The 55,630-nt window shown below is 60.4% G+C and carries 58 protein-coding genes and 2 pseudogenes; 36 read left to right on the top strand and 24 right to left on the bottom strand.

Translation table 11 applies throughout. From position 1 onward, the window contains the following. The first annotated feature begins 84 nt into the window (after positions 1-84). The gene (locus tag CAF63_RS18155; protein ID WP_085686989.1) at positions 85-1,620 is read left to right on the top strand and encodes an EAL domain-containing protein; all 1,536 of its coding nucleotides are present in this window, start codon (positions 85-87) and stop codon (positions 1,618-1,620) included. A gap of 234 nt (positions 1,621-1,854) precedes the next feature. After that, the gene (locus CAF63_RS18150; RefSeq protein ID WP_011334329.1) at positions 1,855-2,220 is read left to right on the top strand and encodes a histone-like nucleoid-structuring protein, MvaT/MvaU family; all 366 of its coding nucleotides are present in this window, start codon (positions 1,855-1,857) and stop codon (positions 2,218-2,220) included. A 206-nt stretch (positions 2,221-2,426) separates the two neighbouring features. Here CAF63_RS18150 and CAF63_RS18145 read toward each other — a convergent pair whose 3' ends face one another. Next, positions 2,427-2,945, bottom strand: a complete 519-nt coding sequence (locus CAF63_RS18145) for a DUF4946 domain-containing protein (protein ID WP_085686987.1) — start codon at positions 2,943-2,945, stop codon at positions 2,427-2,429. 142 nt (positions 2,946-3,087) lie between these two features. Here CAF63_RS18145 and gloA point away from each other — a divergent pair, with 142 nt between their 5' ends. Further along, a complete protein-coding gene (gene gloA / locus CAF63_RS18140) occupies positions 3,088-3,609 on the top strand; it encodes a lactoylglutathione lyase (RefSeq protein WP_065260490.1) in 522 nt (173 codons plus the stop codon). Between the two features lie 81 nt (positions 3,610-3,690). Here gloA and ahpF read toward each other — a convergent pair whose 3' ends face one another. From ahpF to CAF63_RS18125, 3 genes are all read right to left on the bottom strand, one after another. Next, positions 3,691-5,253, bottom strand: coding sequence for an alkyl hydroperoxide reductase subunit F (gene ahpF / locus CAF63_RS18135; RefSeq protein WP_085686985.1), 1,563 nt, complete (start codon positions 5,251-5,253; stop codon positions 3,691-3,693). 130 nt (positions 5,254-5,383) lie between these two features. Next, positions 5,384-5,947: an alkyl hydroperoxide reductase subunit C gene (ahpC, locus tag CAF63_RS18130; RefSeq protein WP_003224621.1), complete on the bottom strand. Its 564-nt coding sequence runs from the start codon at positions 5,945-5,947 to the stop codon at positions 5,384-5,386. A 136-nt stretch (positions 5,948-6,083) separates the two neighbouring features. Further along, a complete protein-coding gene (locus CAF63_RS18125) occupies positions 6,084-7,022 on the bottom strand; it encodes a site-specific integrase (protein ID WP_143492468.1) in 939 nt (312 codons plus the stop codon). A 177-nt stretch (positions 7,023-7,199) separates the two neighbouring features. Between CAF63_RS18125 and CAF63_RS18120 the strand changes: the two genes are divergently transcribed. Next, on the top strand, positions 7,200-8,204 hold the full coding sequence (locus CAF63_RS18120) for a DNA-binding protein (protein ID WP_085686983.1): 1,005 nt from the start codon (positions 7,200-7,202) through the stop codon (positions 8,202-8,204). Here CAF63_RS18120 and gorA read toward each other — a convergent pair. Both gorA and galU read right to left on the bottom strand, forming a co-directional pair. Then, complete coding sequence (gene gorA, locus CAF63_RS18115) at positions 8,201-9,559, bottom strand: glutathione-disulfide reductase (RefSeq protein ID WP_085686981.1); 1,359 nt, start codon at positions 9,557-9,559, stop codon at positions 8,201-8,203. The two genes, CAF63_RS18120 and gorA, sit on opposite strands and share 4 nt — an antisense overlap. Before the next feature lie 129 nt (positions 9,560-9,688). After that, entirely contained in the window at positions 9,689-10,528 is an 840-nt protein-coding gene (galU, locus tag CAF63_RS18110) for a UTP--glucose-1-phosphate uridylyltransferase GalU (protein WP_007958937.1), read from the bottom strand. A 247-nt stretch (positions 10,529-10,775) separates the two neighbouring features. Between galU and CAF63_RS18105 the strand changes: the two genes are divergently transcribed. Next, positions 10,776-10,964, top strand: a complete 189-nt coding sequence (locus CAF63_RS18105) for a hypothetical protein (protein WP_085686979.1) — start codon at positions 10,776-10,778, stop codon at positions 10,962-10,964. Between the two features lie 140 nt (positions 10,965-11,104). Next, positions 11,105-11,401: a hypothetical protein gene (locus tag CAF63_RS18100; protein ID WP_085686977.1), complete on the top strand. Its 297-nt coding sequence runs from the start codon at positions 11,105-11,107 to the stop codon at positions 11,399-11,401. Between the two features lie 2 nt (positions 11,402-11,403). Here CAF63_RS18100 and CAF63_RS18095 read toward each other — a convergent pair whose 3' ends face one another. Beyond that, on the bottom strand, positions 11,404-11,634 hold the full coding sequence (locus CAF63_RS18095; RefSeq protein WP_085686975.1) for a hypothetical protein: 231 nt from the start codon (positions 11,632-11,634) through the stop codon (positions 11,404-11,406). A 72-nt stretch (positions 11,635-11,706) separates the two neighbouring features. Further along, positions 11,707-12,063: a hypothetical protein gene (locus CAF63_RS18090; protein ID WP_064596943.1), complete on the bottom strand. Its 357-nt coding sequence runs from the start codon at positions 12,061-12,063 to the stop codon at positions 11,707-11,709. Between the two features lie 211 nt (positions 12,064-12,274). Here CAF63_RS18090 and CAF63_RS18080 point away from each other — a divergent pair, with 211 nt between their 5' ends. From CAF63_RS18080 to ada, 5 genes are all read left to right on the top strand, one after another. Beyond that, positions 12,275-12,577 carry a DUF1883 domain-containing protein gene (locus tag CAF63_RS18080; RefSeq protein ID WP_007958929.1) on the top strand — a complete coding sequence of 101 codons (303 nt, stop codon included), beginning with the start codon at positions 12,275-12,277 and terminating at the stop codon, positions 12,575-12,577. A gap of 34 nt (positions 12,578-12,611) precedes the next feature. Continuing rightward, complete coding sequence (locus CAF63_RS28845) at positions 12,612-12,782, top strand: hypothetical protein (protein WP_178081304.1); 171 nt, start codon at positions 12,612-12,614, stop codon at positions 12,780-12,782. A 90-nt stretch (positions 12,783-12,872) separates the two neighbouring features. Next, positions 12,873-13,586: a 2OG-Fe(II) oxygenase gene (locus tag CAF63_RS18075; RefSeq protein ID WP_085686971.1), complete on the top strand. Its 714-nt coding sequence runs from the start codon at positions 12,873-12,875 to the stop codon at positions 13,584-13,586. Between the two features lie 5 nt (positions 13,587-13,591). Then, positions 13,592-14,254, top strand: coding sequence for a DNA oxidative demethylase AlkB (gene alkB / locus CAF63_RS18070; protein WP_085686969.1), 663 nt, complete (start codon positions 13,592-13,594; stop codon positions 14,252-14,254). 88 nt (positions 14,255-14,342) lie between these two features. Further along, the gene (gene ada / locus CAF63_RS18065; RefSeq protein WP_085686967.1) at positions 14,343-15,416 is read left to right on the top strand and encodes a bifunctional DNA-binding transcriptional regulator/O6-methylguanine-DNA methyltransferase Ada; all 1,074 of its coding nucleotides are present in this window, start codon (positions 14,343-14,345) and stop codon (positions 15,414-15,416) included. Here the strand turns inward: ada and CAF63_RS18060 are convergent. Continuing rightward, the gene (locus CAF63_RS18060) at positions 15,406-16,389 is read right to left on the bottom strand and encodes an MDR family oxidoreductase (RefSeq protein WP_085686965.1); all 984 of its coding nucleotides are present in this window, start codon (positions 16,387-16,389) and stop codon (positions 15,406-15,408) included. The genes ada and CAF63_RS18060 overlap by 11 nt on opposite strands. Before the next feature lie 214 nt (positions 16,390-16,603). On the opposite strand from CAF63_RS18060, the gene CAF63_RS18055 reads away from it, so the two are divergent. From CAF63_RS18055 to CAF63_RS18020, 8 genes are all read left to right on the top strand, one after another. Next, positions 16,604-17,665 carry a nitronate monooxygenase family protein gene (locus CAF63_RS18055; protein ID WP_085686963.1) on the top strand — a complete coding sequence of 354 codons (1,062 nt, stop codon included), beginning with the start codon at positions 16,604-16,606 and terminating at the stop codon, positions 17,663-17,665. A 173-nt stretch (positions 17,666-17,838) separates the two neighbouring features. Beyond that, on the top strand, positions 17,839-18,594 hold the full coding sequence (gene modA / locus CAF63_RS18050; RefSeq protein WP_085686961.1) for a molybdate ABC transporter substrate-binding protein: 756 nt from the start codon (positions 17,839-17,841) through the stop codon (positions 18,592-18,594). Then, positions 18,595-19,275: a molybdate ABC transporter permease subunit gene (modB, locus tag CAF63_RS18045; protein WP_085686959.1), complete on the top strand. Its 681-nt coding sequence runs from the start codon at positions 18,595-18,597 to the stop codon at positions 19,273-19,275. A gap of 3 nt (positions 19,276-19,278) precedes the next feature. Continuing rightward, positions 19,279-20,358, top strand: coding sequence for a molybdenum ABC transporter ATP-binding protein (modC, locus tag CAF63_RS18040; RefSeq protein ID WP_085686957.1), 1,080 nt, complete (start codon positions 19,279-19,281; stop codon positions 20,356-20,358). A gap of 73 nt (positions 20,359-20,431) precedes the next feature. Continuing rightward, positions 20,432-21,469 carry a DNA topoisomerase IB gene (locus tag CAF63_RS18035; protein ID WP_085686955.1) on the top strand — a complete coding sequence of 346 codons (1,038 nt, stop codon included), beginning with the start codon at positions 20,432-20,434 and terminating at the stop codon, positions 21,467-21,469. Positions 21,470-21,612: 143 nt separating this feature from the next. Further along, a complete protein-coding gene (locus tag CAF63_RS18030; RefSeq protein WP_085686953.1) occupies positions 21,613-23,238 on the top strand; it encodes an ABC-F family ATP-binding cassette domain-containing protein in 1,626 nt (541 codons plus the stop codon). Positions 23,239-23,309: 71 nt separating this feature from the next. Further along, on the top strand, positions 23,310-23,540 hold the full coding sequence (locus tag CAF63_RS18025; protein WP_085686951.1) for a hypothetical protein: 231 nt from the start codon (positions 23,310-23,312) through the stop codon (positions 23,538-23,540). Positions 23,541-23,659: 119 nt separating this feature from the next. Beyond that, entirely contained in the window at positions 23,660-23,890 is a 231-nt protein-coding gene (locus CAF63_RS18020) for a hypothetical protein (RefSeq protein ID WP_065260512.1), read from the top strand. Positions 23,891-24,203: 313 nt separating this feature from the next. On the opposite strand, the gene CAF63_RS18015 is transcribed toward CAF63_RS18020, so the two are convergent. The 6 genes from CAF63_RS18015 to CAF63_RS17990 all read right to left on the bottom strand — a co-directional run bounded on the left by CAF63_RS18015 (position 24,204) and on the right by CAF63_RS17990 (position 29,980). After that, entirely contained in the window at positions 24,204-25,538 is a 1,335-nt protein-coding gene (locus CAF63_RS18015) for a cytosine permease (protein WP_256574526.1), read from the bottom strand. 111 nt (positions 25,539-25,649) lie between these two features. Beyond that, positions 25,650-26,624, bottom strand: coding sequence for a biotin-dependent carboxyltransferase family protein (locus CAF63_RS18010; protein WP_085686949.1), 975 nt, complete (start codon positions 26,622-26,624; stop codon positions 25,650-25,652). Continuing rightward, positions 26,621-27,493, bottom strand: a complete 873-nt coding sequence (locus CAF63_RS18005; protein WP_085686947.1) for an allophanate hydrolase subunit 1 — start codon at positions 27,491-27,493, stop codon at positions 26,621-26,623. The genes CAF63_RS18010 and CAF63_RS18005 overlap by 4 nt, the downstream gene beginning before the upstream one ends. Continuing rightward, positions 27,490-28,863 (bottom strand): acetyl-CoA carboxylase biotin carboxylase subunit, encoded by a 1,374-nt coding sequence (locus CAF63_RS18000; RefSeq protein ID WP_085687364.1) that lies wholly within the window; start codon positions 28,861-28,863, stop codon positions 27,490-27,492. The genes CAF63_RS18005 and CAF63_RS18000 overlap by 4 nt, the downstream gene beginning before the upstream one ends. 10 nt (positions 28,864-28,873) lie before the next feature. After that, positions 28,874-29,119 carry an acetyl-CoA carboxylase gene (locus CAF63_RS17995; RefSeq protein ID WP_085686945.1) on the bottom strand — a complete coding sequence of 82 codons (246 nt, stop codon included), beginning with the start codon at positions 29,117-29,119 and terminating at the stop codon, positions 28,874-28,876. Between the two features lie 99 nt (positions 29,120-29,218). Beyond that, the gene (locus CAF63_RS17990; RefSeq protein WP_085686943.1) at positions 29,219-29,980 is read right to left on the bottom strand and encodes a 5-oxoprolinase subunit PxpA; all 762 of its coding nucleotides are present in this window, start codon (positions 29,978-29,980) and stop codon (positions 29,219-29,221) included. A 125-nt stretch (positions 29,981-30,105) separates the two neighbouring features. On the opposite strand from CAF63_RS17990, the gene CAF63_RS17985 reads away from it, so the two are divergent. Then, on the top strand, positions 30,106-31,023 hold the full coding sequence (locus tag CAF63_RS17985) for a LysR family transcriptional regulator (protein WP_085686941.1): 918 nt from the start codon (positions 30,106-30,108) through the stop codon (positions 31,021-31,023). A gap of 136 nt (positions 31,024-31,159) precedes the next feature. Here the strand turns inward: CAF63_RS17985 and CAF63_RS17980 are convergent, their stop codons facing one another. Continuing rightward, positions 31,160-31,600, bottom strand: coding sequence for a hypothetical protein (locus CAF63_RS17980; protein WP_085686940.1), 441 nt, complete (start codon positions 31,598-31,600; stop codon positions 31,160-31,162). A gap of 470 nt (positions 31,601-32,070) precedes the next feature. Here CAF63_RS17980 and CAF63_RS17975 point away from each other — a divergent pair, with 470 nt between their 5' ends. After that, positions 32,071-34,179 (top strand): TonB-dependent siderophore receptor, encoded by a 2,109-nt coding sequence (locus CAF63_RS17975; protein WP_371807418.1) that lies wholly within the window; start codon positions 32,071-32,073, stop codon positions 34,177-34,179. Here CAF63_RS17975 and CAF63_RS17970 read toward each other — a convergent pair. Both CAF63_RS17970 and CAF63_RS17965 read right to left on the bottom strand, forming a co-directional pair. Beyond that, positions 34,176-35,093: a LysR family transcriptional regulator gene (locus tag CAF63_RS17970; RefSeq protein WP_085686936.1), complete on the bottom strand. Its 918-nt coding sequence runs from the start codon at positions 35,091-35,093 to the stop codon at positions 34,176-34,178. The two genes, CAF63_RS17975 and CAF63_RS17970, sit on opposite strands and share 4 nt — an antisense overlap. 100 nt (positions 35,094-35,193) lie before the next feature. Beyond that, positions 35,194-36,393, bottom strand: coding sequence for an MFS transporter (locus CAF63_RS17965; RefSeq protein WP_085686934.1), 1,200 nt, complete (start codon positions 36,391-36,393; stop codon positions 35,194-35,196). 299 nt (positions 36,394-36,692) lie between these two features. Here CAF63_RS17965 and CAF63_RS17960 point away from each other — a divergent pair, with 299 nt between their 5' ends. The 4 genes from CAF63_RS17960 to CAF63_RS17945 all read left to right on the top strand — a co-directional run bounded on the left by CAF63_RS17960 (position 36,693) and on the right by CAF63_RS17945 (position 41,929). Further along, complete coding sequence (locus tag CAF63_RS17960) at positions 36,693-37,958, top strand: c-type cytochrome (RefSeq protein WP_085686932.1); 1,266 nt, start codon at positions 36,693-36,695, stop codon at positions 37,956-37,958. Continuing rightward, positions 37,955-38,428, top strand: coding sequence for a (2Fe-2S)-binding protein (locus CAF63_RS17955; RefSeq protein ID WP_085686930.1), 474 nt, complete (start codon positions 37,955-37,957; stop codon positions 38,426-38,428). The genes CAF63_RS17960 and CAF63_RS17955 overlap by 4 nt, the downstream gene beginning before the upstream one ends. After that, a complete protein-coding gene (locus tag CAF63_RS17950) occupies positions 38,425-40,662 on the top strand; it encodes a molybdopterin cofactor-binding domain-containing protein (protein ID WP_085686928.1) in 2,238 nt (745 codons plus the stop codon). Before CAF63_RS17955 ends, CAF63_RS17950 begins: the two co-directional genes overlap by 4 nt. A 151-nt stretch (positions 40,663-40,813) precedes the next feature. Further along, positions 40,814-41,929, top strand: a complete 1,116-nt coding sequence (locus CAF63_RS17945; RefSeq protein ID WP_085686926.1) for an alkene reductase — start codon at positions 40,814-40,816, stop codon at positions 41,927-41,929. A gap of 65 nt (positions 41,930-41,994) precedes the next feature. Here CAF63_RS17945 and CAF63_RS17940 read toward each other — a convergent pair whose 3' ends face one another. Both CAF63_RS17940 and CAF63_RS17935 read right to left on the bottom strand, forming a co-directional pair. Next, on the bottom strand, positions 41,995-42,420 hold the full coding sequence (locus CAF63_RS17940) for a cupin domain-containing protein (protein ID WP_085686924.1): 426 nt from the start codon (positions 42,418-42,420) through the stop codon (positions 41,995-41,997). A 123-nt stretch (positions 42,421-42,543) separates the two neighbouring features. After that, positions 42,544-43,446 (bottom strand): transcriptional regulator GcvA, encoded by a 903-nt coding sequence (locus tag CAF63_RS17935; RefSeq protein WP_085686922.1) that lies wholly within the window; start codon positions 43,444-43,446, stop codon positions 42,544-42,546. Positions 43,447-43,554: 108 nt separating this feature from the next. On the opposite strand from CAF63_RS17935, the gene gstA reads away from it, so the two are divergent. Further along, a complete protein-coding gene (gene gstA, locus CAF63_RS17930) occupies positions 43,555-44,169 on the top strand; it encodes a glutathione transferase GstA (RefSeq protein ID WP_085686920.1) in 615 nt (204 codons plus the stop codon). Between the two features lie 23 nt (positions 44,170-44,192). On the opposite strand, the pseudogene CAF63_RS29010 reads toward gstA, so the two are convergent. Beyond that, positions 44,193-44,391 (bottom strand): annotated as a pseudogene (locus CAF63_RS29010) (alpha/beta hydrolase); the annotation flags it as partial. 195 nt (positions 44,392-44,586) lie between these two features. On the opposite strand from CAF63_RS29010, the gene CAF63_RS17920 reads away from it, so the two are divergent. Beyond that, a complete protein-coding gene (locus CAF63_RS17920; protein WP_085686918.1) occupies positions 44,587-45,708 on the top strand; it encodes a carboxylate-amine ligase in 1,122 nt (373 codons plus the stop codon). Positions 45,709-45,814: 106 nt separating this feature from the next. On the opposite strand, the pseudogene CAF63_RS17915 reads toward CAF63_RS17920, so the two are convergent. Next, positions 45,815-46,006 (bottom strand): annotated as a pseudogene (locus tag CAF63_RS17915) (hypothetical protein); the annotation flags it as partial. A 158-nt stretch (positions 46,007-46,164) separates the two neighbouring features. Here CAF63_RS17915 and CAF63_RS17910 point away from each other — a divergent pair. Together CAF63_RS17910 and CAF63_RS17905 are read left to right on the top strand one after the other, a co-directional pair. Further along, positions 46,165-46,761 (top strand): paraquat-inducible protein A, encoded by a 597-nt coding sequence (locus CAF63_RS17910; protein WP_085686914.1) that lies wholly within the window; start codon positions 46,165-46,167, stop codon positions 46,759-46,761. Next, positions 46,758-47,420, top strand: a complete 663-nt coding sequence (locus CAF63_RS17905) for a paraquat-inducible protein A (protein ID WP_085686912.1) — start codon at positions 46,758-46,760, stop codon at positions 47,418-47,420. The genes CAF63_RS17910 and CAF63_RS17905 overlap by 4 nt, the downstream gene beginning before the upstream one ends. Positions 47,421-47,430: 10 nt before the next feature. Here CAF63_RS17905 and CAF63_RS17900 read toward each other — a convergent pair whose 3' ends face one another. Further along, a complete protein-coding gene (locus CAF63_RS17900; protein ID WP_085686910.1) occupies positions 47,431-48,180 on the bottom strand; it encodes an SDR family NAD(P)-dependent oxidoreductase in 750 nt (249 codons plus the stop codon). A 163-nt stretch (positions 48,181-48,343) separates the two neighbouring features. Here CAF63_RS17900 and CAF63_RS17895 point away from each other — a divergent pair, with 163 nt between their 5' ends. After that, the gene (locus CAF63_RS17895; RefSeq protein ID WP_085687362.1) at positions 48,344-49,240 is read left to right on the top strand and encodes a LysR family transcriptional regulator; all 897 of its coding nucleotides are present in this window, start codon (positions 48,344-48,346) and stop codon (positions 49,238-49,240) included. A 113-nt stretch (positions 49,241-49,353) separates the two neighbouring features. Next, positions 49,354-50,346, top strand: coding sequence for a zinc-binding dehydrogenase (locus CAF63_RS17890; protein ID WP_085686908.1), 993 nt, complete (start codon positions 49,354-49,356; stop codon positions 50,344-50,346). 6 nt (positions 50,347-50,352) lie between these two features. Here CAF63_RS17890 and CAF63_RS17885 read toward each other — a convergent pair whose 3' ends face one another. Next, entirely contained in the window at positions 50,353-51,279 is a 927-nt protein-coding gene (locus tag CAF63_RS17885; RefSeq protein WP_085686906.1) for a LysR family transcriptional regulator, read from the bottom strand. Between the two features lie 101 nt (positions 51,280-51,380). Between CAF63_RS17885 and CAF63_RS17880 the strand changes: the two genes are divergently transcribed. The 5 genes from CAF63_RS17880 to phnE all read left to right on the top strand — a co-directional run. Then, positions 51,381-52,220, top strand: coding sequence for a type 1 glutamine amidotransferase domain-containing protein (locus CAF63_RS17880; protein ID WP_085686904.1), 840 nt, complete (start codon positions 51,381-51,383; stop codon positions 52,218-52,220). Between the two features lie 246 nt (positions 52,221-52,466). Then, a complete protein-coding gene (locus CAF63_RS17875) occupies positions 52,467-53,321 on the top strand; it encodes a putative selenate ABC transporter substrate-binding protein (protein ID WP_085686902.1) in 855 nt (284 codons plus the stop codon). Next, positions 53,318-54,115 (top strand): phosphonate ABC transporter ATP-binding protein, encoded by a 798-nt coding sequence (locus CAF63_RS17870; RefSeq protein ID WP_085686900.1) that lies wholly within the window; start codon positions 53,318-53,320, stop codon positions 54,113-54,115. The genes CAF63_RS17875 and CAF63_RS17870 overlap by 4 nt, the downstream gene beginning before the upstream one ends. Continuing rightward, the gene (locus CAF63_RS17865) at positions 54,109-54,936 is read left to right on the top strand and encodes an ABC transporter permease (RefSeq protein WP_085686898.1); all 828 of its coding nucleotides are present in this window, start codon (positions 54,109-54,111) and stop codon (positions 54,934-54,936) included. Before CAF63_RS17870 ends, CAF63_RS17865 begins: the two co-directional genes overlap by 7 nt. Next, a partial coding sequence (gene phnE, locus CAF63_RS17860; RefSeq protein ID WP_085722087.1) for a phosphonate ABC transporter, permease protein PhnE occupies positions 54,933-55,630 on the top strand: 698 nt, incomplete at its 3' end. The genes CAF63_RS17865 and phnE, both read left to right, overlap by 4 nt.

Genomic DNA, 55,630 nt, shown 5'->3' with positions numbered 1-55,630 from the left:
GGCACAGACAAAACGCTTTCCTGAAGCTGCGCCGTTGCCCCGCCTGCAGTCGAGAGCCCCACTCCATCGCGACAGGATGCGCTCATGCCTCTGACCGTCAGGCCCCGCCGCAAACGCGGCACTCGAATCACCGTGACACTGTTGTGTGCGCTCGTTCCGGTTTTGCTGGGCACAATCATTCTTCACATGCAGGCCGAGCGAACGCTTCAGCAAAGCGCGCAACACACAGCCGAAGAAGCTTTGCGCCAGTTCGAACTGATGCTCGACAACACCGCCCAGGCCGCCCGTGACTTGCTGCCACTGGCCGGTCAGACCTGCGAAAACGTCAAGTTGGCCTTGCGCGAACAGGTGACCCGCCGCCCGTTCGTTCGCTCGACCAATCTGGTGTGGGACGACAACCTTTATTGCAGTTCGCTGTTCGGCGACTTCAAGGAAGCCGTCAATCCGGGCGACTACACCCAAGGCAAACTGTGGTTGATGAACGGCAACCCTGTGACGCCCAATACTGCATTGTTGGTATATCGCTTGAGCGAAGGACGTGGTGGAGCACTGACGACACTGGACGGCTACCACTTGGGCAACATCCTGCGCCTGATCGGCCGGCAAACACTGCTAATGCTGCAAGTGGGCAATAACTGGCTCTCCGCCGACGGCAAAGTACATCAAGGCCCGCTGCCTCATTTGCCGGTAGCGCAAAGCACACTCAATTCTTCGCAATACGCATTTACGGTGACTGCCGGTTTTCCGGAAGGTGAAACCTGGCGCTACATGAGTGACGAGTATCCACCGCTGTTCAGCCTGCTGATTTTTTTTGGCGCGGTGTCCGGGATGATTGGCTACATCGTGCAGAAACGCTCAACTTCGCCCAGCCATGAGATGTTGCGGGCGCTGGAGGCCGGAGAGTTCGTCCCGTACTTTCAGCCGGTGGTACACGGCGACAGTAAAAAATGGTCAGGCACCGAAGTACTGATGCGCTGGAACCACCCGAAGGAAGGTCTGGTACGTCCTGACCTGTTCATACCGTTTGCCGAGCATTCCGGCTTGATCGTGCCGATGACCCGCTTGCTGATGCAACAGACAGCTGCCGTGCTGGGACCGCTGTCGTCGACCTTTACGGCGCCTTTTCATATCGGCATCAACATCACCGCCAGCCATTGCCACGACCTGGAGCTGGTGGAAGATTGCCGTGAGTTTTTGTCAGCATTCGCGCCGGACAGCATCAGTCTGGTGCTGGAGCTGACTGAGCGCGAGCTGATCGAGCCGACCGACATCACTCATCGCTTGTTCACGCAACTGCGTTCAATAGGGGTAAAAATCGCGCTCGACGACTTCGGCACCGGTCATTCAAGCCTTGGCTACTTGAGAACCTTCAATGTCGACTTCCTCAAGATAGACCAGACCTTCGTGGCCATGATCGACAAGGACGCCCTGTCCCGGCACATTCTGGACAGCATCATCGAGCTCTCCGGCAAACTGGAACTTGGCATCGTGGCTGAAGGCGTAGAGACACAAGCCCAGGCTGATTACCTGGCCGCTCACCATGTCGATTTCCTGCAAGGCTATCTGTTCGGCAAGCCCATGCCGGCCACGGACTTCATCGAAGCATTAACTCATCATTAACTAAATGTGATAAATCCTGAAACGCTGACAGCGCGCACCAAATTGAAACAAAACAGCGCTGTTGTTACATGAAGAAAAAGTCAGGATTTACTCTTGCGTCATTAACTACTACAATTTTTCTTGCCTGTTGCAAGATGGACAGGTGAGCCATTATCACCGAGTCGCTTCAAGGCTCTTGGCTTATAGCTTTGTTTGCGGTTGGTATCAGCCAAACACACTATTGGAGTAAAGATATTGTCCAGACTCGCTGAATTTCGTGCAGCTGAAAAGGCCCTTCAGGAACAGCTCAAGCAGCTGGAATCGCTGAAGAACGATGCCGGGCTCAAGAAAGAAATCGAATTCGAAGAAAAGCTCCAGGGTCTGATGAAAACCTATGGCAAAGGCCTGAAAGACATCATCGCCATTCTTGATCCGAACCCGGCGAAATCCGGTCTGCAATCGACCGCCGCCCCTAAAACTCGCCGCGCTCGCGTGGTCAAGGTCTACCAGAACCCGCACACCGGCGAGCTGATCGAGACCAAGGGTGGCAACCATCGTGGCCTGAAGGCCTGGAAGGAACAATACGGTGCAGCCACCGTTGATTCCTGGTTGCGCGGTTAATCCGTCGTAAACAATAAAGCCCTGCAATTGCAGGGCTTTTTTTTGACAATATCTAACAAATGCAACGATTCGCGCGGGTGAAAGTTGAGCAGAAATCACCGCCCCAGCTGGAACTATGCTTGCGGATATTGCGTGCTTATCGTCAGATTAACTTTGTATTTAATCACTTCAGGTATCTAGTGGCGCACTGAGCGGCGAACAGGTGGCTAGAATTTCAAGCTGTTTCTAGCCGCCGCTATTTCGTCGCCACTGGCCTTATAAACCTCCGCCTGCCCTGCATACGAAAGTACGTAAGCCTTATCCGCCTCGACCGCTGCAACCAATGTTTGCGACAACACATGACGCCCGTTTTCAGTCACCACACAAGTGGTCTCAAGTGCCGTCAGCGAGCCCAGCGTACTCGGGTGAACCTTGTTGCAGACACTCTGATAACCGCCCTGGAAAAAGTCTTTCTGCACCGATTTTCGCATCTCCAGTAACACGCCCTGCAAGTTGACCTGATGACCACTTTCGACACGGGTCATCGTCAACTCCATCACCATGACCTGATTGCCATCGGCGTCAGTCTTCACTGCCCGCTGACGGGAGACTTCCGGAGAGGTTTCGGGCAACGCCTCGACTTCCCAGCCGGCGGGCCAGGTGATGCTCGGTGCCTCGGCAAAGGCTGGCAGAGCAAACAGGGAAAAACCCAGGAAAACGAACAGCGATTTGAACGGTCGGATCATTACCAGAGGCACTCGCGGATTGAGCCGTAAAGTCTGAGGCCCGCCCGCTCGCAGGGCAAGCCCGCGCTTTCGGTTTGGCGATGCTGCCAGGCATGCGTATCATTGCGCCCATTCACTCGCCCCAATATGTTACGGAGGGCCCATGAGCCTGCAAGAACTGAACACTTTCCCCGGCGTCACTGCCACCCCGGACAGCGCAACCCGCAACTTCGTGTTCAACCACACCATGCTGCGCGTCAAAGACATCACCAAATCGCTGGATTTCTACACCCGCGTATTGGGTTTCTCGCTGGTAGAAAAGCGTGATTTCCCGGAAGCGGAATTCAGCCTGTACTTCCTCGCCCTGGTCGACAAATCGCAGATCCCGGCCGACGCCGCTGCCCGCACCGAGTGGATGAAGTCGATTCCCGGCATTCTGGAACTGACCCACAACCACGGCACCGAGAACGACGCAGATTTCGCCTACCACAACGGCAACACCGACCCGCGCGGTTTCGGCCACATCTGCATTTCGGTGCCAGACATCGTCGCTGCTTGCGCACGCTTTGAAGAGCTTGGCTGCGACTTCCAGAAACGCCTGACCGATGGCCGCATGAAGAGCCTGGCGTTCATCAAGGATCCGGATGGCTACTGGGTCGAAATCATCCAGCCGGCGCCGCTGTAAAGCCTGAGCCTGGATAGAAAGCAGCCCGCAAAGAAAAACCCCATCATCGCTGATGGGGTTTTTCTGTTTCAGGCCCGGGATTTACGCCGGAGCCGAAGTGCGGATCAAGTGATCGAAGGCGCTGAGGGAGGCCTTGGCACCCTCGCCCACCGCAATGACGATCTGCTTGTACGGCACGGTGGTCACGTCACCGGCGGCGAAGATACCAGGGATCGAGGTTTCACCACGGTTATCGACGATGATCTCGCCGCGCGGCGACAGCTCGATGGTGCCTTTGAGCCAATCGGTGTTGGGTAGCAGACCGATCTGCACGAATATCCCTTCCAGCTCGACCGTGCGCAGCTCGTCAGTATTGCGATCCTTGTAGCGCAGGCCGTTGACCTTCTCGCCATTGCCCGTCACTTCAGTGGTTTGTGCACTGGTGATCACTGTCACGTTCGGCAGACTGTGCAGCTTGCGTTGCAACACGGCGTCGGCACGCAGTTGTACATCGAACTCAAGCAAGGTGACGTGGGACACGATACCGGCCAGATCGATGGCCGCTTCGACGCCAGAGTTACCGCCGCCAATCACCGCCACACGCTTGCCTTTGAACAGCGGACCGTCACAGTGCGGGCAGTACGCCACGCCTTTGTTGCGGTATTCCTGCTCACCCGGCACGTTCATTTCACGCCACCGTGCACCCGTAGCCAGAATCACGCTCTTGGCTTTGAGGGTCGCGCCGCTGGCAAAGCGGACTTCATGCAGCTCGCCATTCATGCCCGGGATCAGCTGGTCGGCGCGTTGCAGGTTCATGATGTCGACGTCGTACTGCTTGACGTGTTCTTCCAGCGCGGTCGCCAGTTTCGGGCCTTCGGTTTCCTGCACCGAAATGAAGTTCTCGATGGCCATGGTGTCCAGCACCTGACCGCCGAAGCGCTCGGCTGCAACACCTGTGCGAATGCCTTTACGTGCGGCATAGATCGCCGCCGAAGCACCGGCCGGGCCACCGCCGACCACCAGCACATCAAAGGCTTGCTTGGCGCTGATTTTCTCGGCCTGACGCTCGATTGCGCCGGTGTCGAGTTTGGCGAGGATTTCTTCCAGGCCCATGCGGCCCTGGCCGAAATTTTCGCCGTTGAGGTAGATGCTTGGCACAGCCATGATCTTGCGATCGTTTACTTCGTCCTGGAACAGCGCGCCGTCGATGGCGACGTGGCGGATGTTCGGGTTCAGCACGGCCATCAGGTTCAGCGCCTGAACGACGTCCGGGCAGTTCTGGCAGGACAGCGAGAAGTAAGTCTCGAAGTTGAACTCGCCCTTGAGCGAGCGGATCTGTTCGATCACTTCGACACTGGCCTTCGAAGGGTGGCCGCCGACTTGCAGCAGGGCCAGCACCAGCGAAGTGAATTCATGGCCCATCGGGATGCCGGCGAAACGCAGGCTGATGTCGGCACCCGGGCGGTTGATCGAGAACGACGGCTTGCGTGCATCGTCGCCGCTGTCGATCAAAGTAATCTGGTGCGAAAGACTGGCAACGTCTTTCAGCAGGTCGAGCATTTCACGGGATTTCGCACCGTCGTCGAGTGATGCAACGATCTCGATCGGCTGGGTGACCCGTTCCAGGTACGATTTCAACTGGGCTTTAAGATTGGCGTCCAACATACGGGCGATCTCCTGACTTTATTTGAGGCGAAAAAAAGCCCGAGCGAATCTCGCCCGGGCTTTTCTATTGGGCGGTGCAGCTTACTTGAGTAGGTGCGGAGTCCCGCCCTGCATTGCGTGTGTCACAGACTTAGATCTTGCCGACCAGGTCCAGGGACGGAGCCAGAGTGGCCTCGCCTTCTTTCCACTTGGCCGGGCAAACTTCGCCTGGGTGAGCAGCAACGTACTGAGCAGCCTTGATTTTGCGCAGCAGCTCGGAAGCGTCACGGCCAACGCCGCCATCGTTCAGTTCAACGATTTTGATCTGGCCTTCAGGGTTGATCACGAAGGTGCCACGGTCAGCCAGACCAGCTTCCTCGATCAGCACGTCGAAGTTGCGGGAGATAACGTGGGTCGGGTCACCGATCATGGTGTATTCGATTTTGCCGATGGCTGGCGAAGTGTTGTGCCAGGCAGCGTGGGCAAAGTGGGTGTCGGTCGAAACGCTGTAGATCTCTACGCCCAGTTTCTGGAAGGCGGCGTAGTTGTCAGCCAGGTCTTCGAGTTCGGTTGGGCAAACGAAAGTGAAGTCGGCCGGGTAGAAGAACACTACGGACCATTTGCCTTTCAGGTCAGCGTCCGAGACTTGTACGAAGTCGCCGTTTTTGAACGCGGTAGCTTTGAACGGTTTTACTTGGCTGTTGATGATAGGCATTGATGACTCTCCGTCAGGGTTGTGAATTCGATGGGTGAATCCTACCCAGTCACTCGACGGATGGCTCATTGGCAAACCTGATGCTGCTGATTTGTTTTCGCTATTAGCTGAGGATATTAATAGAAGAAAACGATATCTACGGCGACAGCGGCTTATCCGTAATCCGGGCCATCCCGTGAAAGGGGCTCGCTTCAACATAGCGCATGGCGGACTTCATATCCTTCCAGCCCACGTAACTCATCAACGATTTGAGATCCCAGCCGCTTTGATGGGCCCAGGTTGCGAAGCCGCGACGCAGGGAATGGCTGGTGTAGCGCTCGGCAGAGATTCCCGAGCGCTCCAGAGCCTGGCGCAATAAAGGGATCACGCTGTTGGCGTGCAAGCCCTCCTCACTCAGATTGCCCCACCGGTCGACGGCGCGAAACACCGGGCCCCGCACCAGCGCCGCTTCGGTGATCCATTCGATATAAGCCTGCACCGGGCACAACTTCAGCAGCGCCGGGGCCTGATAGGTCTGGCCGAGATTTTCCCGATCGCCCTTGCTGCGCGGCAGGTACAGGGTGATGCCGCTGCCGGCGTGCGCCTGCACGTGCTCGATCTGCACCCGACAAAGCTCATCGCTGCGAAAGCCACGCCAGAAGCCCAGCAGAATCAATGCCCGATCCCGGCAGGCTCTGAGCAATAGCGGCCGGTCCTGATTCTCTCTAGCGTCCTTCATTTCCTGCTCAAGCCAGGCGACGGTCTGCTCAAGATCGCGCAATTGCAGTGGCTCGGCCTGTTTTTCCTGAGCCGGATGCAGGGCGCGAATGCCCTTGAACACTTTGCGCACCACCGGCGACTTGGTGGGATCGGCGAAGCCTTGACTGTTATGCCACTGCGCCAACGCCGACAGACGCAACTTCAACGTGTTGACCGACAACACGCCGGCATGCGCTACCAGGTACCGCGCGACGCTATCCGCTGTCGCCGGCAGAAACCCTCCCCACGCGGATTCGAAGTGCTCAATGGCCGCGCGATAACTGCGGCGGGTGTTCTCCCGGGTGGCGGCTTGCAGGTAGCGATCGATATCGCTCATGGGCTGATTTACTCGTGGCGTACTGAGGGTTCGTGCGGAAACCGATTTTAGAGGTTTCACACGGGGTAATACCAGTATATCCCGCCCGTCTATCGGTGCCTGTTTCACTTTATTTTCAACATGGTACACTGCGTACTTTAGTGGCATGTACCACAGTACGAAATGGTAGGAGCAGATATGGCCCGTGGCGGCGTTAACAAAGCAGTAGTCCAGATCGCGCGCGCAGCGATCCTCGCCCGTGGCGAACATCCCAGTATCGATGCAGTACGCATCGAGCTGGGCAATACGGGCTCAAAAACCACGATTCATCGCTATCTAAAAGAGCTGGATGACGGCAGCGAGCCAGCGGATCCGTCGGCAGAACCCATTGATGACGAACTGCTGGCTCTCGTCACGCGCCTTGCACAACGCCTGAAAGAACAGGCACAAGAGCCAATTGATCAGGCGCGCGAGCAGTACGAGCAACAACGTCAGGCACTGGAGGACGAGCTGAATCAGCTTCGTCAGGATCATGCGCAACTGGAGAAGAAACACGACATTCAGACTGCCGCGCTGGCCAAGGAATCCGAAGCCCTGAGCGACACCCGCTCGATGCTGCAGACCGAGCAGACCCGCAACGCCGGGCTGAATCAGGCGCTGGCCGATTTTGAATTGCGCCTGCAGGACAAGGACGAGCAGATCCGCTCGCTGGAAGAAAAACACCTGCACGCCCGCGATGCGCTTGAACACTACCGCAACGCCATCAAGGAACAGCGAGAGCAGGAGCAAAGCCGTCACGAAACTCAGATGCAGCAATTGCAGATGGAGCTGCGTCAGGCACAGCAAAGCGCGCTGGTACGTCAGGACGAAATCACCCAACTGCACCGCGACAACGAGCGCCTGCTGACCGAAAACCGAGGAACGCTGCGTGAACTGAGCCTGATGCAGGATCAGCTCAAGCACAGCAATCAGCGTCAGGATCAACTGCTGGAGCAGGCGTCTCGCGTCGACAGCGAGCGCACCCTCCTCCAGGAGCGCCTGCGCGTGGCATTACTGGAAAGCCAGACGCTCAAGCAGAACGTCGACGAACAGTCGCAGCTCAATCAATCACTGGAAAAGGAATTGGCCACGGTTCAAGCCAGCCTGCGTCTGGCCACCACCGTTGTGGCAGCGCCAGACGCAGCAGAACCGAAAAAGACTTAAGCGCCGACCGGCGTACGCATCGTGACAAATTCTTCGGCCGCCGTCGGGTGCACCCCGATGGTGTCGTCGAAGTCACGCTTGGTGGCGCCAGCCTTCAGTGCAATTGCCAGACCCTGCACGATCTCGCCGGCATCCGGCCCAACCATGTGACAACCCAGCACCTTGTCGGACTTGCCATCGACCACCAGCTTCATCAACGTGCGCTCCTGGCAGTCAGTCAGGGTCAGCTTCATCGGCCGGAAGCGGCTTTCGTAGATCACCACGTCGTGACCCGCTTCCCGCGCTTCCTCTTCGGTCAAGCCGACGGTGCCGATGTTCGGCAGACTGAACACTGCCGTCGGAATCATCTTGTAATCCACCGGACGGTATTGCTCAGGTTTGAACAGACGCCGCGCCACCGCCATGCCTTCAGCCAGCGCCACTGGCGTCAACTGCACGCGCCCGATGACATCGCCCAGCGCCAGGATTGATGGCTCGGTGGTCTGATATTGCTCGTCGACCTTGATGAAGCCTTTGTCGTCGAGCTGCACGTCAGTGTTTTCCAGCCCCAGGTTATCCAGCATCGGACGCCGACCGGTGGCGTAGAACACACAATCCGCTTCCAGTACGCGACCATCCTTGAGGGTGGCCTTCAGGCTGCCGTCGGATTGCTTGTCGATGCGGGCAATGTCGGCATTGAATTGCAGATCCAGACCGCGCTTGGTCAACTCTTCCTTCAAGTGGTTACGCACCGAACCGTCGAAACCGCGCAGGAACAGATCCCCGCGATACAGCAACGTCGTGTTGGCACCCAGCCCATGGAAAATCCCGGCAAATTCAACGGCGATGTAACCGCCGCCAACGACCAGCACACGTTTGGGCAGCTCTTTGAGGAAGAACGCCTGGTTCGAGCTGATTGCATGCTCATGCCCCGGAATCTCGGGGATCTGCGGCCAGCCACCGGTGGCGATCAGAATATTCTTCGCGGTGTAGCGCTCGCCGTTGACCTCGACTTCGTGAGGACCAACGATCTTGGCGTGCGCTTCATGCAGGGTCACGCCGCTGTTGACCAGTAGATTGCGATAAATGCCGTTCAGGCGATTGATCTCGCGATCCTTGTTGGCAATCAGCGTGGCCCAATCGAAATCCGCCTCGCCCAGGCTCCAGCCAAACCCCGAGGACTGTTCGAAGTCTTCGGCGAAATGCGCGCCGTACACCAACAGTTTTTTCGGTACGCAACCGACGTTGACGCAGGTACCGCCCAGATAACGGCTCTCGGCCACCGCCACTTTCGCACCAAACCCGGCAGCAAAACGCGCAGCCCGCACACCGCCGGAACCGGCACCAATCACATAAAGGTCAAAATCGTAGGCCATTTCTATCTCCTCGGCAGGCGATCAGCATACCCGCCGTCGTCCGTTGGGCAAGCACTCCTGCCGATATAGGGGCGGAAAATGAAAAAGCCACCCGAAGGTGGCTTTTTCGTACAGGCAGATCAGGCTGTATTAGTAAGCCTTGCCAGTCTTGTAGAAGTTCTCGAAGCAGAAGTTGGTTGCTTCGATGTAGCCTTCAGCACCACCGCAGTCGAAACGCTTGCCCTTGAACTTGTAGGCCATTACGCAGCCGTTCTGGGCTTGTTTCATCAGGGCGTCGGTGATCTGGATTTCACCGCCTTTGCCTGGCTCGGTCTGTTCGATCAGGTCGAAGATGTCCGGGGTCAGGATGTAACGGCCGATGATCGCCAGGTTCGACGGCGCGTCTTCCGGCTTTGGCTTCTCGACCATGCTGTGTACGCGGTAGATGTCGTCGCGGATCATTTCGCCAGCGATAACACCGTATTTGCTGGTTTCTTGCGGATCAACTTCCTGAATGGCAATGATCGAGCAGCGGAACTGCTTGTACAGCTTGACCATCTGGGTCAGTACACCGTCGCCTTCGAGATTGACGCACAGGTCGTCCGCCAGCACCACAGCGAATGGTTCGTCACCGATCAGCGGGCGACCGGTCAAAATCGCGTGACCCAGGCCTTTCATTTCGGTCTGACGGGTGTAGGAGAACGAACACTCGTCCAGCAGCTTGCGGATACCGACCAGGTATTTTTCCTTGTCGGTGCCTTTGATCTGGTTTTCCAGCTCATAGCTGATGTCGAAGTGGTCTTCCAGGGCGCGCTTGCCACGACCGGTCACGATGGAAATTTCGTTCAGGCCAGCATCCAGAGCTTCTTCGACGCCGTACTGGATCAGTGGCTTGTTTACCACCGGCAGCATTTCTTTGGGCATGGCCTTAGTCGCTGGGAGGAAGCGAGTACCGTAACCGGCTGCTGGGAACAAGCATTTCTTGATCATATAAGTCCTTGAAAGGGCTGTGTGTACGAGTTTCGGCGCAGTCTAATCAGGCGGCGTGCACCTTACAATGCCCCGCACTGGCTAACCGATGTCAACATAGAGAAATAATCTGGCGGATAGTTCAATCCGCATACAGAGGCTGCGCAATCAGCTTAGCCCAAAGATCTCGGTACGCCGCATCGACCTGCTCCCAATTGCCGATTTACCGTTATCATGGCGCCTTTGAAACAGCCAACGAGGCCGCTAGATGTCCGCAGCAAAAATCATCAACGGATACACCGTCGCCAAGGCGGAAGATGGCCAGTGGCATATCACTGCCGCCAACGGCGAAGATGTGTCCGGGCCGTTGCCCACTGAAGCGATGGCGATTGAAGTGGCCGCGGTGCTTGATTACACGCCTCCTGCACCGAAGCGTCGCGGCAAGGATCAAGACTGATCGGCAACGACAAATCCCGGCCCTGCCTTCGCGCAGGGCTTTTTTTGGGCTGCGCACAAAGAAGTGGCCAAACGCTATAACCTTTTCATGCCGGCGCTGTCATAGCGTCTAGCCCCCTCCTCCTCGAAGACGACACTGCCATGAGAAAAAGCCATTTCATCAACTGCCTGCCCCTGATTGCGCTCGCAGCCCTGGCCGGCTGCGCTACCTCGCAGACCACCTACCTGAACAACGGCGAACAAGGTTTGAGCATCGACTGCTCCGGTGAAGCCAATTCCTGGGCCAGCTGTTATGAAAAGGCTGATGCGTCCTGTGCCGGGACCGGTTATCGGATCGTCGGGACTGACGGCACACCGGCGCCCAAGGAAGACGACAAGACGTTGGGCGTCGACGTCGGCAACTACAAAAACCGTAGCGTAGTGGTGGTTTGTAAATAGCCTTACATGTGAATTTCGGCGAACTTGATCCCCATTCCGCGCACGACCTCGATCAGGTCATCGAGCCGGTTGAAGGACTCGACTTCGTCGTTATCGTCCACCAGGAAATAACTGCGACCGGCGCTTTTCTTGAAAAACACGATCCACTCCCCCGGATTCGCCGGGTTCTGGATCACATGAGTCGCCGCAATGAGCCCTTCCTTGTGTCGCTCCCGCACCTGCTCTCTCTTCATTCACCTCTCCAGAAATGACAATGCCGCCACAGCCACGCTGTGACGGCATCAATGCTGACGGCTGACAGTCTATCAGCCGGAAATACAGGCCGTGGCGGCTTTGCGCACATCCCATGGACGCAGCGGCACATTGGACATCCGCTCATGCAGCTTGATGCTGCTGCCGCCGGAGCGATCCTCAATGTCAAACACTGCGGCCGGACCCGATCCCAGCTTGCCCGGAACGATGACCCGGACTTCATCCTTGTGCCGCTCTACCTGCAGGGCACCCCGGCTGCTGGACAGCTTTTCGGCCAGGCACTCAGCATATTCATGGGGTTTCTTGCCGGAAATGACGTTCATGGTCGGCAGCGTTTCATTGATTTCCGAAACGCTTGCGCAACCACCCATTGCCAATGCCAACGGCAGAATCACCACACCCCACTTCATACAAAACCTCCAATAAAGACCCTCCGACAGCACGAATGCCGTTTTTCTCCGAGGCCTGCTGCATTTAACCCACATGAAACCGTGAATATCTGTTTTTAATTGTCAAAGCGGTGCCCGACGGCCGGATAATAACCTGTCCAGGCTGATAAACTGCGCCAATCGACAATGCTATCGTTTTGATTTTGTAGAAAAAGCCCTTCTGGAGGCGCCCATGAAATTCATACACCAGCGCGAGCACCTCAACGAAGACGACATCGTCGTCATTCAATGCTCGCAAACCTGCAATATCCGTTTGATGAACGACGCCAACTTCCGCAGTTTCAAGAATGGCGGCCGTCACACCTATCACGGCGGTGCTTTCGACACGTTTCCGGCGCGTATCACCGCGCCGAGCACCGGTTTCTGGAACATCACCATCGACACCGTCAACCGCCGCGCGATCAGCGTGACCCGCAAGCCGACCCTGACGCACTCGATCAAGATCATTCGCCGCTCCAGCTCCAAACTCAGCTGAGCAGTTCCGCCAACGCAGACAGGTAAGCATCAACGTGGCCCAAACGACCAAATACGTGATCAAGTACAAACTCAACGGTGAACGCCGCTTCGAGTTCGCCCAACTGGAAAACGGCACGCCGGAAGAAGCCAAGTCAGCACTGGATGCCCTGCACGGCCAGAGCGACGATGTGATCAGCGACATCAGCGTCAGCAAGGCCCTGTAAGACCCGGACGAAATTCGACCGCAAGCGGCGGAGTGTTGCGGCCGGGTGGATGGCCCAGACTGAGACCTGAATGCAAGCCAAGGAATCAGCATGTCACCCTCACCCGCCTCCCCGCTCGATGCGCTCGACTGGGTCGCCCTGGAGCAGCAACTGGATCAGGACGGTTGCGCCGTCATCCGCACGCTGCTGCGCCCGGACACCTGTGATCGATTGAGTGCGCTTTACCCACAAAGTGAACCGTTCCGGTCCCAGGTCATCATGGCCCGCCATGGTTTCGGACGCGGGGAATACAAATACCTGCGCTATCCGCTTCCATCCGTGGTGGAACGCCTGCGCAGCGCGCTTTACCCGCGACTCGTGTCACTGGCCAACCGCTGGTACGAACGAATGGGTCTGCCGGAACGCTTTCCAGAGCAACACCGCGAATTTCTCGAGCGCTGCCACGCCGCCGGTCAACTGCGACCTACCCCGCTCTTGCTGCAATACGGCCCGCAGGACTACAACTGTTTGCATCAGGACCTGTACGGTGAGCATGTGTTTCCGCTGCAAGCGGCGATTCTTCTGTCAGAACCTGGCGAAGACTTCATCGGCGGTGAGTTCGTCATGACCGAACAACGTCCAAGAATGCAGTCCCGTCCGCTGGTGATGGACCTGAGAAAAGGCGACGCGCTGATCTTTGCTGTCAACCAACGCCCGGTGAAAGGCGCGCGCGGCGACTATCGAGTGACCATGCGCCACGGTGTCAGCCGACTGCACAGCGGAAAACGGCATACTCTGGGCATCATCTTCCACGACGCGACCTGACGATCATGCAAACCACCTTCGATCTGTTCGCCGACACAGAATCCGAGCAGCCCCGGCGCGCCGAACAGATCGGCGAGCAATCCTGGGTGCTGCGCGGCTTTGCCCTGCCGCAAATCGAGCAGTTGTTGCCGGCCCTGGAATCGATCATCGCCTGCGCCCCGTTGCGCCACATGATGACACCCGGAGGCTTCAGCATGTCGGTGGCCACCAGCAGTTGCGGCGCACTGGGCTGGATCACCGATCGAAGCGGCTACCGCTATTCATCCGAAGATCCCGTGAGCCATCACCCCTGGCCGGCCATGCCCGAAGTGTTTCGCGAGCTGGCCCAGGCAGCAGCGGAACGCGCCGGATTTGCCGATTTCGTACCGGATTCTTGCCTGATCAATCGCTATGTCCCAGGCGCAAAGATGTCGCTGCATCAGGACAAAGACGAAAATGCCTATGAAGCCCCGATCGTTTCCCTGTCATTGGGCTTGCCGGCAACGTTCCTGTTCGGCGGTTTCGCACGCGGCGACAGGAGCCAGAAAATCTCGCTGCTGCACGGCGACATGGTGATCTGGGGCGGCGTCGACCGGCTGCGCTATCACGGCATCCTGCCGATCAAGCCTGGCCGGCATCCGCGCCTGGGTGAACAGCGTTTCAACCTGACGTTTCGCACCGCTGGATAATCCTGCAAAGTTTGACCGCAAGGGTCGGAGTGTTCCGGCCGGTGGCACTGGTTAACCTGAAATTCAACAGGTCAACGGACTCTCCATCATGAAATCGCTTACCACCTCGCTGAACACTGAAGACGATCCACGTTGGGCCGCTGTCGTGGCACGCGACCCTCGGGCGGACGGCCAGTTTGTCTATGCCGTGAAAACCACCGGCATCTATTGCCGCCCCAGCAGCCTGGCGCGCTTGCCGAAACCGCAGAACGTCGAGTTCTTCGACACCGCCGAGGACGCCGAGGCCGCTGGCTATCGCCCCAGCAAACGGGCGAGCAAGGATCAGACCGAAGTCGCCGCGCAACATGCCGCCACCGTCGCAGCAGCCTGTCGCCAGATCGAGGCGTCGGACAGCCTGCCGGCGCTTAACGATCTCGCCGAAACCGCCGGCCTGAGCGCCTTTCATTTTCATCGTGTGTTCAAAGCCGCGACAGGCCTGACGCCCAAAGGCTATGCCGCCGCGCATCGCTCGCGCAGGGTTCGTCAGCGTCTGGCGGACGGCGGCTCGGTGACCGAAGCGCTGTATGACGCCGGTTTCAACTCCAACAGCCGTTTCTACGAGGCAGCCGATCAGGTGCTGGGCATGAAACCCGGCGACTTCCGGGCTGCTGGCCAGAACAACGACATCCGCTTCGCCGTCGGCCAGTGCTCGCTCGGTGCCATTCTGGTGGCACAGAGCGAGCGCGGAATCTGCGCGATTCTGCTGGGGGACGATCCGCACCAATTGGTGTGCGACCTGCAGGACCAGTTTCGCCGGGCCAACCTGATCGGCGCCGATGGCGAGTTCGAACAACTGATCGCTCGCGTCGTCGGCTTCATTGAAGCACCCGCCATCGGACTTGATTTGCCGCTGGATGTGCGCGGCACGGCGTTTCAGGAACGGGTGTGGCAGGCACTGCGGGAAATTCCGGTGGGCAGCACCGCCAGCTACGCCGAAATTGCTCAACACATTGGCTCACCCAAAGCGGTACGGGCCGTGGCGCAAGCCTGCGGCGCCAACCGCCTGGCGGTGGCCATTCCGTGCCACCGCGTGGTGCGCAGCGACGGCAACCTGTCCGGTTACCGTTGGGGGGTGGAGCGTAAGCGCGAGTTGCTGACGCGCGAAACCGTTATCAGCGATTGACGTCCACTACGACCCTGCCGCGAAGTTGTCCGGCGAGGAGCTTCGGCGCTGCTTCGATGGCTTCGCCGAGGCCTATTTCGTGGCTGATCAGCGGCAACAAGGCAAAGTCCAGATCCTTCGCCAGACGATCCCACGCCTCGATTCGGCGAGCCTTGGGCTGGGTCACGCTGTTGATCCCGGCCAGCGTCACGCCACGCAAAATGAAAGGCGCCACAGACGCCGGGAAATCCATGCCCTGAGCCAGACCGCACGCAGCCACCGTGCCTTCGGCCCGGGTGCTGGCGCAGGCATTGGCAAGTGTGTGGCTGCCGACCGAATCGATGACGCCCGCCCAGCGCTCCTTGGCCAGCGGCTTGCCGGGCTCGGACAGGGTGGCGCGATCAATGATTTCGCCGGCGCCCAGTTGTTTCAGGTATTCATGTTCCGACACCCGACCGGTCGAACCGACCACGCGGTAGCCCAGCTTGCTCAGCAACGCGATGGCAAAACTGCCAACGCCGCCGTTTGCCCCAGTCACCAGCACTTCGCCCTGTTGCGGGGTCACGCCGTTGCGTTCCAGCGCCATGACGCACAGCATCGCCGTATAACCGGCCGTGCCGATGGCCATGGCTTGCGCGGCGGTGAATACCTTGGGCAGCGGAATCAGCCAGTCACCGTTCAATCGCGCTTTTTGTGCCAGACCGCCCCAGTGGCTTTCACCGACGCCCCAGCCGTTAAGCAACACCTGATCGCCAACCTTGTAGTCAGGGTGCGAACTGACTTCGACGGTACCCGCCAGATCAATCCCCGGCACCATCGGAAACTTGCGCACCACCGGGCTGCTGCCGGTGATCGCCAGGCCGTCCTTGAAGTTCAGCGTGCTGTACGCGACGCGAACCGTCACATCGCCCTCAGGCAACTGCTCGTCGTTGATCTCTTGCAGGTTGGCGCGATAGCCGCTGTCGTCTTTGTCGATCAAAATGCCTTTGAACATGACTGCCTCTCACGGGTGGAATTCAGGATGTCGAGGGATTGGAATAGCACACTGCAACATTTTGCCCAACTCGACCTTTAGCCAATCAGGCCCGAACGCCCAGCCAGCGCCGGCTGTTAAAGCTACAAATCTGTGCTGGTCACGGGGGTGGCTTTGCGTTAAAAAACCGGCTGCTACCGTCCCTGCCCTGTTTTGTCGTCGGAGAAGCTATTCCATGAGCCAATGGCCTGATACCCGCATTCTTGACCTGTTCGGCATCGAACTGCCAATCATCCAGGGCCCCATGGCCGGTGCCACCAATTCTTCCATGGTCATCGCAGCGTGCAACGCCGGTGGCCTCGGTTCGATGCCGGCGGCAATGCTGACCATCGAGCAACTGCGCGAAGAGCTGAAAACCATTCGCCAGGGCACGAACAAGCCGTTCAACGTCAACTTCTTCTGCCATCAGCCTCCGGCTGCCGATGAGCAAAAGGCCCGCGAATGGAAAAACCTGCTGGAGCCCTACTATCGCGAACTGGGTGTCGATTTCGATGCGCCGACGCCGGTATCCAACCGCGCGCCCTTCGATGCGGCCGCCTGCGAGGTGCTGGAAGAATTTCGCCCTGAAGTGGTGAGTTTCCATTTCGGCCTGCCGGAAAAATCCTTGCTGGATCGGGTCAAGGCCACCGGCGCGAAAATCATCTCGTCGGCAACCACCGTCGACGAAGCGATCTGGCTCGAGCAGAACGGCTGCGACGCGATCATCGCCATGGGCTACGAGGCCGGCGGCCATCGCGGGATGTTTCTCAGCGCTGACCTGAGCAGTCAGGTCGGTACGTTTGCCCTGGTGCCGCAAGTGGTCGACGCGGTGAGTGTGCCGGTGATCGCTGCCGGTGCGATTGCCGATGCGCGCGGCGTCGCGGCAGCGTTCCTGCTCGGCGCTTCGGCGGTTCAGGTCGGGACGGCGTATTTGTTTACTCCGGAAGCGAAGGTCAGTGCGTCGCACCACAAGGCCTTGCGCACCGCCAAGGAAAGCGAAACGGCGGTGACCAATCTGTTTACCGGACGCCCGGCGCGGGGGATTCTCAATCGGGTGATGCGGGAGCTGGGCCCGATGTCGGACAAGGCCCCGGCATTCCCTCTGGCAGGCGGTGCCTTGATGCCGTTGCGCGCGAAGGGTGAAGCCGAATTCAGCAACCTCTGGGCCGGCCAGGCCTTCACGCTCGGCAAAGATCTCGGCACCGCTGAACTGACCCGGCAACTGGCTGAAGGCGCACTGGCAAAACTGACGCGGTGATGAACCCGAACGGGTGAGGAGCGTGGCGCCCTTGCCCGGTTTAAAAGCAGTGCTTCCCGTTTGGCGGCATTTCGCTATATATTTCGCTATATAGCGTTGCACCCCATCGTACGGCGCAGTCTATCCCTCCAATAACAACTGCCCACTGCACTTGCCATTCACGGAGCCGTTACATGATCAATCGTGCCACCCGCTTTGCCCCTGCCCTGTTCGCGGTATTCGCCATCGGCGCGGCGCAGGCCGACGAAGTGCAAGTCGCTGTCGCGGCCAACTTCACCGCGCCGATCCAGGCGATTGCCGCCGATTTCGAAAAAGACACCGGGCACAAACTGGTCGCAGCCTACGGCGCCACCGGCCAGTTCTACACCCAGATCAAAAACGGCGCGCCGTTCGAAGTGTTCCTCTCGGCCGATGACACCACCCCTGAAAAACTCGAGAAAGAAGGCGACACCGTCAAGGGTTCGCGCTTCACCTACGCCATCGGCACCCTGGCACTGTGGTCGGCCAAGGAAGGTTACGTCGATGCCAAAGGCGATGTCCTGAAGAAAAACGAGTACCAGCACCTGTCCATCGCCAACCCGAAAGCCGCCCCTTATGGTCTGGCCGCCACTCAGGTGCTGGAAAAGCTGAAACTCACTGAAGCCACCAAAGCCAAGATCGTCGAAGGCCAGAACATCACCCAGGCCTATCAGTTCGTATCCACCGGCAACGCCGAACTGGGCTTCGTCGCGCTGTCGCAGATCTACAAGGATGGCAAGGTCAGCAGCGGTTCGGCGTGGATCGTGCCGGCGAGCATGCACGACCCGATCAAGCAAGACGCAGTGATCCTCAACAAAGGCAAGGACAACGCCGCTGCCAAGGCGCTGGTTGATTACCTCAAAGGCCCGAAAGCCGCTGCGGTCATCAAGTCCTACGGTTACCAGCTGTAAATGTCGCTCACGAGTGCCGATTTCGCGGCGATCTGGCTGACCCTGAAACTGGCGTCCCTGACCACTGCGATCCTGCTGGTCATCGGCACTCCGATTGCCCTGTGGTTGTCGCGCAGCCGTTCCTGGCTGCGCGGCCCCATCGGCGCGATTGTCGCGCTGCCGTTGGTGCTACCACCGACAGTCATTGGTTTCTACCTGTTGCTGGCGCTTGGCCCCAATGGCTTCATTGGCCATTTCACCCAGTGGCTGGGGCTTGGGACCCTGACGTTCAGCTTCACCGGCCTGGTGATCGGCTCGGTGCTCTATTCCATGCCGTTCGTGGTGCAGCCGTTGCAAAACGCCTTCTCCGCGATTGGCACTCGCCCACTGGAAGTGGCCGCGACCTTGCGCGCCAATCCCTGGGACACCTTCTTCAGCGTGATCCTGCCCCTGGCACGCCCCGGTTTCATCACGGCGGCAATCCTTGGTTTCGCGCATACCGTTGGCGAATTCGGCGTGGTGTTGATGATCGGCGGCAACATCCCTGACAAGACCCGGGTGGTTTCCGTACAAATCTACGACCACGTCGAAGCCATGGAGTACGCGCAAGCGCACTGGCTGGCCGGGGCGATGCTGGTGTTTTCGTTTCTGGTGTTGCTGGCGCTGTATTCCAGCCGCAAGACCCGCGCCGGCTGGAGTTGATGGATGATTGAAGCACGCTTGAAACTTGATTATTCCGGCTTCGGCCTGGATGTCGACCTGCAGATGCCCGGCCGAGGAGTGACCGCGCTGTTCGGTCAGTCTGGCTCCGGCAAGACCACATGCCTGCGCTGCATTGCCGGACTCGAACGCGCGCCGCAGGCGTTTATCCGCATCAATGACGAGGTCTGGCAGGACAGCGAAAAAGGCATTTTCGTGCCGCCGCACAAACGTGCGCTCGGCTATGTGTTTCAGGAAGCCAGCCTGTTTGCGCACCTGTCGGTGCTGGCCAATCTGCAATTCGGCCTCAAGCGCATTCCCAAGGCGCAGCGCCGGGTCGACATGACCCAAGCCACCGAACTGCTGGGGATCGGCCACTTGCTGGATCGTCACCCGCAGCACTTGTCCGGCGGTGAGCGTCAGCGTGTCGGCATCGCTCGCGCGCTGTTGACCAGCCCCAAATTGCTGTTGATGGATGAGCCATTGGCGGCCCTCGACAGTCAGCGCAAAAGCGAAATCCTGCCCTACCTGCAACGCCTGCACGACGAACTGGAAATCCCGGTGCTGTATGTCAGCCACGCTCAGGACGAAGTGGCCCGGCTCGCCGACCACTTGGTGCTGCTCAGCGACGGCAAAGCGCTGGCCAGCGGTCCGATTGGCGAAACCCTGGCGCGGCTCGACCTGCCTCTGGCCATGGACAATGACGCCGGGGTGATCATTGAGGGCCTGGTCAGTGGCTACGACGCCGATTATCAATTGCTCACACTGCAATTGCCGGAATCGTCACTGAACATCCGCGTGACCCACGCTCCCATGACGACGGGCCAGAGACTGCGCTGCAAGGTTCACGCGCGCGACATCAGCCTGACCCTGCAAAACAGCGAGTTCAGCAGCATCCTCAATCGCCTGCCGGTCACGGTCGTCAGCGAACAGCCGGCCGATAACGCCGCCCACGTGCTCATTCGCCTCGATGCCGGCGGGACTCCGTTGTTGGCGCGCATCACTCGCTATTCACGGGATCAGCTTGGCGTGCATCCGGGCCAGTCCTTGTGGGCCCAGATCAAGGCTGTCGCGGTACTGGCGTAAATCCGCGGGCACGACCGTCATGGCGTGCGGTCAATGGCTTTAACAGCCTGATTTGCCGCGAAGGAAGTCCGCCATGCCCGATACTGCGCTCTCCGAGGTGTTGCCTTCGGATCTGCATTACGTCGACGACACGCAGCCCGGTATCACCCGCAAAAAGTTGCGCGGAAAATTCGCCTACTTCAATCCCGAAGGCCAGCGCGTCACCGATCCCGACGAAATCAAACGCATCAACGCGCTGGCCGTTCCGCCGGCCTACGTCGACGTGTGGATCTGCGCCGACCCGCGCGGCCATCTGCAAGCCACCGGCCGCGATGCCCGTGGGCGCAAGCAATATCGCTATCACGCTCGCTGGCGCGAAGTGCGCGACGCGAACAAATATTCGCGACTGCGCGAATTCGGTCTCGCGCTGCCCAAGCTGCGCAAACAACTGGAGACCCTCATCGCAGCGCCCGGCTTCAGCCGTGACAAAGTCATGGCGACCGTCATCATGCTGCTCGACGCCACGCTGATCCGCGTCGGCAATACGCAGTACGCGCGGGATAACCGCTCCTACGGCCTGACCACCCTGCGCAGCCGGCATGTCGAAGTCAACGGCAGCGCCATCCTGTTCCAGTTTCGCGGCAAGAGCGGCATCGAACATCAGATCACGGTGAAAGACCGGCGTCTGGCGCGGATCATCAAGCGCTGTCTGGAAATTCCGGGACAGAACCTGTTCCAGTATCTGGATGAAAACGGCGAGCGGCACACCGTCAGTTCCTCTGACGTCAACACCTACCTGCAAACCCTGACCGGTGCGGATTTTACCGCCAAGGATTACCGGACCTGGGCCGGCAGCGCCCTCGCTCTGGCGGTTCTGCGGGAACTGCAATGGGAGTCCGAGACCGAGGCCAAGCGGCATGTTGTCGAGATGGTGAAAGGTGTGGCACGCCAACTGGGCAACACGCCGGCGGTCTGTCGCAAGTGCTACATCCACCCGGCGGTGGTCGAGCATTTCATGCTGGGGGCACTGGCCGAGCTGCCGAAGCCGCGCATCCGCAAAGGTCTGCGCAAGGAAGAAGTCGCGTTGGCGCTGTTCCTTGAGCGGATGGTCGAACAGGAAAACGCGTCTTGAAGCCTTCGGCCGTCTCGACTAGGCTACGACCTCCTACCTCCCCGGGACGACCGCAGAAGTGAACAACTAAGCCTTCAAAAATGTAATCGCAACACGCCGCTCATGGCACGTGTCAGTGTTCACGACATTTTCTGGAGGTGCCGATGACTCACGTCTCGCGTACGCCTGCTCTCGTCTCCCTGAATCAACTGGGTTTTCAGTTCGCCAATGGCGAGACGATTTTTACTGCACTCAATCTGAAATTCGATCACACCCCCACCGCTATCGTCGGGCGCAACGGCGTTGGCAAAAGCGTACTGGCGCGCTTGATCGCCGGACATTGGCAACCTACAAGCGGCAGCGTGACGCGCGCCGTAGCGACGACCTACGTGGCGCAGAAATTTACCGCTGCACCCGGCGAGACGGTTGCCGAGACCACCGGCAGCGCCGCGATTCTTCAGGCATTGGAGCGAATGAACGAGGGCTGCGGATCAGCCGAGGATTTCGATCTCATTGGCGAACAATGGGATCTGGCGGACCGTCTGCGCCGCCTGCTCGATGATGCCGGCCTGACCGAAGTTGCCTTCACCGATCACACCGGCAACCTCAGTGGCGGCCAGCAAGCACGTGTCGCCCTGATTGGCGCGTTTCTGAGTCAAGCTCCGTTGCTGGTCCTCGATGAGCCGACCAACCATCTGGATACACCGGGACGCCAATGGCTGATGAACTCGCTGGAGCGCTGGCACACCGGCTTGATAGTCGTCAGCCATGATCGGCAACTGCTTGACCGAATGCAGCGGATCGTCGAGTTGAGCGCGTCGGGTGCCGTTGAATTCGGCGGCAATTACTCGGCATTTCGCGAGCATCAGCGAATCCATCAAGCCGCGGCGCAGGCACGTCTCGACCACGCCAGAAGCGAACGCCAGCGCGAGCGGATTCGGCTACGACGCGAACACGACACGATACAACGCCACGCCGCCAACTCCCGACGCAACGCCGAAACCGCCAACATTGCCAGTTTCGAATACGTGGCGATCAAGGGCGCCGCCCGGGAAATCATGGGGCATGTCCGTCATGGACATCAGGCCCGCAAGTCCGAACTCGATGCCCAGGTGCGCGAGGCTTACGCCAAGGTGCAGCCCGAGGACGACGTGCTGATCAACTTGCCCGGCAGCGCGGTGCCGAACAACCGACAGATCTGCACGCTGATTGACGCTCGGCTGCCCTGGCTGCCTAACGATGCACTGAGTCTTACGATCCACGGCCCGATGCGCATCGCCGTCAGCGGCCCCAACGGCTGCGGCAAATCAACGCTGTTGAAAGTGCTCGCCGGGGAACTGACGCCTGTCGATGGAACCGCCAAGACGCTCGTGCCCTTCGCGTTTCTGGATCAACAACTGACGCAACTCGACGATCAGCGCTCCATCACCGAACAGCTGATGATGCAGGGGGCTGCGCTGACCGAAGGCACTCTGCGCAGTTATCTCGCCCACTTGCAGCTGGATGCGAGTCGCGCCACGGGCCCCTGTGCTGCATTGAGCGGTGGCGAACGCCTGAAAGCGGCGCTGGCGCTGGCCTTGTGGCGAGCGGATCCTGCGCAGCTGTTGCTGCTGGATGAACCGACCAATCATCTGGATCTGCCTTCGGTGGAAGCGTTCGAACGGGCATTGCAGACATTTCCGGGCGCCATTGTCGCCGTTTCCCACGATCAGGACTTCCTTGAGGCATTGAATCCGACCCACCACTTGCTCTGGCACCCATCAGGCTGGCAACTGCAACCGACGAACTGACCTGTCTATTTTTTGCACGATTGGTCAGGGCTTCTATAGTTGATCTGGTACGAATCAGCCGCGGTGACGCCATGGAAGACATATTCGTCGTGAAGCGCTGCAACAAGATCGTCATCCACGGCCGGCGCGCCGGAGAATCGCTGCATGAGCCTGCCGAGGCTCTTGGCTGGTATCGCATCTGCGATACACGTACCAGCGGGTTTATCGGCGATGGGTACGATCGTGAAGACGACGCCCGGCGCGAATGTCTTCGACTGAACGCTGCCAGTTCTCGAGTGACCGCTCGCGCGCCTGCCGACTGATAGCTGTCATTTGCGGGTCTATACTCAAACCAGCTGAAGGAGCAGCGCCCCACGGCAGAAAGCTCGCGCTTCGCGGGCTTTTTGCTGCCACCGAGCGGATTAATGAACGGAGGTGTTTCATGTCCGAAAGAGAGTCCATCACCACTCTCCTCACCTTGCTCGAAGCTCGTGAGGCGCGCCTCGCTGCGGCCTGCAAAGAGATCGCCGACTGGGTCGATCACCAAGGCGGGCATCCGACCGCTCTGCGCATCCGTGATCGTCTGAACGATATCGAAAAAGACACGCCGCTGATTCGCAGCACCCTGTCATCGCTCAAACCGATCGACCGGCCACTGCCACGCTTCAGGTAGGTCCTCGATTCACGATGCATGCAAGAGAGAACGTCCCCTGGTCGGTAGAGGTCAATACCTTTACACGTCATCCAGGAGACGTTTATGGTCATTCACTTCAAATTCGAAAGATCAACGCAATGCTGCGCGGCGAGCAGCTCGTCACGCCAGCGCTGCACACTCGCCGTCCGACTGGCGTTCGGAATGGATCAAGCGTCTGACTTCAATGACGGGACGCCAACGCCTGCCCAGAGGGTTTATCGGGCAAGCATTTGTCTGAAGACGAAAAGGGCCGTTTCAAACGGCCCTTTTCCACGACACCTGCGATCAGTCCTCAAATCCTTACTCGGCCGACTGCAACACCATATGTCTGCGGCGCGACAAACCTGCCTGGAGGACGAACGCCACTATCGCCGTCGACGGGGCGGAAAAACTGCTCAACCCATCGCCTGAAAACATCAAGGCAAGCCCCAATGCCGTGGCGCCGAACCACGCCGTCAAACAAACCCGCCGGATTGAACGCGGCGACCCGCTCAAGCGTTGCCACATCGTTGCGGGCGCAGAGAATCTGCCCCAGCGCCACACCGACCCAGGCCACCACGAAAATCCCCTGATAGGCCAATGCCTTGAGGAGGTAGGCAAACACGTCCGCAAGCATCAATCCGTAGACGATCACCCCAACCGCCACGGCCCACATCCAGTAAGAGCCACGAACGCTGAAGCGACCAAAGAACGCCTGCATGTTCAACGTTGCCAAATAGTAGTTGGCGGTGTTGATCCGGGTTTGCGTCGCCCAGACAAACAACAATCCCCACAGCCCCATCAACTGCAAAATCGCCATCACCACCGACACCTCATTCAGCGCGCCGTCATGGGGAATGCTGCTGACCAGGTAAATGCCCGCCGCGCCGTTGAGCAGAAACGTCACCGCGTAGAACGGCATGCCGAAGTTCCAGCGACCGTGATACCCGGCGTCTTCAGGTTTGCCGAAACGGGCATAGTCGAAGGTGAACAGCATCAGGATCCAGACGCCCATATAGGCGACGAAGCAATGCCACCAGCCGAAGGCGTCGGGGATTTGCGGGCCGAAATCCAGCCACTGCGGCCGGTAGCCATAACGACTGATCGACAGCCCCATCGCCACCAATAAACCTCCCAGGTATATCGGCAGCAACACGCCGTTGAGCTTGTCCAGCCAGTGCTGCACGCTGCCGAGGATCATCGGCACGCTGTAGAGCACCACCGCCAGTGCCGCCAGTGGGTAGACCAGCTCGGGATACAGGTGATTGAGCGCGACCGCGATCACCGAACCTTCGAATACCGCGTAGTAGATCGCCGTGGAAAAGAAGATCAACGTTGCCAGGCATGCCCCCGTGCTGCCGAACAAGAGCCGTGAAAACAATGCCACCGACAAGCCGCTGCGAATGGCGAAACGGCTGAGCACACTATTGACCAAACCGTAGCTGATCACCGACAGAACCATGCCGATCAACGCATTGCGGGCGCCGAACGATAGCGCCAGCGAAGCACCAACCACGATATAGAACATCGCACTGCACACCGCCCACCAGGCCATGGTCAGTGACAGTCGCCCCATGCGCGCTTCGGCAGGAACGGGATGATGGGCCGGGTCTTGCCCGGTCTGACTCGATTGCGATAAAGCAGCCATATGCGTGAACTCCAGAACCAGTCAAAGGTTGAAGCGCGGGCAGCCGTCACCGCACCGAAGTGCGGCGTTGGCTCACCGTTTGGCATGGCCCGCGCAATGCGGCGGGCAGAATCAGGAAGGGAACAGCTTGCTCAGGCAGCTGAGTTTTTTCTTATAGGAACGTCGCGCTTCCAGCGCCTCTTCAAGGGTCACCGCGACAAAGCGGGCCTTCTGGTTGGGTTGCATCTGGCCGATCAAGTCGAGGTCGGCGCTGATCACCGTGCCGATCATTGCGTAGCCGCCACCCGACACGGCGTCGCGATGCAGGACAATGGGTTCGAGCCCGGCGGGCACCTGGATCGAACCAATCGGGTAGCAACTGTCGACGATGTTTGACGGATCGGAACCGGCACCGAACGGCTGCTCGCGGGGTTGAAAGCTCAGCGCACTGCCCCCCTTGAAGCGATAGCCGATGCGGTCGGCTTCCGAACCCACCGTCCATGGCTCGGCGAAAAAACTGTCTGCCGCTGCCGGGGTCAAGCGCTCGTAGTACAGGCCCGGCACCACCCGCAGAGTGATTTCCCCTCCCAGGGATTGCCGCAGTGCCATCGGCAAACTGGCTCCGACGCGCCCCTTGCCGCTGGCAGCCCCTACCGGCAACTCGTCACCCGCCACGAGCCGGCGCCCATGAAACCCGCCGAGCGCCCCCAGCGCGTAAGTCGAGCGACTGCCAAGCACCACCGGCACATCAATTCCCCCCGCCACTGCCAGATAAGCGCGTGCGCCCGCTTTCGGAAAGTCGAAGCGCAGTACTTGCCCGGCCTTCACCTCAAAGGCTGTGTCGTGGTGCATTTCCACGCCATCCACCCGTGGCGTCATGTGAGCACCGCAAACGGCCACCAGTGCGTCCTGCTGAAAAACCAGCTCCGGCCCGAGCAATGTGCACTCCAGCGCCGCAAACCCTGCGGGGTTGCCCACCAGTTGATTGGCGGCACTCAGCGCATACTGATCGAGCGCCCCGGAAGGCGGAATGCCCAAGTGGTAATAACCTTCACGGCCAAGGTCCTGTACCGAGGTGGCAAGACCGGGTTTGAGTACCTTGATCATGCCAGCACCTCCTGCAGCGACTTGGGATAACCGATCGGATCGGCCAAAAACGCGTCCAGCGAAAACTCGACCGGACGAATCCGCAGGTCAAAGCGCCCTGCTTCCACCTCGGCCACCGCCTGGTCGTAGGCCTCGCGGTCCATCGGTTTGAACTGCACGATGTCACCCGGACGGAAAAACACCATGTGTTCCTTGAGGTAGGCGAGGCTCTGTTGCGGGTCATAGATGGGTGCCGGCGTGACGCCGAACATCTGATAGCCACCGGCACCGCGCACCGAGTAAATGCAGCCAAAGCAACCGCCATGGCCCAGGGTCAACTTCGGTGTGTCAGTGCGTGGCCGCAGATACTTCGGCACCTGCAACTGGCGCTCGCGCTCAACCATCTGAAACATGAACGGCAACCCGGCCACGAAGCCCACCATCGAGACGAACCAGGGCGCGCCACTGTGAGCGGCGATGAAAGCCTCGACGTCGGCCAGACCATTGATTCGCGCGGCGTACTCCAGGTCCGTGGCACTCGGGTCTTGATGGCGGTCGCGAAAACGCATGAGCGTTTCATGCGTCCAGGGGTCGTTGTAGAGCACCGGAATCTCGATGATCCGCGTCTGTAGCGTGCGCTCGGCCACCGCCTCTGCTTCGGCCTCTTTTACGGCATCGAGCAAGGCTTGTGGCGCAATGCGGTCCGGGTCGAAACGGATCTGGAACGAAGCGTTGGCCAGGCACACATCCAGCACGCCATCCAGCGCCAGCCCTTCTACAGCGCGCGTGACGGCCAGCCCTTTGAAGAAAGCGTCGAGCGACATGCTGTCGCTGACTTCGGCAAAGAGATGCTCATCGGCGCCAAAGCTGTAACGGATCGGCGTGCTCATGCTTCACCTCCGCTGCGGCGTGTGGCCAGCCAGGTTTCCAGGGTGCCCGTGTGGAAGTCGGCGCTGTTCAGCCAGGGTTGCTCCAACAGTTCGCCGTGCAGCGCCAGAGTGCTGGCCATGCCGGACAGCGTGGTCTGCACCACCGCCAGCCGCGCCCGAGCCAACGCATGTGACCGATCAGCGCCATGCACGATCAACTTGGCCAGCAGCGAGTCATAGTATGGCGGCACGCGGTAACCTTGATACAGGTGCGTATCGACCCGGATACCTTCACCCTGCGGCCAGCTCAAGGCCTCGACCAGCCCTGGGCTGGGAAAGAAATCACGCTCCGGGTCTTCGGCATTCAGGCGCATTTGCAACGCGGCCCCGTTGAGTTGAATGTCACTCTGCTTGAAGCCCAACGCTTCACCACCGGCAATGCGCAGCATGGCTTGAACCAGATCGATGCCCGTGATGAGTTCGCTGACCGGGTGCTCCACCTGAATGCGGGTGTTCATCTCGATAAAGAAGAACTCACCGGTCGCATCGTCATACAGGTATTCCAGAGTGCCAGCGCCTTTGTAGCCTAACGACTCGGTCAGGCGCACGGCACTGGCGCAGAGGGTTTCCCGTTGCTGTTGGCTGAGGACTGGCGATGGTGCCTCTTCGAAAATCTTCTGCCGCCGGCGTTGCAGCGAACATTCGCGCTCAAACAAATGGACTGCGTGCTGTCCGTCGCCCAATACCTGCACTTCAATGTGCCGGGCCCGACTGATAAACCGCTCCAGGTACACCGCGCCGTTGCCGAACGCGGCTTGGGCTTCGCGTTGGGAACGAGGAAACTCTTCAGTCAATTGCTCAGGGGTTTCCGCCAGACGAATACCGCGCCCGCCGCCACCCGCCGAAGCCTTGATCAACAGCGGGAAGCCGACAGCCTCGGCAGCCTTCAACGCCGACTCAACATCAAACAACTCGCCCGGCGACCCTGGCACCACCGGCACGCCCGCTGCTTGTGCGGTGCGCCGGGCTTCGGCCTTGTCACCCATACGCCGGATCGTCTCTGCATTCGGGCCGACAAAAATGGCCCCGGCTGCTGCTACCGCCTCGGCAAAATCAGCGTTCTCCGAGAGGAACCCGTAACCGGGGTGAACCGCGTTGGCACCCGTGGCTTTCAAAGCGCCGAGCAATGCCTCGACGTTCAGGTAACTTTTATCGACGCGGGCCGGGCCCAGGACATGCACCTCATCAGCCATGCGCGCCGCCTGCGAATCGATATCCGCCTCGCTGCACGCGGCAACGGTAGGAATCCCGAGTTCTTTGGCGGCGCGGATAATCCGCACCGCGATCTCGCCACGGTTGGCGACCAATAATTTATGAATACGTTGAGTCATGATCGCGCCCTCACTCGCCATCGAGTGTTGCGATGACCTGACCCGGCTCCACCGGATCACCGTCTTCTACCAGAAATGCACTGAGGCGACCGGCCGTCCCGGCGGTCAGTTCGGAAAACTGCTTCATGACTTCGATCAGGCCAATTACCGTGTCGGCGCTGACCGGCGTGCCGACCTCGGCGTAGTTTGCCGATTCCGGAGTGGCCTTGCGGTAGAAAGTCCCTGGCAACGGGGTAATTACAGTGTGTTCGGCCATGTCTGTTCCTTTTTGGAATAGTTGTAGAAAGGCAGGCAAAAAAATTGGATCGTGGAACGAAGAAAACCCTGGCATCTGCGTACCAGGTGCTTTCAAGGACTATCCGCGTGGTGCGCGCACTCTGATCCCGGCGTTATCAAGTGATCTGCGTGTGGCTTCGACCAACGCCAGAGCACCCGGCGTGTCGCTGTGCAAACAGATGGAATCGAACTCGATCGACAGATCCTCACCTTCGACCGTGCGCACCACGCCCTGCTGGCAGGCGCGCAGTACGCGTGCGGCGACTTGTGCCGGGTCGTAAGCGCGCACGTTGCGGGTGAAGACGATCGAGCCGCTGAGATCGTATTCGCGGTCGGCGTAGAACTCGCGGATCACTGGCTGACCGAGCTCGGTGGCAACTCGCCAGATCACTGAGTCGGGCATGCAATACAACAGCAGTTCAGGTTCCAGACGTTGCAGGTTTTCCACCAGCAAACGGGCGGCCTCCTCGTCCCGGGCCAAATGCATGTACAGGGCGCCGTGGGGTTTGATGTGTTGCAGGGCTACACCTTGAACCCGGGCGAGTTCACGCAGTGCGCCCAACTGATAGAGCATGTCGTCGACCAGTTCCTGGGCCGGGGCATTGATGTGCCGGCGACCGAAGCCAACCAGATCACGGAACCCCGGATGCGCACCGATGGCCACGCCCAGACGCTTGGCCTGCTCGACGGTGCGACGCATGGTGCCGGGGTCTCCGGCATGAAAACCGGTGGCGATGTTGGCCGAACTGATGAAGCCCATCAGTTCAGTGTCGACGCCATCGCCAATGGTCCATGGGCCGAAGCCTTCACCCATGTCCGAGTTGAAATCTACTGCTTGCATGACGCTTGCTCCTGACGCTTGTGACTTCATGCGGGCCAAGTTAGATTCCTCCCAGCCCCTTGGGAAGATCTATTATCAGAGGGGCTATCTTCTGAAAAACAGATACCCGCTATGCCGGAGTTTGCATGTCCCTGACCCTGCGCCAAATTCGCTATTTCGTCGCCACGGCCGAGATCGGGCAAATCTCCCAGGCTGCGATTCATTTGAATATTTCCCAGTCAGCGGTGACCACCGCGATCAAGGAACTGGAGGGCCTGCTCGGCACCTTGTTGTTCCAGCGCTCGGCCCAGGGGATGAGCCTGACCGATGCCGGGCGGCACTTCCTGAACCGTGCTTACGTGATTTTGCGCAGTGTCGACGACGCACTGAACAGCCCGCTGCCGGACATCCGCGCCAGTGGCGTACTGCGCCTGGCCGCGAGCTATACGGTGATCGGTTATTTTTTGCCGCACCATTTGCAGCGACTGGAACACTGGCATCCGGACGTGGCCATCGAAGTCCACGAACAGGAGCGGCAAGCCATCGAACATGGCTTGCTGGAAGGAAGATTCGATATGGCCGTGGTGCTGACAGCAAACCTCACCCACCCGGACATCATTTCAGAAACGCTGTTCAATTCCGAACGCAGACTCTGGCTGCCCAGCCACCACCCTCTGTGCGAACGCTCGTCCATCAGCCTCGCCGACGTGGCGAAGGAACCCTTCATCCTGCTGACCGTCGACGAAGCCGAACAAAGCGCCATGCGCTACTGGGAAAACGCCCGTCAGCAGCCGAACGTGCGGGTTCGAACCAGTTCAGTGGAGGCCGTTCGCAGCATGGTCGCCAATGGCAGTGGTGTGGCCATCCTTTCGGATCTGGTCCACCGCCCTTGGTCATTGGAAGGCAAACGCATCGAAACACTGACGATCACCGACAAGGTGACGCCGATGAGCGTGGGGTTGGCGTGGCACCGCGAGCGAGAATTCAGCCCCGCGATGCACGCGTTTCGCAATTATTTCCACGATGCATTTCTGGCGCCGCAACAGCTATCTGCGCGCCGCTGAAAAAAGCCAAAACGACGTAATGGCATGCGCTGTGAGGATGAGTGACCCGGGTAACCCGGTCCATTGATGAGACTGCCGGGCTCGGTAACGCCAAGCGAGCCGGTCGCGACTGGATCGCTTGACAGTAATCGAACACTTACGCGAACGACGTCTCATGCTCGCTTTCATGGACGTAAATCCACGAGATTCCCGACGGTGAAGCCGGGTCGAGGCGCATGAGCGCCGAGTCGACTTTCTTCTTGGTGATCCCGTTCTTGACCAGATCGAAGACTGTCAGGAAGAAGTCACCGGGAAGCGGCGTGATCGAGAGGTTGATAATGTGCGATTCCGGGCTTCCGGCACGCTTGCCGTGCAGGCCCCAAAGGCGTTCCCAGTAGTTTTCCCGGTCCATGATCTGACCGTCCGTGAGCACCACCCGAAAATCGTTTGCCAACGCGTCGTACAAAGGTTTTATGGCGTCCTCCGATTGGGAAGCCACGCCGCGCGACCACGGGAAAAAGAGGTTGTACCAGCGGTACACCTCGGCTTTGACGAGTGCGGTTTTATCAGTTGTTTCGGTGACTCGGCTGATTGCCATCTGCGTTCTCCTTAACGAGTTCAAAGGCGCGGCTTATCCGTTACGCATCGCCTGAAGGATGCTCCGCGCCTTGTTCAAGATCCATCCTGAAAACAAAGTCACAAGGCCAGCTCGAATCCGTTTCAGTGACTTCAGGATTTCTCCTGTCATTTGGCTGACCCGGGCACAAAAGTAGACGCCAATCTGTTGGTTTGCATTGAAAGCTGACAAACGGCTCTTCGGCTGTGTGCGCTGCAATGGCCGCGCTTGAGCGGCTGGATCACGCCAGGACGCCCTCCCTTCCCACTGCGCGATTTCACATTTTTTTCACGAATCGCTTTGTCGCTGTAAAAAATCCTGACACAATTAATAGCAATGATTCTCAACAGCTCCTTAACTATTAATTAAAAGACCAGGAAGCATTCATGTCGCGCCCCAACACGCAACATAGTTCCAAGCCGTCGCTCAATCTCTTGTCCATGGCCATCTGCATGGCGGTTCTGACCCCGGCATTGGCCGATGAAGCCAGCAAAGCGCAGGACAAATCCCCGCCCGCCACCCTTGAACTGGATGCGACGGCAATCACTTCGACTAAGTTGGGCAGCACCACAGAAGGCTCCGAGTCTTACACCACCGGCACCATGGCCACTGCCACCAAACTGCCGTTGACCCTGCGCGAAACGCCGCAGGCCGTCACCGTGATCACCCGCCAGCGCATGGACGATCAGGCGATGACCAGCATCAATGACGTGGTCAACGCCACGCCAGGTCTGTTCCTCAACTACTCCAGCGGCCCCGGCCGGCAGACCTATACCTCGCGTGGTTTCGACATCGACAACCTGATGTACGACGGCATTCCGAGCGGCTACAACGGCGTGAACGTGGGATCACAGCCGAATCTGGCGATGTTTGATCGGGTTGAGGTAGTACGGGGCGCGACCGGTCTGGTCACCGGTGCCGGCAACCCTTCGGCGGCAATCAACCTGGTACGAAAACGTCCATTGGCCGAACAACGCGTGACCCTGACCGGCGCCGCCGGGACCTGGGACAACTATCGCGGCGAGCTCGATGCTTCCAGCCCGCTCAACGACAGCGGCACCCTGCGCGGTCGGGTGGTCACGTCCTATCGCGATTCCAACAGTTTTATCGATGACGTCGGTGAGCGACATGACCTGTTCTACGCCGTCACCGAAGCCGACCTGAGCGAAGACACCACGCTGACCGTCGGTTTCTCCAACCAGAAGGACAAGACCAACTATTTCTGGGGCTCGTCGATGATCGGCCTCGATGGTCATCACCTCGATCTGCCGCGCTCCTACAACCCCGGCACCTATTGGGAGAACAAGGATCAGGAGATCAACACGGTTTTCGCCGAGCTCCGCCAGCAACTGGCCAACGACTGGAAGCTGCAGGTCAACGCCAACTACTCCGAACAGAACGCGCTGTTCTCCGGTTCGTACCAGTCGCGCTGGGTCAACGACACCCTGGCCCGCACGGTTTACCAGTCCAAGGCCGATGAAAATCAGGCCGGTCTGGACGCCTTCTTCAGCGGCCCGTTTGAAGCCTTTGGACGCAGCCACGAACTGGTGGTCGGCGCCAGCAAGCGCATCTATGACCTGACCACCCACAACTATTCGCCGTACGACACCAACTGGCCGATCAATGCCGGCAAACCGGATTTCGTCCACACCAACAACACACGTGAAGTCACCACTCAGGACGGCGTCTACCTGACCACGCGCCTGAGCCTGGCCGACCCGCTGAAACTGATCCTTGGCGGACGTCTGGATTGGTACGACTACGACAACCGCGATGGCGACGGCGATTACAAAGTCACTCGCAACGTCACGCGCTACGCCGGCCTGATCTACGAGCTGGACGACCATCACTCGGTCTACGCCAGCTACAGCGACATCTTCACGCCGCAGAGTCGCAAGGACACGTCCGGCAGCCCGGTCAAACCGATCGTGGGCAAGAATTACGAGGTCGGCATCAAGGGCGAATACCTGGGTGGCGCGCTGAACGCCAGCCTCGCCGTGTTCCGCGTCGATCAGGAAAACCGCGCAGTGCAGGTGTTCGTACCGAACTGCCCGCAGTCGTCCTGTTATGAGGCCTCCGGCGAGATCCGCAGCCAGGGTATCGACTTCGAACTGCAAGGCGCGCTCACCGACAACTGGCAGATCGGCGGTGGCTACACCTACGCCCGCACGCACACCATCAAGGATGAAGCCAACCCGCAGAACGTGAACAAGCAGTTCGACACCGACACACCGGAACACCTGTTCAAACTGACCACCCGCTACAACTTCCAGGGCCCGCTGGAAAAACTGCGCGTGGGCGGCAACATCTCCTGGCAGAGCCGCATGTACAACGACATCGAACTGCTCGACGGCGGCAACTACCGCCTCAAGCAAGGCGCGTACGCCGTGACCGACCTGATGGCCGGCTACCGGGTCAATGAGAACCTTGATCTGCAACTCAACGCCAACAACATCTTCGACCGCAAGTACTATTCCACCATCGCCAACTCCGTCAGCTACGGCGGCGACAGCTATGGCAATCCGCGGAACATGATGCTCACGGCCAAATACACCTTCTAGGTTTTCCTGGCGCAGGGAAGCGCCAATATTTCTTCCAGAAAATCGATGAACACATTGATGCGGCTGGAGCCCCGGTGATTGGGCAGATACAACGCATTGATGCAGCAGCTCGCATTGCCGGGATTGACTTCGTAATGTTCCAGCAATCGCGTCAACCGCCCTGCGGCGACATCCTCACGCACCAGCCAGTCAGCCAATAGCGTCACCCCGCGCCCCGCGACAGCCGCTTCGCGCAGGATATCGGCGTTGTTGCTTTGCAGACGGCCATGCACGTTGAGCTGGATGGCTTCTTCGTCGCCCTGAAACGTCCAGTGCTGGTGCGAACCCGCGTAATCGAAGCGCAGGCATTGGTGTTCAAGCAAATCTCGCGGATGCACCGGCGCGGTGTGCTGACTCAGGTAATCCGGGCTCGCCACCACCCAGCGTTGAAAGCCACCCACCCGTTTGCTGACGATATCTTGGCTGACCACCGTCGATCCGAGACGCACCGAGACATCGATCTGTTCGCTCAGCAGATCGCTGACCTGATCGCTCAGCGACACACTGATTTCCAGACCCGGATGCCGGTCGAGCAACCGCCCCAGATGCGGCGCGATGATTTGTCGGCCGAACTCGACCGGCACGCTGATGCGCAAACGCCCCTGTGCCTCGCTGCCACGGTCGGCGACAACGGCATCGGCCTCGTCGATGGCATCGAGAATCGCCACCGCCTTCTCGAAATAAGTTTGCCCGGCGACAGTCACGCTGGTGTTGCGCGTGGTGCGGTTGAGCAGGCTGGCACCCAGCTCGTTTTCCAGCCCTGCCACCTGGCGCGTGACTGAAGACGTCGAGATGCCAAGCTTGCGCGCTGCGGGCGAATAGCCCCCACAACGCACCGTTTCAACGAACATTTTCAGTGCCAGCAACTTGTCCATAAGTGGAGCCCGATCGAAAGGAAACGATGATGATTGTGCATCACTGTTTACCCCTCGTCTTGTAGGACCGTGCTTCATCGGACTATCCAGCGCTCGGTATTCAGGCATTAGCCCTGCGGCTCAGAAACATAGCCAGGGCCAGCGCCGGCAGTAATGCCACGGTCACGGCAGACAGGTTCCAGCCAAAATGTTCATAGAGCGGACTCGCCACCAGCGATCCCAAAGCACCGCCGACGAAGATGCTGGTCATGTACACCGCATTCAAGCGTGCCCGGCTGTGTGGATCGATGGCGTACACCTCGCGTTGACCGAGCACCATGTTCAGTTGCACCGCGAAATCCAGCAGCACCGCACAGACCACCAGCCAGAGGTAACTGCTGCCCGGCAGCGCGGCGATCAGCAGAGAGACCGGTGCCAGCAGCAATGCGACGAGTGTCCCGCGCCGTCCGTGCCCGGCATCGGCCAGACGTCCGGCAATAGGCGCTGCGACTGCACCCACAGCCCCGACCAGGGCAAAAATCGCCACCTGTGCCTGACTGAACCCGTGGTGACGCATCAGTTCGATGGGGGCCAGGGTCCAGAACAGGCTGAAGCTGGCAAACAACAACCCCTGATACAACGAACGCTGACGCAATACCGAGTGCCGACGGGCGAGCGCAAACACCGAGCCGATCAGCGCCACATAAGTCGCCTGATGGCTGGGAACGCGGCGTGGCAGCGCAATGGCGGTAATCAGAGCGATGACCGCCATCAGTGCTGCAGCGCTGAAAAACACTCCGCGCCAGCCGAATACTTCCACCAGCAGACTCGACAGCGGACGCGACAGCAGAATGCCCAGCAACAGGCCACTCATGATGTTCCCCACTACCCGGCCACGTGTTGCCTCGGGCGCCAGATGCGCCGCCAGCGGTACAAGAATCTGCACCGCTACGGAGGTGAGGCCGATCAGCAATGACAAGACGAGGAACATCGATGGCGAATGTGTCAGACCGGCGCACAACAGTGTCACGCTCGCCGCGAGGGTGAAACCCACCACCAGACGGCGGTTTTCCATCAGGTCCGCCAGCGGCACCAGCAACAACAGACCCAACGCATAACCGAACTGAGTAAGTGAAACAATCAGACTGGCATTGGCGCTGGACAGGCCGATCTGCGGCGCGATCAGTTCGACGATCGGCTGCGCATAGTAAAGGTTGGCCACGACCGCGCCGCAGCAAAACGCCAGGAACGCGACCATCAGGCCGGAGAGAGAAGCGGATTGTTCGGCCTTGGCCGCCGCTGCCGGATTGCCGGTGAGCATGATGACACCTCGTTGAGTTCGGGAAAGTGACGCCAAGGCTAAGGGCCGCGGTTGCCATCGGGTATCCGTCCCGAAGGCAATGGAGTGATGCGCCATGCGCAACGAACCGGGTGTTGCACTTGGCGCAACGCGCTATTGCGCGACCTGCCAATACTCGAACGTCTGCACCTTCTCTACCCTTGGGCACCTGGCGCAGGGCTCTCCATCGGCGCCCTTCCCCGGTCGCTCAAGGAGTTGTTGATGATGCCGAACCCGTCCCCTCTACTCACCGCACTCTCCTGCTCATGAAAGGCAATCTCATGAGATCCAGGCCCCTGTGGATCAGTGCGGCGGTGGCCGCTTCGATCGGCGCAATCGGCGCCGTCCTGCTGATGTGGCGTCCTGCGATTGACCCCGTCGAGCGCCCGCAAACGTTCGATTCCGTGCAACTGCAACGCGGTGCGCGGGTGGTCGAGGCTGGCGACTGTGCGGTGTGTCATACGCGTCCCGGCGGCCAGTATCTGGCCGGAGGACTGCCGCTGGTGACGCCGTTCGGCACGCTCTACAGCACCAACATCACCCCCGATCCACAGACCGGAATCGGCCAATGGTCGCTCCCGGCCTTCGAGCGGGCGATGCGTGAGGGGATCTCTCGCGACGGCCACTTTCTGTACCCCGCCTTTCCTTACGTTCACTACCGGCGCATGAGCGCGGACGACATCGCCGACGCCTACGCCTACCTGATGAGCGGCCCCGCCGTGGACTCACCGTCGCGACAAAACCAGATGAACTTCCCGATGAACATCCGCCCGCTGGTGTCGTTCTGGAACCTGCTGTTCCTGCATGCAAAACCACTGACGCCGATCGCGCAGCAATCCGATGCGTGGAATCGCGGACGTTATCTCGTTGAAGGGCCCGGCCACTGCGCCGGCTGTCACTCTCCGCTGAACCTGATCGGTGCCGAAAAATCTGGCGAAAGTCTGGCAGGTGGCACGGTGGATGGCTGGGACGCGCCTTCGCTGCTCGGCATGGCCCATCGCGCAACCCCGTGGAGCAGCGAACAACTGGTGAAATACCTGCGCGCAGAAGTCGTCGACGAACATGGCACGGCGGCCGGCCCGATGCGCCCGGTCAGTCTGAGTCTGGCGCGCTTGCCGGTGGCGGATGCACAGGCAATTGCCGAGTACCTGCTGAGTCTGCCTGCGAAAACCGCAATGGCCGAAACCCGCAATTCCACAGCAAGCGCCGAGCCGTCGGATCAGACCTCCGGCGCCCTGCTGTTCGCCAGCGCCTGCGCCGGCTGTCACGGACAAGGCGCACCGATGCGAGAGATCGACGGACGTCCGTCACTGGAGCAGACGTCAGCGCTGCAAGCCTCAAGCTCGCGCAACTTCCTCAAAACCGTACTCGAAGGAATCCCGGCAACGCCGGGCCTGCCCGGACCGGTGATGCCACCGTTCGCCGCCAGTCTCGACAACGCTCAGCTTTCCGCCCTGGCGACCTGGCTACGCCGGCAGGCTCGCCCCGACCAATCCTGGACAGACCTTACTGCCACCCTCGACGCGCTACGTCAGGAGACCAAATGACCCAAGTCACGCTCAACGTCAACGGTTCATCCCAGGCTCTGGAACTGGAACCCGACATGCCGCTGCTCTACGCACTGCGCAATCATCTGGGGCTCAACGGTGCCAAATACGGATGTGGTCTTGGGCAATGCGGCGCCTGCACCGTGATCGTCGACGGCCAGCCGGTATTTTCCTGCCTCACCCCCTGCGCAGGCGTTGAGGGCAAAGAGATTCGCACAGTGGAAAGTCTCGGCACCGCCGAACATCCCGGCCCGTTGCAGCAAGCTTTCATCGACAAGCAGGCCGCTCAATGCGGCTACTGCATCGCCGGCATGCTGATGCGCGCGCAGTCATTGCTGGAAAGCAACCCACACCCGGACGAACAGACCATTCGTGAGTACATGGCAGGCAACCTGTGCCGCTGTGGCACTCACCTGCGAATCATCGAAGCGATCAGCCAGGTGGCCCGGCAAAACGGGAGATCGCAATGACCCCTAACGACAAAGTCGATCACAGTCGCCGCGCGTTCCTGCGCGGAGGGGCGTTGCTGGTGGCGTTTGCCCTCGTGCCGACCACTCGCAAGGCCTGGGCAGACACAGAAGTCGACACGCTTGGTACTGTGGTATTGGCGCCGGACCTCCCCGGCAGCCTGCGCACCAATCCGTATCTTGACGCCTGGATTCGCGTCGCTCCTGAAGGCATCACCGTCTACACCGGCAAAGTCGAACTGGGCACCGGCGTCAAAACTGCCTTGCTGCAAATTGCCGCCGAGCGCCTGGAGGTTTCTCCGACAGCAATCAACTTGCTCACCGCCGACACTGCACTGACACCGAACGAAGGCTACACCGCCGGCAGCCACAGTATCTTCGACAGCGGGACCGCGCTGTTCAATGCAGCAGCACAAGTACGTGAACTGTTGCTGGAGGCCGCCGGACACGACTGGAACGTTGCACCGGCGCTGTTGACGACTCGGGACGGCATCATTCTCGGCCCGACCGGACAACGGATGTCGTATGCCGACGCAGTAAAGCATGTCGACCTGCACCGCTACGCCACGACCGAATCGCCGACAGTGCCAGCGGCGTCATTCAAACTGATCGGCCATTCGCTGCAACGACTGGATATTCCAGCCAAAGTCAGCGGCGGTGCCGCGTTCGTTCAGGACATTCGCCTGCCGGGCATGCTGCACGCCCGGGTCATTCGCCCGCCTCGACCGGGCTGCACGTTGGAGGCCTTCGAGGCGGAATCGATCAAAAACCTGTCCGGCGTGGTGCAGGTGATTCGTGACGGCAATTATCTGGCCGTGGTGGCGCGGGATGAGTGGCAGGCGATCAAAGCCATGCGTCACGGATATGCATCAGCGCGCTGGAGCGGCGGACAGGCGATTCCAGAGTCGCGGGACATCCACACGTTGCTGGAGCGCCTGCCCCAACGCCGTTATCCGATCAGCCATGAAGGCACGCCGCAGGGCACGACCGACAATGGCTATCGCGCTCGCGTGACCAAGCAATACTTGATGCACGGCTCGATCGGTCCGTCCTGTGCCGTGGCCTGGTTCAAGGACGGCACCCTCACCGTCTGGACCCACACTCAGGGCGTGTATCCCCTGCGTGCAGGGATCGCCGAAATGGTCGGCTTGCCACCCGAGCGCGTGCGTTGTATCCACACGGAAGGTTCCGGCTGTTATGGCCACAACGGCGCAGACGATGCCGCGGCCGATGCCGCGTTGATTGCCATGCGGGTTCCAGGCACGCCGATCCGGTTGCAATGGATGCGCGAGCAGGAAAACCTCTGGGAGCCCTACAGCTCGGCGATGGTCACCGAGGTGCAGGCCAACCTTGATCCACAAGGTCGGTTGCAGGACTGGAACTACGAACTGTGGACCACGCCTCACAACGAACGCATCGTCAATGCCGGGCGCTTGCTGCCGGCACGGCTGCTGGCCCGGCCGTTCACCTCCGCGCCGTCGGTACCGATCGCTCAACCTGAAGGTGACGGTGATCGCAACGCGGTGCCGCTGTACACCCTGGCCTCCTCGCGCATCAACATGAACTTCGTCACCGAGATGCCGTTTCGCACGTCGGCCATGCGCTCGCTGGGGGCACACATCAATATTTTCGCCATCGAGGCCTGCATCGACGAACTGGCGGCCAAGGCCGGGCTCGATCCGGTTGCACTGCGTCTGGCGCACCTCACCGATCCCCGGGCCCGGGCCGTGGTGGAGCAAGTTCGCGACGCTGCCGGGTGGCCACAAAAAAGCCGCGAACCCGGCGCAGGTATCGGCTTCGCATTCGCTCGCTACAAAAACATCATGGGCTACTGCGCCATCGCCGTGCGTCTTCGAGTGCATCCGCAGACTGGAGAAGTGCAGATCGATCACGTCGTCACCGCGGTCGACGTCGGGCAAATCGTCAATCCCGATGGCCTGCGCAATCAGGTCGAAGGCGGGATCGTGCAGTCCACCAGTTGGACGCTGTATGAAAAGGTCGCCTATGACGCCGGTGGCGTACGCAGCTACGACTGGAGTGGTTACCCGATCCTGCGTTTCTCGCAACTGCCCGGGAAGGTCGACGTTCATTTGCTCGACCAGCCGGGCCAACCGTTCCTTGGCGCTGCCGAAATCGTTCAGGGCCCCATGGCAGCGGCCATCGGCAATGCCGTGGCGAACGCCACCGGACGGCGCTGGCTGAACCTTCCGCTGACTCGCTCGGAGCAACCGTCCTGATCGCTCCGGCGTTGCGTTTCGCGCAATGCAGTTCGGCCCGTTGCCTGGATTATCAAGCGCCCTCCTACCCCTTAACGTAAGGCCATCCGGTGCCGGACCTGACTTCCGGCACCAACCTGCCAAACGCATTTCCGAATAGTGGAGAGCACCCATGACCCAGCATCTGTTCCGCCCCATCGCACTCGGCCCCTACACACTTCCCCACCGGGTGGCGATGGCGCCTTTGACTCGCTCACGGGCCGGCCAGCCGGGCGATATCCCGACGGCCATGAACGCCGAGTATTACCGTCAACGCGCAAGCGCCGCGCTGATCATCACCGAGGCCACACAGATTTCCCGACAAGGTCAGGGCTATGCGTGGACGCCGGGAATCTATAGCGATGAACAGGTGCAAGCCTGGCGTGAAGTCAGTCGCGAAGTGCACGAAGCCGGCGGTTTGATCTTCCTGCAACTCTGGCATGTGGGCCGCGTGTCGCACCAAAGCTTTCAACCCGACAACGCACTGCCGGTGGCTCCGAGCGCATTGCCCGTACCGGGCAAGACGTTCATCGTCGATGCCGAGGGCAACGGTGTCTGGGGAGACGTGCCGGTCCCGCGCGCATTGCAAACCCCGGAAATCGCCGCCATCGTCAGCGACTACCGCCGGGCCGCACGCAACGCGCTGAACGCCGGCATGGACGGCGTGGAAATTCACGCCGGCAACGGCTATCTGCTGGACCAGTTCATCAACAGCAACAGTAATCAGCGCACCGACGGCTATGGCGGCACCCTGGAAAACCGCGCGCGCCTGTTACTGGAAGTGGTCGCCGCCGTAGTCGACGAAGTCGGTGCCGACCGCGTCGGCGTACGTCTGACACCCATGGGACGCTTCATGGGTATGGGCGATGAATCCCCTGAGGCAACGTTCGGCTACATCGTGCGTTCGTTGAACCGCTGGAGACTGGCCTACCTGCACCTCGTCGAACCCGCCGTCGTCGGTACCGTCAAGGACGAAAACTTCGACCCGCGATGGGACGCGATTATCGGTCAGTTGCGTGCGGCGTGGGACGGCGTCTTGATGATCGCCGGGGGTTACGACCCCGAGTCGGCGGAACAGGCCTTGATCGACGGCCGTGCAGACATCATCGCGTTTGGCCGACCGTTTCTGGCCAACCCCGATCTGCCTCGGCGAATTCGTGAAGGTCTTTCGCTCAATACACCGGACCCGAGCACCTTCTTTGGTGGCGACAAACATGGATATACCGACTACCCGGCGCACGCCCAATGATGCGCTGAACATCTGCCACGCAAAGGCCTGCCACCGCGGCAGGCCTTTTCGTTTTCCGAGAAGCGTTATTGCTTGAGAATCAGCAAAGGCTCGCCCTTCTTGACGATATAAGTCGCCAGCTCCGAGCCCTTCTCGTTGCCGACATTCTTCGCGATATGCGCCACACCGGCCGGGATGAACAGCGAATCTCCCGCCTTCAGCGTCACCGGTGCCTGCCCTTCAAGCCGGTATTCGAACGTGCCGCTGATCACGTAAGCCACCTCCACGCCCGGATGCGCATGGTTGGGTGACGTGACGCCCGGTTCGAAATCGACGCGGGCCTGGATGACCTCGCGATCGGCAGCGCCCAGGTCCTGACGGACCAGATCGGTGCGGCTCAGGCCTTGTTGCCAGTTCTTCGCCGGGGCGGCAGGCTGGGTTTCAGCGGCATTTACCAGGCCGGTCATTGAAACGAGTACAGCGGCAGCGGTCATCAGAAGTGTGCGACGCATGGTGTTGCCCTCTTGGAAGTAGTGGTGTGTTGGCAGCTACTTTGAGTGAGGCATGTACTCGGGGTGTGTCCTGAGGTCGGGGTTTGTTACCTGACTGTGTATGACAGCGGCACGGATACACGCTTATACAAAAGGCGTTGGCAGCACCGCCGACAGCCAGTCTCTGAACGCCACAATCTTTTTCGATTCGGCCTGATCGTGGGGCGTGACGAGGTAAAAACCTGATTCGGATTTCAAGCGCAAATCAAACGGCGCCACCAGCCTGCCCGCCCGCAAGTCGTCATCGACATAAGTCGAACGGCCGATGCACACACCCTGGCCGTCGATGGCCGCCTGCACCGCCATCATCGCCAGGTCGAAGGTCAATCGCGGGCCTTTGGCGGGCGGCAACTTCAGCCCAGCGGCACTCAGCCAGTTGTTCCAGTCGTCTGCGGTCAGGCCGCTGACGTGCAGCAGCGGCTGATGCGCCAGATCCGCCGGGGTCTTCAGGGCGTTCTTGCCGGTGAGCAATCGCGGACTGCACACCGGAAAGATCTCGTCGGACATCAACCAGTCAGCCCGCAGCCCCGGCCAGTTGCCATCGCCGTAGCGGATCGCCGCATCGATGCCACCCTTGCGAAAATCCACCAGCTCGGTTGAAGCGCTGATCCGTACATCAATCTCCGGATGCGCCTCGCGAAACGAAGGCAAACGCGGCAACAGCCATTTGGACGCCACCGACACCAGCGTGCTGATGGTCAGCACGCTGTTGTTGCTCGACTCCAGAAGCTTTTCAGTCGAGTAGCGCAGCTCAAGAAACGCCGAGCGAATACCCGGCAAGTAGGCGTTGCCCTCCTCGGTCAGCGCCAGACCGTCCTTCAAACGCCTGAACAGGCGCACACCAAGCTCGTCTTCGAGGCGCCGGATCTGATGGCTGATCGCGGTTTGCGTGACGTTCAGTTCTTCAGCGGCGCGGGTGAAGCTCATATGTCGGGCGGCGCATTCGAAGGCTCGCAATCCATTGAGCGATGGCAGTCGGGGAAGCATATGACCTCTTCAGTCCATGAGATTTTGTCATACGCTAGCACTGCATTTGTCCTTTGCGAAGCACCGTGTCGATAGCCGATTCTGAGACTCCACCTGCAAGGAGACCCCATGAAACTGTACTTCGCCCCCATGACCTGTTCGCTGTCGCCGCACATTGTGCTGCGCGAGCTGGAGCTGCCGTTCGAGCTGATCCGGGTCAACAACCAGACCAAGCAAACCGCCGATGGCCGGGACTTTCGCCAGATCAACCCGAAAGGCTACGTGGCCGCACTGATGCTGGACAACGGTGAAGTGCTGAGCGAAGGCCCGGCAATCGTGCAGTACCTCGCCGACCTCGTACCCGGTCATGCACTGGCCCCGGCAAATGGCAGCTGGGAACGGTCGCGCTTGCAGGAATACCTGAACTTCATCAGTTCGGAAATTCATGGTGGCAGCGCACCGCTGTTCAGCAGCGAGATTGCCGAAGCGACCAAAACGATCTTCAAGCACAAGCTGTTCAGGCGTCTGGATTACCTGAACCGCATCCTCGCGACCCAACCGTTTCTGATGGATCGTTTTACGGTGGCGGACGCTTATCTGTTCACCGTGCTGACATGGCTGCCGACATTCAGCATCGCCATCGAGGACTGGCCAGCGCTGGCCATCTACATGGAGCGCATCGCCGCCCGCCCGAGCGTGCGGGCCGCCATCGCGGCAGAGGAAGCCACGCAACCGGTCCTCTGACACGTCCGGTTGCGGGGTAATCACTAAACCTTCGCGGCTTCGTCGATCAATGCCGCCACTTCCGCCGCGTGAGAGGCCAACGAGGCATGGCCGACATGCGCTTTTGTTGTCCGGATGGATCATCCGGTCCTCACTGGAAATCTGATACCAGGACGGTTTGTTCTTCCACGCAGGATTACTGATGACGTCGCCGAAGGTGCTGGCCAGCGGCGCTCTTCGCGAATCCGGCCCCTCCCGTCGGCTTCGATGAACCTCTTTCCAGGCTAACGGCTCAACGCTCAAACGACCGTGGAAAACGCCGCCAGGGCTTCGTGATCCGGGAGAAATGGTGCGACTTGCGGATAGAGCCGACCTGGCCTGTCTGCGCGCGATGGCGGGAAGATTACCGATAACCGCAACTGACCCGGGAGCTGGGTGATGGACGAAGGACCGCGATTCGGCATCGAAGAGGAATACTTCATCACTGACCGGGCATCGCGCGCGATGGTTGGCCGACCTGCACCGGAGGTTATTCGGGTGTGCCGCAGCGCCTTGGGCGATCACTTCGCGTGCGAGATGTTCCAGGGGCAGATCGAAGTGGCTTCGCCGATTCTCACTTACACCGCCCAGGCAACCGATTATCTGGCCGGCGCCCGCGAGGCGTTGAGGTCATGTCTGAAACCGTTCGGGCTGGCGGCGATCAGCGCAGGCAGCCATCCGCTGGCGGACTGGCGAGTGCAGACACCCACCGACGAGGAACACTTCCGGCAGATCTTCCAGCGCTATGGCCACGTTGCGCGCCGCAGCGTGTTATCAGGCCTGCACGTACATGTCGAGATTCCCGGCAGGGTGGATCGAATTCGCATCATGAACCAGATCCTGCCCTGGACCCCGCTCCTGTTGGCGCTGAGTTGTTCATCGCCGTTTTGGGACGGTGCCGTCAGCGGTTTCCAGAGTTTCCGTCAGACGCTATGTGACGAGTGGCCTCGAATGGGGATTCCACCCCGGTTTGCCGATGAAAACGACTATGACGCCCACCTCGCGTTGCTCCACCGCATAGGAGCAATCACCCGGCCCGAAGAATGCTGGTGGAGCATCCGGCCCAGCGCCAGGTTTCCCACCCTCGAGCTGCGAATGACGGATGCGTGCCCGCGCCTCGCGGACGCCATTACCCTCGCCTCCCTGTTCAGGTTGCTGGTGGCCCATGCATTGGACGTTGAGCACCCCGGAGCTTCGTATTCGCAGACCTCACGCACCGTTCTTGAAGAAAATCGCTGGAGAGCCAAAGCCTCCGGCCTGCGCGGTGTTTTTCTGGTCGAGGACCATGCGCAGCCCGTCTCCATCGCCCAATGGCTGGAGCTTGCAGAACGGTTGCAGGGAAACGTTGCCCGGCGCCTGAATATGCCCGACGTTTTCGATCAGGCGCGCCGAATGATCGCCACAGGCACAAGCGCCGATCGCCAGTTGGAGATTCTTCGACAGGCCTGCCAGCAGAATCGGCCATTGGCGTCAGGCTTGCCCGCCGTAGTCGATCATCTGCTGGAAGAAATGAGAATGTGATCACTGTGCGGTGAAATCAGGCACCTGACTCGGGATCACTTGCCGGCATACCGCGCGGCTCCTTGGTCTCGTCATCAACGTCAGGGCCACTGGCACTGTTGCCGTCCTGCGGATGTTCAGCGGCCACGGAATTGGTAACGGTCACGTCGATCATGTCCTCTTCAAGTGGTGCCTCATCGTCGGGTGGCAAGGGAATCGGCGACTCGTCCTGCCGTGGATCATGGCCGGTTTCATTGTCGGTGGTGCGGGTGACGGCCTGTTGTGAGCGGTTGCCGGGTGCATCTTCGTCGATGTCCATGCGGGTTCTCCTTGCTGGCGCGGGAAATCCGTACCTGAACGTGTGAAACGAACGGCGGACAGTAAGTGCCCCGCATTGGACGAATGGTGCCCGCAAGTTGTCGAATCCCTGAGCGCTTCTATAGTGAAAAGGTTCAGCCCCCTCCCGTCGAGCGCCCCATGGCCAGTACCGATCGACTGATCATCTGCGAGCATTGCGACTGCGTGTACGAACACGTCACGCTGGCCAGACACCAGAAAACCCTCTGCGTGCGCTGCGGCGGTGTGCTCCAGCGCTACAACGGCATGACCATCGAACAACGCCTGGCCCTGAGTTTCACGGCGGCGATGTTGTGGCTGTTCGCCAATTTCTACCCGGTGATGAGCATCAGCATGCAGGGTTTGAAAAACAGCGCAACACTATGGGATTCGGTATTGGCGCTGAGTCAGGGGCCGATCACCTTCATGGCCATGGTGGCGGCGATTTCGATCATCATCGCCCCGGCCTTTCAACTGGTTCTGTTGATCTGGGTCTTGAGCTTCGCGCTCGCCTCGCGCCGTTCACCGGGGTTCAAGACCTGCATGCGCTGGCTGGAAACCCTGCGGCCGTGGAGCATGCTCGAAGTCTGTCTGCTCGGGGCCATGGTCGCGGTGTTCAAACTGGCGGGCATGCTCGACGTGATTCCCGGCATCGGTCTGTTTGCATTGGCCGCACTCAGCCTGATGCTGATCCGCATCGCCGGGCGCGACATACGTGAATTGTGGGAGATTCCATGAAACGTCCCCCGACCGCCAGCGAACTCAACCTGTGCCTGTGCCACAGCTGCGGGCTGGCCTGCGACATGACCCACGAGCCCCACGAATGCCCGCGATGCGAGGCGCCGCTGCACCGGCGCAAAACCAATTCGCTGGCGCGCACCTGGGCCTACATGTTCGCCGCCCTGGCCTTTTACGTGCCGGCAAACCTGCTGCCGGTGATGAACACCGTGATGCTCGGCAACGGCGCCGACAGCACCATCATGAGCGGCGTGCTGGAGTTCTGGGAACACGGCGCGTGGGACATCGCCCTGATCATCTTCATCGCCAGCATCGCGGTGCCGGGTGTGAAGTTCGTGGCGCTGACGCTGTTGCTGGTCACCGTACAACGCGACAGCGACTGGGCGCGCAAGGAGCGTTCGAAGCTGTACCGCTTCGTCGAACTGATCGGCTATTGGTCGATGCTCGATGTGCTGGTGGTCGCATTGGTGGCGGCGCTGGTGAAATTCCAGGCGCTAGGGGATATCGAGCCGCGACCGGGGATCCTGTTTTTCGGCCTGGTGGTTGTGTTCACGATGTTGTCGGCGATGAGTTTCGACCCGCGCCTGATCTGGGATAACGCACCGGCCGAAGAAACAGACGAACCCCGGCACTCGACTGGACAAGTGCCGGGGCATTAACCAACTCAGATCAGATCTGCGCAGTGCCGCCATCGACGAACAACTCGATACCATTCACAAAGCTGCTGTCATCCGAGGCCAGGAACAGCGCAGCCTTGGCGATTTCACTCGGCTCGCCCAGACGCCCGATCGGCACGATAGACGCCAGTTGATCGAACAACCCTTGCGTGTGTTCCACCGGCACCAGCCCCGCCAGACCTGGCGTACGCACCGGGCCGGGGCTGATCGCGTTCACGCGAATGCGCCGTGGTTTCAGATCCAGCAACCATGAGCGGGCAAAGTTGCGTACTGCGGCTTTGCTAGCGCTGTAGACGCTGAAGTTTTCCGTACCCTGCACCGAAGTCGTCGACGAGGTCAGCAGAATCGATGCGCCATCGCGCAGCAGCGGCAAAGCCTTCTGCACGGTGAACAGCGTGCCCTTCACGTTGGCGCCGAAAATCCGGTCGAAGTGCTCTTCAGTGATCGCGCCCAGCGGCAGCATGTCCCCGCCGCCAGCGTTGGCGAACAGAATGTCGAGGTGCCCGGCCTTCGCGGCGATCTCGCTGTAGATGCGATCCAGGTCGTCCAGTTTCGCCACATCGCCCTGAATGCCGATGGCACGCGGGCCGATGGCGGCGACCGCTTTGTCCAGTTCGGCCTGGCGACGGCCAGTGATGAATACCGTGGCGCCCTGGGCGACGAATTCCTGCGCCGAAGCCAGGCCGATGCCGGTGGTGCCGCCAGTGATCAGTGCGATTTTGCCTTCAAGTCTATTGCTCATGGTGAATCTCCAGTAACCGTTTCGAGGTAGGTGACGGGTCGTAGGTGAGCCGTTGAAAGCGACTTTAGGCCGATCGATTGAATTGAAAAATCCGCTAAATAGGTTTTGTTTGTGCACAGATATGCACAATACTCAGCGCATCTACACCACTGAGCCCGAACCGATGAATCAGTTAATGGCGATCCGCACCTTCGCCCGCGTCGTGGAAAGCGGTTCGTTCACCAAAGCCGCCGACTCGCTGAACCTGCCGAAAACCACGGTCAGCAAACTGATCGGCCAACTGGAAAACCACCTCGGCGTGCGCCTGCTGCAACGCACCACCCGCCGCCTCACCGTCACGGCTGACGGCGCTTCCTATTACCAGTTGACCCAACAACTGCTGCACCAACTGGACGACATCGATCAGGGGTTCAGCCAGGCGCAAGGCCTGCCGCGCGGCAAGATCCGCGTGGACATCGGCGGCTCGACCGCGACGATGCTGGTGATCCCCGAACTGCCGAAATTCTTCGAACGCTATCCGGACATCCAGATTGATCTGGGCGTCAGCGATCGCCCGGTGGACCTCATCAGCGAGCGGGTCGACTGCGTGATTCGCGGCGGCCCTCTGACCGAACAAACCCTGGCCGTGCGCCGCCTCGGCGAAGTGTGCTGGACCACCTGCGCCACGCCCGATTATTTGCAACGCCACGGCACCCCGAGTCACCCGCTCGAACTGGCCAGCCATCAATTGATCGCCTACCGCTCGGCCTCCAACGGGCGCATCCTGCCGTCGAACTTCCAGCGCAACGGCGAACGCCATCAAATCGAAGGCAAAGGCTTGATCAGCGTCAACGAGAGCAACGCGCACCTGGCGGCCGGTCTCGCCGGGCTGGGGATCATCCACACTTTCAACTACACCGTGAGGGCCGCGATCGAGCGCGGCGAACTGGTGCCGATCCTCGAGGACTGGCGTCCGCCAGCCTACCCGTTTCATGTGCTGTATCCGCCGAACCGGCATTTGAGCAATCGGGTGCGGGTGTTTATCGATTGGCTGGTGGAGCGATTTGCGCAGGTTGATTAAGGCGTTGCGGCGCATTGCTGATTTTTACGCAAAACACCTTTGACCCAGGGTCGGTTCTTTTCATGTCCGCAGACCCGGATACTGACGGCCATCGAACTCATGGGAACCGCACAATGCAAACCGATTACGCAGCCTGGGCCTGGACGTCCGGCCAAGGGCTGGATGGCCTGACACTGACCCGCAAACCCCTCGTGCAACCCGGCCCCGGCCAGGTGCTGGTGGCCAATCGCGCCATCGCCCTGAACCCGGTGGACTGGAAGATCATCGAGTGGGGCCATCCCGCATGGCGCACCGGCCGCGTGCCGGGTGTCGACGGCATGGGCGTGGTGGTCGCGGCCGGCGCTGGCGTGACACTGCAACCCGGCAGTCGCGTGGCCTATCACCAATCATTGGCGAGCGATGGCAGCTTCGGCGAGTACTGCCTGCTGGACGCCGCCACCGTGCTGTCGGTGCCCGCTGCGCTCGATGATGCGGCTGCCGCATCGCTGCCCTGCCCCGGTTTGACCGCGTGGCAAGCCGTGGAAAAAGTCCCTGCCGGCGATGCCGCTGATGTGCTGGTGATCGGCGCCGGCGGCGCGGTTGGTCTGCTGCTGGTGCAACTGGCGGTGCAACGCGGCTGGCGGGTCTGGGCGACCGCGTCCGGCGCGCATCATGCAAAACTCAAATCTTTGGGCGCGGTTGGCGTATTCGATTACCGCGAACCGGACTGGAAAATCGCACTCACGGCCAGCCTCGGCGAACGCCGTTTGCACGCCGTGTTCGACACGGTCAGCGGCGCTCACGCAGCGGAAATGGCCAGCATGCTGGGCTACAACGGTCATCTGGTGTGCATTCAGGATCGTCAGGAAACCGCGCCGGTTCCGGCATTCAGCTCTGCGATTTCGCTGCACGAAGTCGCGTTGAACAGCTACCACACCCACGCCAGCCTGCAGGATCGTCAGGCGCTGCGCCGCAACGGCGAACAGCTGCTGCAAGCCCTGCTCGACGGCAGCCTGATCGGCCCGGCGCTGCAAATGTTCGACTTCCGCGAACTGCCCCAGGCCCTACGCGCCTTGAAGGACGGCGCCGGCGGCGGGAAATGGGTGGCGCGCCTGCCCGTCGTTTGAATCGCGTCAGTCGAGGCCTTCCCCAACGCCTTGACTGACCTCTCGGGTCAGACAATCAATCAGCGCCCGCGCCGAAGCCGACAGCTGCCGGTGCGGCGGATAGATCACCGAGAACGGTCGGGAGCGCCCGCCCGACTGTTCAAGCAGCCGCACCAGTCGCCCGCTCTCGATCCGTTCGCGGACAATGAAGTCATAGGTCTGGCAGATGCCCAGTCCCTGCTCCGCCAGCGACACAATCCCCAATACATCGTCGGACACCTGGATATTGGCGCTGGGCAGCCATTCGCGATCTTCGTTCTGTTCACGAAACAGCCACGGCCCGACGCGGCCGGTGCTGGGCATCACGAACGGCAGGCACGCATGCCGCTGCAGATCGTCGACACTTTGCGGCGTCCCGGCCCGTTGCAAGTAATCCGGCGCGGCAACCACACACAAACGCGCATCTTCCAGCTTGCGCCCGATCAATCCGCTGTCCGGCAGCGCGCCCAACCGAATAGCCAGGTCGTACCCTTCGGCCACCAGATCGACGTTGCGATTGCTGATACTCAACTCAACACGCACTTGCGGATGCTGCCGGTTGAAACGGGCGAGCATGGCCGGCAAACGATAGTGGCCGTATGTGGTCGGCACGCTGAGGCGCACGCGGCCGCTGAGTTCGCCGTCTTGCCCCTGGATCGTGCGCTCCGCATCATCGATCAGGCCGAATGCGGCTCGCGATTGTTCCAGATACAACACACCGGCATCGGTCAGGCTCAAGCGCCGCGTAGTGCGCCGCAGCAACTGCACGCCCAGACGCGCTTCAAGTCGCGAAATCGCCCGGCTGACCACCGACGGCGTGGTTGCGAGAAACACCGCACCGGCGCTAAGCGAACCCTTTTCCACCACCGTAACGAACACTTCGACGTCAGCCAGATAATCGAATCGGCGGCTCATCTTGATCTCCAGAGAACAAATGCTTTGCTGTGGCGAGAGTTTATCGCCGCCATGAGCATCAATACAGTGAGCCGCACTTTCCTTCACGTTCTGGAATCGCCATGCGCTCATTCACTCGTCTTGCTTTCGCCTTGTCTCTCTCCGTTGCCGCGTTGAACGCCCAAGCCGCCAATGTGCTGGTGGTGCTGTCGGATTCCGACCATCTCGATCTGAAAGACGGCGAGGTATTCAGCACCGGTTTCTACCTCAACGAACTGATGCAACCGGTCAAACTGCTGCTCGATGCGGGCCACACCGTGACCTTCGCCACCCCGACCGGCAAGGCGCCGACGCTGGACCGGTCCTCCGACGACAAGATGTATTTCAACAATGACGTTGCGGCCCTGCAGACCCACAAAGCGCTGCTGGAACAACTGAAGATCACCTCGCCCGGCGAGTCGCCGGTCATCAGCCTCTCGCGGGTCGAGCAAGTCGGCTACGACCATTTCGATGCCGTCTACATTCCGGGTGGCCACGCACCGATGCAAGATCTGCTGCGCAGCCAGGCGCTGGGCAAACTGCTGAACGACTTCCATCAAAAAGGCAAAACCACAGCGCTGGTTTGCCACGGCCCGATTGCACTGCTGTCGACCCTGACGGATCCGACCGCATTCACCCGGCAACTGGAAACCGGCAAAGCCAAAACGGCGAACGACTGGACGTATGCCGGCTATAAGTTCACGGTCATCAGCAATCAGGAAGAAGAGATCGCCAAAGGACTGCTGAACGGCGGCACGATGAAGTTCTACCCGCAGACCGCGCTGGAAAAAGCCGGCGGTGTATTCAGCAGCAACACTTCGCCGTGGGCCAGTCATGTGGTGGTTGATCGTGAACTGATAACCGGGCAAAACCCGGCGTCTGCACTGGGTGTCGGCAAGACGCTTGTTGAACGGTTGAAGTGATTGCTGGCTCCGGGCCCGACACTGGTCGGGGTTTGCCCGGGCTGACGTCATCGTGAGCAGGCTCGGTCCCACACTGAAACGCGTACTCCTGTGGGACCGAGCGTGCTCGCGAAGGCGATGGTTCAAATACTGCAAACGCATGGACATCCCCAACAAATCCCCCGTTTCGGCTAACCTGACGGTGCACACGATGACCTTTGCCCCAGTCGGCGCATCGTTCCTGAAGCCCACGAAACGGAGAATTCCATGCTCAAGCGAACCCTGGCACTGACCGCTGGTTTGGCCCTGTCCTTTACCGCCGTGCTGGCGCAAGCCGCCGACGTGTTGAAGGTCAGCGCGATCCCCGATGAAGCCCCGACCGAGCTGCTGCGCAAGTTCGAACCGCTGGGGGCTTATCTCAAGCAGAAGCTGGGGATGGACGTCGAGTTTGTGCCGGTGGCCGACTACCCGGCAGTGGTCGAAGCACTGGCCACCAACCGCCTCGACATGGCGTGGCTCGGCGGTTTCACCTTCGTCCAGGCGCAGCTGAAAAGTGATCCCAAGGTGATTCCGTTGGTGCAGCGCGAACAAGACGCCCAGTTCACCAGCAAATTCATCACCGCCGACCCGAACGTCAAAAGCCTCACCGACCTCAAGGGCAAGACCTTCGCCTTCGGCTCCGTGTCGTCCACCTCCGGCAGCCTGATGCCGCGCTACTTCATGCTCAAGGACGGCATCAAACCGGAAAGCTATTTCAGCCGCGTCGGCTACTCCGGCGCCCACGACGCCACCGTCGCCTGGGTGCAGGCCGGCAAGGTCGACGCCGGTGTGCTGAACGCCAGCGTCTGGCAGAAACTGGTGGATGCCGGCAAGGTCGACACCAACAAGGTCAAGGTCTTCGCCACCACTCCGGCCTACTTCGATTACAACTGGACCGTGCGCGGCACCCTCGACCCGGCGCTGACAGCGAAGATCAAACAAGCCTTCCTCGACCTCGACCCGACCAACCCCGAGCACAAGAAAATCCTCGACCTGCAAGCCGCCAGCCGTTTCATTGAAACCAGCCCGGACAACTACAAAGGCATCGAGGAAGCCGCCCGCGCCGCCGACTTGCTGAAATGACGCTGCGTCTCAAACAAGCTTTTTTGCACCACACCAATGGCGTCGCAGCGCTGCGCGGTGTGGATCTGCAAATTGATGCCGGCGAGCAGGTGGCGATCATCGGCCCGTCTGGCGCCGGCAAATCCAGCCTGCTGAATCTGCTGGCGACCGCCATTCGGCCCAGCAGCGGCGACATCGAAGTGCTGGGCGAGCGCGCCTGGCATTTGTCCGCCCGTGGGCGGCAACGCCTGCGCGCCCGTATCGGCCTGGTGCATCAGGCGCCGCCCCTGCCGCCCCGGCAACGGGTGGTGACGGCGGTGCTGGCCGGCAAACTCGGGCAATGGAGCCTGAGCAAAAGCCTGATCAATCTGCTGCACCCGCTCGACGTGCCCGGCGCCCGCGCTGCTCTGGCAAAACTCGATCTGGCCGACAAACTCTTCAGCCAATGCCAGCAACTGTCCGGCGGGCAATTGCAGCGGGTCGGCATCGCCCGCGTGCTGTATCAGGCGCCGGAGGTGTTGCTGGCCGACGAACCGGTCTCGGCGATGGACCCGGTGCTGGCCGGGCACACGCTGTCGATCCTGTCGCGCCATGCCCAGGAACATAACGTGACCCTGGTCGCGAGCCTGCACGCGGTGGAACTGGCGCTGGCGCACTTCCCCCGGATCATCGGTTTGCGCGAGGGGCAAATCCTGTTCGACTACCCGTCCGCGCAGGTCAGCCGCGACATGCTCGACACCCTCTACGCCAATGAACAATTGCAATCCCCGGCGCCGGCCGTCACCCCACTGATTGTGCAGATTCCGCGATGCTGAGCGCCGACACCCGCGACCCCGCCGCGCTGCCACGGTTGCTGCTGACCGGACTGGCGATTGCCTTGCTGTGGCCCGGCATTCAGCTCAGCGAACTGGATCTGGGCGTGCTGTTTCATGCCGACAGCCAGAGCGAAATGGGCCGCTTCGTGTCGATGTTCTGGCCACCGGCACATGATCGCGAGTTTCTTCAATTACTCCTCAAAGCCACCCTGCAAACCTTGGCCATCGCCACCGCCGGCATGGCCCTGGCGCTGTTGTTGGCAGTGCCGGCGAGCCTGCTCGCCAGCCGCGCCCTGTCGCTGACCGCCGCCTCCCGCAGCGGCCACCCGAGCCTGTTGGGCCGACTGCTGCGCTGGCCGGTGCGCGGGCTGCTGATCTTCCTGCGCAGCGTGCCGGAAATCGTCTGGGCGCTACTGTTCGTGCGCGCCGTCGGCCTCGGCCCGGCGGCAGGCGTGTTGGCCATCGCCATCACCTACAGCGGCATGCTCGGCAAGGTCTACGCCGAAATCTACGAATCCACCGACCAACGCCCGGCCCACGCCCTGCTCCAGGCCGGCAGCGGCCGCCTCGCCAGTTTCGCCTACGGCGTACTGCCCAACGTCGCGGCGGAACTGCTCTCCTACACCGTCTACCGCTGGGAATGCGCCATCCGCGCCTCGGTGGTCATGGGCTTCGTCGGCACCGGCGGACTCGGCCAACAGATCGACCTGTCGATCCGCATGTTCGCCGGCGGTGAAGTCGCCAGCATGCTCCTGACCTTCCTCCTCCTCGTCCTCGGCGCCGACCAACTCAGCCGCCTGCTGCGCTGGAGGCTGGCATGAAACGCCTGATCAACTCGGTGCTGATTCTCGCCATTGTTGCGGCCGTCATTGCCTCGTTTGCCTACCTGGGTCTCGACCTTGAAGAACTCGGCAGCGCCACCAGCCTGAAACAGATGGGCCTGTATGTGGGGCGCTTTCTCAGCCCTGACCTCAGCGCTGACTACCTGAACGCAATCCTGCGCGGGTCGATGGAAACGCTGGCCATGTCTGCGCTTGGCACCCTGCTCGCTGCCGTGCTGGGCCTGCAATTGGCGCTTCCCGCTGCTGGCCGGTTTGGCTGGTTTTTTCAGAGTGCCGCGCGCCTGGTCCTCAATGCGCTTCGCGCGATCCCTGAACTGGTCTGGGCTGCGTTGATGGTGCTGGCGGCTGGGCTTGGGCCGAATGCCGGGACACTCGCCTTGGCCCTGCACACCACGGGCGTGTTGGGGCGGCTGTTTGCTGAAGCGCTGGAGAACACGCCGCCGGAACCGGCGGATGCGATTCGGTTGCAGGGGGGAAATCCGGTTTTGGCATTTTGTTATGGGACGCTGCCGAACCTGGCGCCGCAGTTGCTGGCGTACTGTTTGTATCGGTGGGAGAACAATATTCGGATGGCGAGTGTGCTGGGGTTTGTCGGGGCTGGGGGGTTGGGGCAGATGTTGTATGTGAGCTTGAGTTTGTTTCAGGAGGCGCAGGCGGGGACGGTGATTTTGGC

This window comes from Pseudomonas sp. B20(2017) (assembly GCF_002113125.1).
Taxonomy (GTDB): domain Bacteria; phylum Pseudomonadota; class Gammaproteobacteria; order Pseudomonadales; family Pseudomonadaceae; genus Aquipseudomonas.
Note: the sequence above shows the minus strand (reverse complement) of the source record. Positions and strands in the feature narration are given on the sequence as shown.

Coding starts and splice junctions, on each gene's coding strand:
- CAF63_RS18155 (WP_085686989.1), top strand. CDS start 85: ATGCCTCTGACCGTCAGGCCCCGCCGCAAACGCGGCACTCGAATCACC.
- CAF63_RS18145 (WP_085686987.1), bottom strand. CDS start 2,945: ATGATCCGACCGTTCAAATCGCTGTTCGTTTTCCTGGGTTTTTCCCTG.
- gloA (WP_065260490.1), top strand. CDS start 3,088: ATGAGCCTGCAAGAACTGAACACTTTCCCCGGCGTCACTGCCACCCCG.
- ahpF (WP_085686985.1), bottom strand. CDS start 5,253: ATGTTGGACGCCAATCTTAAAGCCCAGTTGAAATCGTACCTGGAACGG.
- ahpC (WP_003224621.1), bottom strand. CDS start 5,947: ATGCCTATCATCAACAGCCAAGTAAAACCGTTCAAAGCTACCGCGTTC.
- CAF63_RS18125 (WP_143492468.1), bottom strand. CDS start 7,022: ATGAGCGATATCGATCGCTACCTGCAAGCCGCCACCCGGGAGAACACC.
- CAF63_RS18120 (WP_085686983.1), top strand. CDS start 7,200: ATGGCCCGTGGCGGCGTTAACAAAGCAGTAGTCCAGATCGCGCGCGCA.
- gorA (WP_085686981.1), bottom strand. CDS start 9,559: ATGGCCTACGATTTTGACCTTTATGTGATTGGTGCCGGTTCCGGCGGT.
- galU (WP_007958937.1), bottom strand. CDS start 10,528: ATGATCAAGAAATGCTTGTTCCCAGCAGCCGGTTACGGTACTCGCTTC.
- CAF63_RS18105 (WP_085686979.1), top strand. CDS start 10,776: ATGTCCGCAGCAAAAATCATCAACGGATACACCGTCGCCAAGGCGGAA.
- CAF63_RS18100 (WP_085686977.1), top strand. CDS start 11,105: ATGAGAAAAAGCCATTTCATCAACTGCCTGCCCCTGATTGCGCTCGCA.
- CAF63_RS18095 (WP_085686975.1), bottom strand. CDS start 11,634: ATGAAGAGAGAGCAGGTGCGGGAGCGACACAAGGAAGGGCTCATTGCG.
- CAF63_RS18090 (WP_064596943.1), bottom strand. CDS start 12,063: ATGAAGTGGGGTGTGGTGATTCTGCCGTTGGCATTGGCAATGGGTGGT.
- CAF63_RS18080 (WP_007958929.1), top strand. CDS start 12,275: ATGAAATTCATACACCAGCGCGAGCACCTCAACGAAGACGACATCGTC.
- CAF63_RS18075 (WP_085686971.1), top strand. CDS start 12,873: ATGTCACCCTCACCCGCCTCCCCGCTCGATGCGCTCGACTGGGTCGCC.
- alkB (WP_085686969.1), top strand. CDS start 13,592: ATGCAAACCACCTTCGATCTGTTCGCCGACACAGAATCCGAGCAGCCC.
- ada (WP_085686967.1), top strand. CDS start 14,343: ATGAAATCGCTTACCACCTCGCTGAACACTGAAGACGATCCACGTTGG.
- CAF63_RS18060 (WP_085686965.1), bottom strand. CDS start 16,389: ATGTTCAAAGGCATTTTGATCGACAAAGACGACAGCGGCTATCGCGCC.
- CAF63_RS18055 (WP_085686963.1), top strand. CDS start 16,604: ATGAGCCAATGGCCTGATACCCGCATTCTTGACCTGTTCGGCATCGAA.
- modA (WP_085686961.1), top strand. CDS start 17,839: ATGATCAATCGTGCCACCCGCTTTGCCCCTGCCCTGTTCGCGGTATTC.
- modB (WP_085686959.1), top strand. CDS start 18,595: ATGTCGCTCACGAGTGCCGATTTCGCGGCGATCTGGCTGACCCTGAAA.
- modC (WP_085686957.1), top strand. CDS start 19,279: ATGATTGAAGCACGCTTGAAACTTGATTATTCCGGCTTCGGCCTGGAT.
- CAF63_RS18035 (WP_085686955.1), top strand. CDS start 20,432: ATGCCCGATACTGCGCTCTCCGAGGTGTTGCCTTCGGATCTGCATTAC.
- CAF63_RS18030 (WP_085686953.1), top strand. CDS start 21,613: ATGACTCACGTCTCGCGTACGCCTGCTCTCGTCTCCCTGAATCAACTG.
- CAF63_RS18025 (WP_085686951.1), top strand. CDS start 23,310: ATGGAAGACATATTCGTCGTGAAGCGCTGCAACAAGATCGTCATCCAC.
- CAF63_RS18020 (WP_065260512.1), top strand. CDS start 23,660: ATGTCCGAAAGAGAGTCCATCACCACTCTCCTCACCTTGCTCGAAGCT.
- CAF63_RS18015 (WP_256574526.1), bottom strand. CDS start 25,538: ATGGCTGCTTTATCGCAATCGAGTCAGACCGGGCAAGACCCGGCCCAT.
- CAF63_RS18010 (WP_085686949.1), bottom strand. CDS start 26,624: ATGATCAAGGTACTCAAACCCGGTCTTGCCACCTCGGTACAGGACCTT.
- CAF63_RS18005 (WP_085686947.1), bottom strand. CDS start 27,493: ATGAGCACGCCGATCCGTTACAGCTTTGGCGCCGATGAGCATCTCTTT.
- CAF63_RS18000 (WP_085687364.1), bottom strand. CDS start 28,863: ATGACTCAACGTATTCATAAATTATTGGTCGCCAACCGTGGCGAGATC.
- CAF63_RS17995 (WP_085686945.1), bottom strand. CDS start 29,119: ATGGCCGAACACACTGTAATTACCCCGTTGCCAGGGACTTTCTACCGC.
- CAF63_RS17990 (WP_085686943.1), bottom strand. CDS start 29,980: ATGCAAGCAGTAGATTTCAACTCGGACATGGGTGAAGGCTTCGGCCCA.
- CAF63_RS17985 (WP_085686941.1), top strand. CDS start 30,106: ATGTCCCTGACCCTGCGCCAAATTCGCTATTTCGTCGCCACGGCCGAG.
- CAF63_RS17980 (WP_085686940.1), bottom strand. CDS start 31,600: ATGGCAATCAGCCGAGTCACCGAAACAACTGATAAAACCGCACTCGTC.
- CAF63_RS17975 (WP_371807418.1), top strand. CDS start 32,071: ATGGCGGTTCTGACCCCGGCATTGGCCGATGAAGCCAGCAAAGCGCAG.
- CAF63_RS17970 (WP_085686936.1), bottom strand. CDS start 35,093: ATGGACAAGTTGCTGGCACTGAAAATGTTCGTTGAAACGGTGCGTTGT.
- CAF63_RS17965 (WP_085686934.1), bottom strand. CDS start 36,393: ATGCTCACCGGCAATCCGGCAGCGGCGGCCAAGGCCGAACAATCCGCT.
- CAF63_RS17960 (WP_085686932.1), top strand. CDS start 36,693: ATGAGATCCAGGCCCCTGTGGATCAGTGCGGCGGTGGCCGCTTCGATC.
- CAF63_RS17955 (WP_085686930.1), top strand. CDS start 37,955: ATGACCCAAGTCACGCTCAACGTCAACGGTTCATCCCAGGCTCTGGAA.
- CAF63_RS17950 (WP_085686928.1), top strand. CDS start 38,425: ATGACCCCTAACGACAAAGTCGATCACAGTCGCCGCGCGTTCCTGCGC.
- CAF63_RS17945 (WP_085686926.1), top strand. CDS start 40,814: ATGACCCAGCATCTGTTCCGCCCCATCGCACTCGGCCCCTACACACTT.
- CAF63_RS17940 (WP_085686924.1), bottom strand. CDS start 42,420: ATGCGTCGCACACTTCTGATGACCGCTGCCGCTGTACTCGTTTCAATG.
- CAF63_RS17935 (WP_085686922.1), bottom strand. CDS start 43,446: ATGCTTCCCCGACTGCCATCGCTCAATGGATTGCGAGCCTTCGAATGC.
- gstA (WP_085686920.1), top strand. CDS start 43,555: ATGAAACTGTACTTCGCCCCCATGACCTGTTCGCTGTCGCCGCACATT.
- CAF63_RS17920 (WP_085686918.1), top strand. CDS start 44,587: ATGGACGAAGGACCGCGATTCGGCATCGAAGAGGAATACTTCATCACT.
- CAF63_RS17910 (WP_085686914.1), top strand. CDS start 46,165: ATGGCCAGTACCGATCGACTGATCATCTGCGAGCATTGCGACTGCGTG.
- CAF63_RS17905 (WP_085686912.1), top strand. CDS start 46,758: ATGAAACGTCCCCCGACCGCCAGCGAACTCAACCTGTGCCTGTGCCAC.
- CAF63_RS17900 (WP_085686910.1), bottom strand. CDS start 48,180: ATGAGCAATAGACTTGAAGGCAAAATCGCACTGATCACTGGCGGCACC.
- CAF63_RS17895 (WP_085687362.1), top strand. CDS start 48,344: ATGAATCAGTTAATGGCGATCCGCACCTTCGCCCGCGTCGTGGAAAGC.
- CAF63_RS17890 (WP_085686908.1), top strand. CDS start 49,354: ATGCAAACCGATTACGCAGCCTGGGCCTGGACGTCCGGCCAAGGGCTG.
- CAF63_RS17885 (WP_085686906.1), bottom strand. CDS start 51,279: ATGAGCCGCCGATTCGATTATCTGGCTGACGTCGAAGTGTTCGTTACG.
- CAF63_RS17880 (WP_085686904.1), top strand. CDS start 51,381: ATGCGCTCATTCACTCGTCTTGCTTTCGCCTTGTCTCTCTCCGTTGCC.
- CAF63_RS17875 (WP_085686902.1), top strand. CDS start 52,467: ATGCTCAAGCGAACCCTGGCACTGACCGCTGGTTTGGCCCTGTCCTTT.
- CAF63_RS17870 (WP_085686900.1), top strand. CDS start 53,318: ATGACGCTGCGTCTCAAACAAGCTTTTTTGCACCACACCAATGGCGTC.
- CAF63_RS17865 (WP_085686898.1), top strand. CDS start 54,109: ATGCTGAGCGCCGACACCCGCGACCCCGCCGCGCTGCCACGGTTGCTG.